This window comes from Nitrosomonas sp. PY1, from assembly GCF_022836435.1.
Classification (GTDB): Bacteria; Pseudomonadota; Gammaproteobacteria; order Burkholderiales; family Nitrosomonadaceae; genus Nitrosomonas.
This window is the reverse complement of the sequence record NZ_BQXC01000003.1, coordinates 1-57,671: the sequence shown is the minus strand read 5'-3', so window position 1 is coordinate 57,671 and position 57,671 is coordinate 1. Positions and strand designations below refer to the sequence as shown.

Below are 57,671 nucleotides of genomic sequence, written 5' to 3'. Positions count from 1 at the left end.
CAAACTTCTTTTTTATCCTTGAACAAGGAAATGTTACATTTATTCATGACTTCGATAGCGTGTTTTATCTCATTCCGACTTCGGGTGCGTCCTCTTGATTTAAGCTCCCGATGTATCATGCTTAAAGAAAAACGAACCCAGGTTTCAGCTTTATTGACATCATGAATGCCATAATTTTGAATTGTAAGATATTTCTTTAAAGCTTCCTCGACGAGTTCTTCAGTAACACTCGGAAAGAAGGCTTTGTAGCCTCCGTCTTTCTGTTCAATTAGAGCAGGTTGAATCTTAACGCTGCAGGAAATGCCATCATATGAGAATTCCATTTTATATGGATCAGCATGCCCTGTCTTTGTGCGTAATTTTTCAACTTGTTTAGGTGTGAAAAAATATTTCGGAATACTTTCCCAAATTTCAACGGTATTTGAAACTTCACTTTTGTCATTGGTGACAAACTGCGAGAACAGATCAAGCTGAAGGCTTTTGATGTACTTTTCTGGAGGTTTTTTCACTAGCTTATATCGAGTAGTATGAAAGATCGCACATTTATTTACAGATGCATGTGCAATTGTACTATTAATTATCTGTGTGTTACTCATATCAAAAAAGCCTCCGAAATATTTTCCCGGTTAAGATAAGTCCTAGAAAACAAGTACCATAACCAGGACAGCAAGGAAGAACAGGCCTGTGGCCAATAAATTGATGATCGCTGCTTGCCGGGTATTTCTGGCTATCGTTGCTATCTCTTTTATTTTCTCGTTAAAACCCGATTCTATTTTTTGATCGATTGACTCAAAACAAGAATTAATTATTTGTTCGGTTAACAGATTGGTGTTGCGAGAGCTTGCCTGTAGCAGCGAATTGGCTTTATTTTCCGTAGCCTGCGACCATTGACTGATGTTTTCTTCCAATGTTGATCGAAAATTATTTAAAAGCACCTGGTGCGCTTTATTATTTTCCTCAAGCAAGATTTCATTGAGTGTGTGAACCATTAATATCGGATCATCATCCGTGAGAGCAATGCCGTGTTTAGCAGCTACCCTCTCAATGATCTTGCTGAAATGATTCAGTTCAGTCGTTGTCATGCTAGAACAGCGGCCACATTCTCAATGTTGGTGAAAAGCTGTTTCCTGATAATATTTAACCGCTGACGTACCATGATGGGTAGGGATTTGCTCTCCAAAGCTTCACTGAAGGTTAACTTGGATTGCAATATTTCACTTAAATCCTTGCCGAAAGTATCTGCCTTATAGTTAGGAATTCTGATAATGGCCGATACGCGGCTTTTGTTATCCAAATAAGTTTTCATTTCCTCGAATCTTTTTCCATCCATTTCTATTTCTCCCCAATAAGGGTTCAACCAAACAACAAACAGCGTATCAATTGGAAAGGATTCGATTAAATTCGCAAAACCTGTCAGGGTGTCGAGTAGCGCCTGGCTGCCTGTAATGACCGTATGAATGACCAGTTCATGGCCCATGTCTGGAAGCAGGGCAGGGATCTGGTTGCTGATGAGATAGTGCGACATGGGCACAAAGGTGCTGGCACCGTTGTCAATAATGATGTCACTCTCTGATTTACTGATAAGTTCAATCAAGTCGTCGAACTTTCTTGGATCAATTTCATCGCCGGACATCACATTAATCTTTCGCACGTTTAGCTTTTTGAACCCGTGGAATGTCGCGTTCACGGGATCTGTATCAACACAAATCAGCTTTTTGCCTTTGGCTAGCTTGTGCTGAGCCAGTGTTGATGCGATAAAGGACTTACCGACACCGCCTTTGCCTTGCAAAATCATATGTATTTTAGCCATCAGATTAACTCCTTTTTATCAATTGACGAACGATAGTTAAAGCCATTGTTTTCCCTTTCCACAGTCACGCCGGATACCGGTTGCCCGTGCTTCTTCCTTGCAGATAAATCATCCGGTTTAGCAAAAATGTGCCTTTTGACAAGATTCCTGAACCAGAGATAGGAACAACCTATTTTTTTCTCATCTTTTAGCGTCGACCATATCTGTCGCATTGACCATCCGTCATGAAGTGCCTGGCTGATTTCTGTTTTCAGAGCCAGGAAAGCAGGTTCATATAAATTCCTGCGACCTGGATTCTTCTGCTCTCTCATAGAGATTCGTTCGGATAACGATGGGTTCATGGCAAATTCCTGACTGTTATTTGGCGTAAAAATATTCAAATTAATTACAGTATCTATTGGGTATTTATTTACTTCCTGTTTAGTTTAATTTGACTTACAACTATCTGTATTTGGTGCATATAAAGACAAGCTACAGATACTTTTTAGTATTGTTTAAATATTATTATATCCATATATTATACATTTGCAATGTATTTGTTTAATGATAATATTATTCGTGCAAACAAACTCTACCGGGCAAGATATGTGAAGTTAGCTAACTTTTAAAAAAGTTAACTCACATCACACGGGTCTTATTCGCACATGACTGTGCTCAACGAATCTTGCTCTGCGAGGCTATCAACGCCAGAATAATTTTTGAGGTGCGTCATGGTTCAAAAGCGGCTATTACATTTTCGAGTGCCTGTAACGCTGGATGAAGAGGAGGGGATCAGAACAAAAGCACGTGATACGGGTTTGTCAGTGGCCAGATACATGCGCCAAGTGAGTCTGGGATACACGGTACCAAGCATTATCGATAATCAGCAAGTAGAAAAATTGTTAAGGATTAACGGCGATCTGGGCAGGGCAGGGGGGTTGTTAAAGATGTGGCTGACCAATGATGTCCGGCTAAAAATAACCAGCAAGGCAGAAATTGAGGCCACTCTGGTTACCATACGCACAACGCAGAACGCTATGCTGGATGCGATTCTGGAACTCAGAAATAGAAAGACGAATACTTAACGGTTAATTATTGCGATGATCGCTAAAATCATACCCATCAAAACAGTGCGTAAAAGCAACTATTCTGCGCTGATACAGTATCTGATCGATCCTCAAGACAAGAGTGAGCGTATCAGTCAGATCAAGGTTTCGAACTGTTATTCAGACGATCAGACAGCGGCACTGATTGAGATACAAAACACACAGGAAATGAACACTCGCGCTAGATCAGATAAAACCTGTCATTTGGTGCTGAGTTTCCCGGAAGGAGAACGCTTATCCCTTTCTGATCTGAATGCCATAGAAGAGCGATTCTGTGATGGTCTGGGTTTTACCGGTCATCAACGGTTCAGCGTAGTCCACGATGATACTAATAACCTGCACACACATGTTGCAATCAATAAGATTCACCCCAGAGCCCTTACAATTCACAATCCCTATTATGATTTTATTAAAGTAGCTAAGCTTTGTGAGCAAATCGAGCAGGAATATGGTTTAACAACAGTTAATCATGAAACCGTAAAGGATCAAGCCTCCAGAGTAGGGCATGAAATTGAAACCAGAACAGGTGTGGAAAGTTTGCTTAGCTGGATCAAGCGCGAGGCACTCACTGAAACCAAGCACGCGAATAACTGGCAGGAGTTGCATCAGGTTCTAGCAAGGCATGGCCTTGCAATTAAAGAGCGTGGCAACGGGTTTGTATTGGTTGCCAACAATGGCGTGGCCGTTAAAGCCAGCTCTGTTGATCGCTCTCTCTCCAAAGGGTATTTGACCCAGAGACTGGGTGCATTTATACCTAATGAGCATTCTGATCAATCTTTGCGTTCGGATATCAAACAATACCAGCCGAGACCGCTACACAACCGAATAGATACTTCAAGGCTCTATGCAAGATACCAGCAAGAACAAGCAGATAGCGTCAGACAGCGCACTACTCAATGGGCCATGCTGCGACACACAAGAGATCAGCTCATTGAACGTGCCAAACGGGAAGCAAAACTCAAGCGCAATCTCATTAAAAGCATCAAAGCCGGGAGATTGGCTAAAAAGGCGCTATATGCAACCGCACATCAGCAGTTCAAAACAACAATCGAAGTCATTAGAAGCGATTACCAAAAAGCCTACCAGCACTCTAAAGCCAGTCATTCCAGAAAGGGGTGGCTTGATTGGTTAGCATTTGAGGCCAAAAATGGTAATGCTGAAGCATTGGTTGTGTTGCGATCCAGAAGAACCGGTCAATTTAAGGGCAACCAAGTATCGACCAAGCAAAGTCATGATGGTTTCAGCGCCGATGGCCACTTCAAGGATGGTTTTATTAAAGATAACTTTGTTGAATCGATCACCAAAATTGGCACAGTCACTTATAAAGCAGGATCAACAACCATCCGCGATGACGGTAATCGACTCATCGTCCTGCCAGATACCTCACGCGAAGCCTTGGTGAATATTTTGCAAGTGGCCGTGAAGAAGTACGGCAGCCACCTGGCAATCAATGGAACAGAATCGTTTCGCCTTGAGATAGCACAGGTTGCAGCACAAAATAAAATGCGCGTGACATTTGATGACAAGCGGCTTGAACAATACCGTCAGCAGTTAATGAAACAGCACAGGGTCAATAAAGCGCAATCGGTAGGTCAAAAACGATCCGCTACCTCAACTCCCAGAAGGAGCCTCTGATGAATAACAACAATCTGAGTTCTAAATACAGCAGAAATATTACAAAAGACACACTTATCGTCCGGCTATTGTCCTTTGTGTGTCTTGTTGGCGGATTCCAAGTCGCCACCCAGTATTTTGCCTACAAATTCAATTACCAGCCGCAATTAGGCGCGCATCTTTTTCATATTTATGAACCCTGGGCAATTCTGGTATGGGCAAATAAATGGTATGCCCAGTATTCAGGCATCATTGATCTGGCAGCAGGTTTCGGTATTTTATTTTCAAGCATCGGTTTGATACTGGTGCTGGTCATTAAAATGGTGCTGGCTAATTCATCCAGAACCAATCAGGGATTACATGGTTCGGCCAGATGGGCCGACAAAAAGGATATTGTAGCTGCAGGACTGCTTTCAACTGGCAAAAGTAATCACAGTGATGCGGTTTATGTCGGCGGCTGGCGGGATAATTCCGGCAAAACCCACTATCTGAAACACAGTGGCCCGGAACATGTGTTGTGTTATGCCCCGACCCGCTCAGGCAAAGGTGTAAGTCTCGTCATACCGACCCTGCTTTCCTGGACTCAGAGTGCAGTCATTACTGATCTCAAAGGTGAGTTATGGGCATTGACCGCCGGTTGGAGAAAGCATCATGCCAAAAACAAAGCACTGCGTTTTGACCCGGCATCAACAAGCAGTGCGCATTGGAATCCGCTGGATGAAATCCAGATTGGCAGCGGCATGGAAGTCGCCGACGTTCAAAACCTGACCACCTTAATCGTTGATCCGGATGGCAAGGGATTACAAACCCACTGGCAAAAAACCAGCCAGGCATTGCTGGTAGGTGTCATTTTGCATGTTTTGTACAAATCGCAGCGAGAAGGAACCCCTGCCACCTTATCGACTGTCGATTCTATGCTATCCGATCCTGATCGCGATATCAGGGAACTATGGATGGAAATGGCCATGCAGGATTTTCTGGACGGTAAAAGTCATCCCGTGATTGCAGCCAGTGCACGCGACATGCTGGATCGCCCTGAAGAAGAAGCGGGTTCAGTTTTATCAACCGCAAAATCCTATCTATCCTTGTATCGCGATCCGATAGTCGCCAACAATATCAGTGATTCCGATTTTAGAATCCGCGATCTCATGCACCATGAGAGTCCAGTCAGTTTGTATATCGTGTCACACCCCAATGACAAATCGCGGTTACGTCCTTTAATCCGCATTCTGATCAATATGATCATCCGAAAGCTGGCCGATAGAATCACGTTTAAAGACGGTCAACCTGCCGCGCATTACAAACACAAACTGCTATTGATGCTGGATGAATTCCCAAGCTTAGGAAAACTGGAAATCTTTCAGGAGTCTCTCGCGTTTATCGCAGGCTATGGCATGAAAGCCTATTTGATCTGTCAGGATTTGAATCAGCTCAAGAGTCGTGAAACCGGATATGGGCATGATGAAGCGATCACCTCCAATTGTCATATTCAGACCGCGTTTGCACCCAACCGGATTGAGACAGCGGAGCACTTATCCAAGCTGACCGGACAAACCACCGTCATCAAAGAGCAGATTACCACCAGCGGCCGCCGATCATCGATGATGCATGGACATGTCACACGTACCATGCAGGAGACGCAGCGCGCGTTATTAACGCCGGATGAATGTATGCGATTGCCAGGTCCCATGAAAGATGCTGATGGCAAAATCACCAAGCCGGGCGACATGATTATTTATGTAGCCGGTTTCCCTGCCATTTATGGCACGCAACCTTTGTACTTCCAGGATGAAACCTTTACGGCACGGGCGCAAGTGAATCCCCCGAGTTTCAGCGACAAATTAACCGGACTGTAAGCGATCTCGAACGCATGAAAGTCAACTTCATGAAAAAACCCATCAAAATTCTGTCTGTTTCTGTTCTGACAATGAGCGCGGTCTTGTTTGTGCTGAGTATTGGTGCACGAATCAGCGGAATTTATATCAATACCACACCAAGCTTGCCAGTAGGTTTCTACAAAGTCGTTGATGAACCTATTGTAAACGGCGCTTATGTCGCCTTCTGCCCGCCGCAAGACGAGGTTTTTGATATGGCCAGGGATAGATCCTACATCAATCAAGGCAATTGCACTGGCGGTTATGGCTTGCTGCTGAAACGTGTCTATGCACAACCGGGAGATACGGTTTCCATCGATCAGGCTGGTATCTTTGTGAATGGTGAATATTTACCCAACAGCGCCCAGCTAAAAGCGGATGCTGATGGCCATGCATTGCCGCAATACCGGCTTCAAGCTGTGCTGAATGATGCTGAGTATCTGCTGCTATCTGATTTAAACCCACAATCCTTCGATGCGCGCTATTTCGGGTTGATTGCGCGCGATCAGATTCAAAAGGTTGTCCGTCCGGTTTTTACCTGGAGTCATTAATTAAAATTTAAAGGAGACAATGTTATGAATAGACCACCGATTGATGCTGAAACTAACAATCCTGACATAACAGAAATCATTCAGGAAAAGCTGCTCGATGCAGAAATACCAGGCTTCCAGGCTGAATTTGATCCCTTAGAAGCTGAGAGGCTGGGTGCATTCATAGAAGAAGCTTTGAGTGAACAAGATGCGCTGGATAGCACGATCGATCATGTAGCGGAGGTTGGCTATGAAAGAGGCTAAAAAGGCTTTTCATGAACAAGTCGCCGAGAATTTGATTGAGCAACTCAAAAAAGGCGCTGCACCCTGGCAAAAGCCGTGGGAACCCGGTGATCTGCTTGCTGTATTACCCATGAATCCAACAACGGGTAAGCGCTACCGGGGCATTAATAGCCTGAATCTGATGAGCCGTGCGTATACGGATCCGCGTTGGTTAACCTACAAGCAAGCGGTAAGTCTTGGCGCACAGGTGCGTAAAGGTGAAAAAAGCATGCTCGTGCAATACTGGAAATTTACTGATGAGCGCATCAAAAATGATGATAGTGGAAATCCTGTATTCAATACTGAGGGGCAACCCATTAAAGAACAGGTGAGACTAGAGCGCCCCAGGGTGTTTTATGCCGCCGTATTTAATGCGCAGCAGATGGATAATCTGCCTGAACTCGATATAAAAGCCCCTGACTGGGATCCACTGGAGCGTGCTGAGCACATATTACAAGCATCCAATGCCGTGATCCGTCATGGCGAAGCTGATCGCGCATTTTACCGGCCATCAACCGACAGTATCCACTTACCCCACAAGCACCAGTTTTCGACACCCGATCGCTACTACGCAACCGCACTGCATGAACTGGGCCACTGGACAGGTCATGAATTGCGCTTAAGTCGTGATCTCTCGCATCCATTTGGAAGCGAAGGTTATGCAAAAGAAGAATTGCGTGCCGAGATTGCCAGCATGTTGCTCAGCGGTGAGCTGGGGATTGGTCATGATCCGGGACAGCATGTGGCTTATGTGAACTCATGGATCAAAGCGCTACAGGAAGATCCCACAGAGATATTTCGTGCCGCCGCAGATGCTGAAAAAATCCAGGATTATGTACTGGCATTGTCACAACAACAGGAAATTGATGCGCAGGAGACAATCAAGATGGATCAAATCAAGCAAAACACCGCCAGCTATTTACAGAATCTCTCACCTGATCTGGCCACCATCGCATCCCACAATATCAAACGGTTTAATGATCTGACACAAGATATGCCAAAAAAGGATCAGGATGTCATTACTCTGGTAGCCGATGCACTCAAATTTTTGAAAAATGGTGGCATTGATAATCTGGAATTTGAAGAAGTATCTTCAGACAAATTGGGTTTTAGCATTCCGGCTGACTGGAATGGGCGCACCCAAGTGCAGGGCAACGTCATTCAAACCGATGAAAATGGCGTTGAGTCGATAGTATCCGCTGACTCATTGAATACAGAACCGCAATTCTGGGGCGTGACTATGCAGCGTGATGACCAGACTTTTCAATGGGTAAAAGACTGTGAGTCTGCGCAAGAAGCGGAAGATTTAACCAATTTGCTTGCACTCATTGATGTCGCTGCCGAAAAAAATGAACATGAAAAGGCCGCTAAGCTCGCCAACATCCATGAAAACCTTGTTCGAAATGATCCACTTAGTACTGAAGTATCGATATCAGGAGCCAAGACCGAGCAAAACGATGACAATGCTCGTCAATATTTGATTGTTCCTTATCGTGATAAAGACTTGGCGAAGGCTGCCGGAGCTTGCTGGGATAATAAGGCTAAGGCCTGGTATGTGGGGCCAGAAGCAAATATCCAAACATTACAGCGTTGGCTGCCGGGGAATGTTTCCAGTCACCAGGAACCGGCTATCGCTCCTCATAGTGAATTTGCTGATTTGCTGCGCGCTCAAGGTTGCCGGGTTGATGACCATCATCCGGTGATGGATGGCAGTAAACACAGAATTAAAGTTATCGGTGACAAGTCGGTTGAAAAATCGGGATTCTATGTAGCACACCTGGATGGGCATCCTGCCGGATATTTCAAGAATAATAGAACCGGTATAGAGACGCGCTGGAAAGCCAAGGGGTATTCATTAACGGATGAGCAAAAAGCCGAGCTGATAGCCCAAGTCGCTATCAAGCAGCAAAACAGAAAAGCTGAGCAACAGGCACAACAAAATAAGGTTGCTGATGCAATTCAAGCTTTGCTGGCGATCGCACCAGTTGCCGATTCTGAGCATCCTTATTTGAAAGAGAAGCATGCCCGGCCAGGTGATCTGAGAATTGTGCCGCAGAATGCGGATGATTTACCCAATGACTCAATCATCAAAATTGGCCAAAACTGGCAGGATGTCAAAGCCTTGCGGGAAGAACACCCTGACAGCATTGTACTGACTGCCGGTGATTTGTTGCTGGCCGCACAAGATGTTCATGGACAGATCTGGAGTGTGCAAACGATACAGTCGAGTGGTGCAAAGCTTTTTGCAGCGGGTAGCAAAAAGGAGAATAACTTTCATGTTGTGGGTGGTAGCGGCCAGGGATTGGACGCAAATATTAACGCAGTGCCAGCCATTGTGATTGCTGAAGGTTATGCCACCGCAGACACGCTATCCCAAGCGCTGAGTTATCCTGTCATCGCCGCATTTGATTCGGGTAACTTACCCAAAGTCGCGCAGGATTTACATCATAAATACCCGCACAAGCCAATCGTCATCGCAGGTGACGATGATCATCACCTGGAATCCACCCTTGGCAAAAACCCCGGCAAGGAAAAAGCGCTTGAAGCAGCGGCATTGGTAAATGGGTCTGCGGTATTTCCGATTTTTGCGCCGAGTGAGCGGGATCCAAAGAAGTTAAATGATTTTAATGATCTGGCCAATAAAAGCGCGCTGGGTATTGAGGCGGTTAAACGTCAGGTTGGATCAGTTGTTGAAAAAATATCTCAGCAGGCTAAACAGGACAGCTTATTGAAGTTACAAGTCCCTATTGAACCTAAGCAGCAGGAAATCAAGCAAAAACGGACATTGGTCAGGTAATTTGATAAGGAGGCCGCAAAATGCGCGATAATATGCTGAAGATTCCAGGAACCCCATCCAATTCTGATGAAGGTGATCTTTATGAAAAAATTGAGACTCGTCCCAGTATTACAGACAAGCAAAAGGAAGCAGGGCGATGCGCCTATACCGAACTGCTCGAATCTCATGCTCGATGGGCAGGTGGCACCTTATTGGGTTGTGATTTCCCGAAAGACTTCCGAGAAAAAGGAGGAACAACCTTCCTGAATCAGCCCATCAAGTCAGGCCATGATTTGGCAATAATGGCGCAAATACTGCGCGATCCGCGTTATGAGACGTTGAGAATCTTCTATACCCGTATGAATCGCATCGTTCATCATACGGCTGTGAGTTCCAGATTGCCGGGTGCAGTCTATCTGGAGAAGATTGGACAGGCCAAACATGATCTGGGTATTTTGGTAGAAAAAACTAGACGACATGTTAAAGCCGATGGTTACTGGTTATTGCATAACCATCCATCGGGTAATGCTACGCCATCGAGTCAGGATGTCAGGCTCACAGAAATACTTGCATCATTTGTTCCGAGTTTCAAAGGCCATATCGTTATCAATACCAGTCAATACAGTGTCATTGATAAAGACGGTCATGTCGATTTTGTGGATTGGATGGGTAATCAGGCAGGAGGTTATCAGAATAATCATTATAAAAGTCATGAGCTGCTCCTGGAGAAAATAGCCTCACCGGAGGATCTTGCAATGATAGGCCATGCTCTAAAAAAACGAGATCAGTTTTTTAACTTGATAGGCATTAGTGCAAATGGTTTTGTATTGTCGTTAAGTGAGCTACCTCTATCTGTACTAAATCGCCATCAAAATCTGCTTTTGGCACGACTACAAAATTTTGCACGCAATTCCGGCGTCAATACCGTATTTGCCATCACGAATGCCAATGATTACAGACATCCCGTATTATCCAAAGCCTGTGAAGCTGGCATCTTAAAAGATGTGCTGGCAGTAGAAGGCACTGATTATCACTCATTGCGGGAAGAAGGTTTTTTTGCATCGATATCTGGTGAAATAAGCACCATTTTTAGGAAGCATAGAGCCTTTGTGAAGGAAGATGGTGGATTAACCAAATCAAGGGGCAGAGGACGCAGTATGTAGCGGACACGATGATTATGTGTGGTGGTATTGAATACCAGGATCAGAAGATTTATTTCCCTGAACCGGATGCACGCTTGCCTGTTCGGCTACGAGATGGCAATGTTACTTGGATAACGTGGGGCAGACGCAAAGATGAAGCCATCGGTAAATTTCCGAATGGCGGCTGGGCGCGACTAAATTCCATCAAAAGTGGTAAATGGAAGCCCTGGCACCCGAGACCAGTTTTAATTGCTGCTAAGCAGTTCATGGAAAAAGACCATGACAATCAGTCCCACTGGATAGAACTGGATAAACGGATGGTGATTCAAGGATTATTGGCAGAAAGAGACAAAGAAACTCGGGTTTATGTGGTGACTATCGATGCACCACCTGAATATGTCTGGATACATGATCGCTGGCCAAGATTGGTTCGATTGATGGATCAATAATCTATAAATGCTTGGATTAAATCTGACGTCTTCAAAAATAGAATTGAATAAGGACTGACAATAAGTATCATTGAAATGACCGTTTCCGGTCAACTTGAAACGGTTTGTCACAATCGTTAGCGCTAGAACTACCTTGATGGAGATTGTTTTAATTCACAAATCTTTGCCAAGTGGTTACCTTTATTAAAATACCAGCTAGAATGCAGAACAAATGGTTTTAGAAATTGCAATAATTTGAGGAATATGGAGAAGTTATGGCTTCTGGTGCACTGCTTAGACAACTGATCAAATCAGGTTCGGAGGGCGACTCAGAGTCGTTTCGTCGTGTTTCGGAAAAAATTATTCAGGAAGAGCGCGATAAGCAACACCATCTTCTGGCCAATGACTTGGAAAAAATTCTTTATGGCCGACGCAGTTCTTCTGAGCAAGCAAAGCGTTTTGTATTTTCAAAATTGCCTGAAGATAAAGAACGCGGCTTGGCTCTATTGCAGATAAAGGAGCCCTTACGCAGAATTGATGATGTGATTTTGTCTGATGAAAACCGTTCCCTGCTGGACGAAATCCTAGAAGAGCACCATCGTGTAGAAATTCTTAAATCACATGGTTTATTTCCTGCTGACAGACTACTTTTCTGCGGCCCACCCGGATGCGGGAAAACGCTATCGGCAGAAATTGTTGCTGGCGAATTAGGCTTGCCTTTGGCAATTGTCCGGATTGATAGTGTTGTATCCTCCTATCTAGGAGAAACGGCGGCAAACCTGCGTAAAGTATTCGATTTTATAACAGCCATCCCTATGGTGGTGTTATTCGACGAATTTGATGCCTTGGCAAAAGACCGTGCCGACAGTGCTGAGCATGGTGAATTAAAACGCGTCGTTAATGCTTTTTTGCAAATGTTGGATGCTTATGAAGGTAAAAGTTTATTAATCGCAGCCACTAATCATGAAGGTATTTTGGATTCCGCGATTTGGCGACGTTTTGATGAAGTGTTAGTGTTTGAAGCGCCTAATTCAGAACAAATGAAGCGCTTACTTACTATCAAGCTTAGAGGTGTGCGTAGGGAATTCGAAATCGACAATAGCAAAATTTCTAGCTTATTCAAAGGAATGTCTCACGCCGATGTTGAACGTGTTTTGCGCCGGGCAATTAAAGAAAAGGTTTTATCAGGTAAAGAGTTTTTGACCGAACGGCACATTCAGTCTGCTATTCGCCGGGAAGATGCAAGAAGGAATCGGGTTTCTAAACAGGAATAGATCTTCATGACATCTAATTATCCACATTTACCACTGCAACGTGAGGAGCCAATCACCGAGAAGAGATCAAGTACATTTCCACCACCCACAGTACCATCCGACCCAGCAGCGCATGCTAAAACCCTGGGTTTGCGACTGCAAGAAACTGTTCAACAAACGGATATGGATATTGGCGGTTTTGATGACCGCAGATTGTTTCGTTTCAAAGTAAGTAAAGGCTTCAATCCCGACGACTTAAGAAAAATATCTGGTGAAATCGAATTCGTCAGTCAAGAGGCAGACGAAGTTGTGGTCGCTTTTGTTAGCCAATCAGCGTTGCAATCGTTCGAAGCGAGACTGGCGTCAATAGCTCATGGGGAAAGTGTTACCAACAAGCAAGTCTATTATGCCTTACAAGGCATGAGTGGATGGACGCCGGACGATAGAACCGGTTGGTCATTAAAGCAGGAAGGTTTTCCTCAAACGGATATATTCTATCTCGATCTTGAACTGTGGCCCATTGAGGACAATGCCAGAGAGCGCCAACTACTTTGTAGTAAGTTCGAAGCATGGCTTAAAGAAAATAGCATTGAGTTTCCTGATAGCGTTAAACAAGCTGGATTGACCATTTATCGCGTCCGTTGTGATCGTACCCAAGCCGAACAATTATTGCACCACCGTGATATACGCATTGTTGATCTACCGCCACGTTTTGGCCTAAATGTAAAACATCTCGGCCTAGATATTCAGCAATTCCCAATACCTCCTTCACCATTACCCAATGCACCTGGTGTTGTGGTTTTGGATAGCGGAATTGCAACCGGACATCCTTTGCTGAGTAGTTCCGTGGGCGATTCACAAAGCTTCCTGCCTGGTCATATCGAAGCAGACGAGAGTGGACATGGCACACATGTCGCTGGCATCGCCCTGTATGGCGACTTGGCAAAATCAATAGATGCCGGTTCATTTATTCCGGAATTGCGTCTTTTTAGCGGGCGAATCCTAAATAGAGATAATGAAAATGATGGACTGGTTGAAAACCATATTGATGCTGCCGTTCGCTATTTTGTTGACGAATACAATTGTCGGGTTTTCAATCTTTCTTTCGGTGATAGCCGTAAACCTTATTTAGGCGGACATGTACGCGGCTTGGCATATACCTTGGACAGACTGTCGCGTGAATTAAGCGTTTTATTCATTGTTTCAGCCGGTAATGTTCTGCCTAGTCACTTGGATGGGCTAGCTTGGCGACAGGATTATCCCCAATATTTATTAAATGATGAATGGGCGATTATCGATCCGGCCACAGCCCTTAATGTACTAACAGTCGGTAGTTTAGCGCGATGGGAAGCCAATCGGAATGCTCAGCGATTTACCCATGATCCTGCCGAATTGCCCATAGCCAAAACAGAACAACCATCCCCTTTTACTCGTCATGGACCGACAGTTGGTGGTGCCATAAAGCCAGAATTGGTGGCCTTCGGAGGGAACTGGGCTTTGAATGCTCGTGGCGGAGCCAATAACATTAACGATGATGGATTGGGTGAACTATCGACCAATCTCGACTTTGCTCAAGGCAGGTTACTTGGTGTCAAATGCGGCACTAGCTTTGCTGCGCCTCATATTACGCATTTAGCCGGGAAAATCTTATCCGAGCATCCTGAAGCCAGCGCCAATTTAATAAGAGCTTTGTTGGTGGCTCATGCCACAATACCAACTTCCTCAACGGATATTTTTGATAATGAAGACTCAGTTAGAAAGGTATTGGGATATGGTCGTGTCGATGTAAGGGCATTGCTCAAGTCATTGGAAAATGAAGTGACATTGATAGCGGATGGTCAAATTGAAAACAAGCGTCATCATTTTTACGAATTATTGGTACCAGACGATTTTATTTCACCAGGCAAAAGAGTTCGCGAAATATCGGTCAGCCTAGCTCATACGCCACCAGTGCGATCGACACGCGTAACCTATAAGGCAACACGATTGGATTATCGATTAGTATCAGCTCCTGATCTTGATCATGCAGTCAAAATGTTCAACAAGGCAACGAGTAAAGAAAATTTTGAAAGCATCCCAGAATTGGCCAATGCAAATGTCACCAAAAGTCTTAGAAGCAAAGGTACGGTTCAATCTGCAAAGTGGCAGTTTAAACAAATACGGAGTGATTCCAAATTAAAAAACGAACGTCTGTTTGTTGTTGTCACCAGAAATGATCATCCCTGGGGCGAGGCAGATACAAAAACATTAGAAGAATATTCACTGGTGGTCTGTTTACGTGATCGTGAGAATCAGCAAGCTAAGCTATACACTCAAATTCAAAATCGCTTGCAACAACGCCTGCGGACTCGAGCTAGAATATAATATTGAATTCTCCAAATAAACAATCACTTGATTTGTTAGAACCAATGATGTCTGGTATATAATTAACTGACATTCGATCAATTAATTCTGATTGTCCTCTTATAGAGGGCGAGTCCTGCCTATAGTAACCGGCAGCAGTCGGCCACAAGCAGATATCGATCAATTGTAATTAAAATTCTATTAGCAGAGTGTCGGAGACACTAGCCCATTAACCTCTTTCTGAAAGGTCAGCAGACTTGCGTGTGATTATTCTTATGCCATCGTTTCCTTTTTTTACTGAAGAGATAAAACCTCGACCCTTTAGCAATTCAGAAAGTCTGGAATTCAATATATTGTTGCTAAGTTTAGGACGCTTCCCATACGAGGCTATTTCACTATAAGGTGTTGACACCGGTCGAAAATTGACCAGAAAAGGCTAGTTGTAACGGTTGAAAATTGACCAGGTAATTTCCGTATCCTGCTTAAATTTTAGGCAGGAGAATTTAAGAGGTGATTACCATGGTTATGTATGCAAAGATACGACGGATGTTTTACCGTGAACATCTGTCAATTAATGAGATTCAACGAAGAACGAGTTTGTCGCGGAACACGGTCAAGAAGTGGTTGAAAGTGCCAAGCGACAGCGCGGTTAAATATCAAAGGGCGAAGAAGCCTGGCAAGTTGACACCGTTTGAATCCAGGTTAATGTTAGCGCTGGAAGCGGATGCGCGTCGTCCGAAGAAGGACCGGCGCACGGCGTTGATGTTGTTCAAAGAGATATTGAACGAGGGTTATACAGGCGGTTATACGATTGTATGTGACTTTGTTCGCAACTGGCGCAATCAAGGGAATCAGAGTAAAGCGGCGTATGTGCCGCTGAAGTTTGCGCTGGGTGAAGCATTCCAGTTTGACTGGAGCGAAGAATGGCTGGTGATCGGCGGCATCCACCGCAAGGTACTGGCAGCCCATACCAAGCTATGCGCCAGCCGTACTTTCATGTTGTCGGCTTATCCGTCACAAAGTCACGAAATGCTGTTTGATGCGCATACCCGGGCATTCACTACTTTTGGTGGTGTGCCGAAACGCGGCATTTACGACAACATGAAGACCGCCGTGGACAAGGTGTCTAAGGGCAATGGACGTGTGGTGAATACGCGCTTCTTTGCGATGACGGCACATTACCTGTTCGATCCTGATTTCTGCAATGTGGCTTCCGGCTGGGAAAAGGGTGTTGTCGAGAAGAATGTTCAGGATATGCGCCGCCGCATATGGAATGAAGCCAAGCAACAACAGTTTGGCTCATTCGATGACTTAAACAGATGGCTTGAAACGCGCTGTCGCGGACTGTGGTCTGAAATCGAGCATCCGGATTATGCGGGCATTACCCTTGCCGATGCACTGGAACAAGAACAACTGTACCTGATGCCGATGCCAGCACCGTTCGATGGCTATATCGAAGTATTGGCGCGGGTATCCAGCACGTGTCTGGTTACATTACTGCGCAACCGGTATTCCGTTCCCTGTCGTCTGGTCAATCAGGTGGTGGCCGTTCATCAGTATGCCGACCGTATCGAGATCGTCCATGACAATGCCGTAGCAGCCTGTCATAGTCGTCTGATGGATAGCGACCAGGTCAGCTATAACTGGCAGCACTATATCCCGGTCATTGAGAAGAAACCGGGGGCCTTGCGCAACGGTGCGCCATTCGCCGAACTACCGGCACCTTTGCTGCAACTGCAGATTGCACTGAGGCGCAGAGAACGTCAGCAGGCCGATCGAATCATGGCAAAAGTGCTCAGCCTGGTGCCGACGCATGGGCTGGAAGCTGTGCTGGTCGCTGTTGAACTGGTGCTGGAATCCGGCGTGCCCAGTGCCGAGCATGTTGCCAATGTATTGGCACGGCTGAAATACACCGACGTACCAGCGTCAGTGGAAACAACACTGAAACTCAATGAAGAACCGCAGGCCGATACGGCGCGCTATGATCGTTTGAACACCAAAGAGGTGCCGCATGTCTGACATACTTGCGCAATTCAAAGCGCTGAAATTATATGGCATGGCCAGCTCCTATGCTGAACTGAGGCAACAGAATACGCCCGATGTCGCTGACAGTTTTAATTTCGCAGACACACTGCTAAACCAGTTACTCCAGGCTGAAACAACCGAGCGCAACCTCCGTTCCATTCGCTATCAGACACAAGCTGCCAGATTCCCGGTGCAGCGCCACTTACAGGGCTTCGACTTCAGTCAGTCCAAAGTCGATCAGCAACTGATTCATCAGCTGGCTACAATGGAATTTACAGCCGCTGCACAGAACCTGGTGTTGGTCGGCGGCACCGGTACTGGCAAAACACACCTGGCCATTGCCATCGGCACTTCAGGCATCCAGCATCACAATAAAAAGGTACGCTTCTTCAGCGCCATCGATCTGGCCAATAGTCTGGAACAAGAAAAATCAGCGGGCAAACAAGGCAGGCTTGCCTTGCGGCTGTTGCAGATCGACCTGGTCATTCTCGACGAACTGGGCTATCTGCCATTCTCACAAGCCGGTGGCGCACTATTGTTTCATCTACTCTCCAGGTTGTATGAACGTACCAGTATCATTATCACCACCAACCTCGCATTCGCAGAATGGAGCATCGTATTCATCGACGCCAAAATGACTACAGCGCTGCTGGATCGACTCACACACCATTGCCACATCATCGAAACCGGCAACGAGTCTTTCCGCTACAAACAAAGTACAGCCAATGCAAAGATCAGAATACAGCAGCGGGAAAAAGAAAAATATTCTCCAGAAGAAAATCTGGTCGATTCGTAGTCAATTACAACAAACTAAAACATCAACAGGAGGCAAATTACCAATCCAGTCTGGTCGACTTATCCACAGATGCGTAGTATCCTGCGCTCTATTTTCCCCTGGTCAAATTTCAACCGTAATGGGTGGTCAATTTTAAACCGGTATCAACACCCGGCAGACTCTATCTCATCTTTGTTGAAGGACAGAAATCCACCGTCAATTGGCATGTTACCAAATGCCATTAAACTCAGACCGCTGAGGTTCTCGTTCCGTGGTTCAATGTAGATTTCTGGGCCGGAAACAAGATAGGCATTGATGTACTTTACATCTCTTGTCTCGATAGAGTTATTTGCCACGGTTACGAATAGGCGTTTTTTCGATGTGTTTCGTGGGCCTACACCTATAATGGCGACTGTTACTCCCGCGTTGTGACTAGCAAGATTTGCCCACTTGAAGCTCGTGTAAGCGAAATTGATTTCATGATCACTTCTAAGGACATGCGGCCAAAGAGCAGAGACTGCTTTTCCTTGACAAATTGAGTTGGTGCTCACGAAGGCAAACGAAGCAGACGCTATCCTGCAATAGTTCGCTGCTTTCTGGAACCATCCGCCTACATAGTCTAGTCCCTTCCAATTTACACTCGTTCCCTCAAACACTGCTTCCAGATCGACCTTCTGCGCATCGTCCTGCGATTGACTTCCCTTATAGGGCGGGTTACCACAAATGTAAGTTTCGCCACCTTCATTTTCAAAGTCGATCTGTGCTTGATCAAGCGGTGTGCTGAATAAGTCATCACTATACAGTTTTACACCAGTGCCGGTTGCAGGGCAGATATTCAACCAATCCAGCCGGAGAGCATTGCCACAAGTGATCCAGTTTTGGGCCTCCAACGGCAGAAACTGCAACAAAGCCAGTTTTTGCCCGCGATAAAGCACATCACATTGATACTCAGCAATGATTAAAGCAAGACGGGCAATTTCTGCTGGGAAGTCGCGCAGTTCAATGCCTCGGAAATTCGTGAGTGGGATTTCCGTGTGCTGGTGTTCTTCTCCACGCCGACGGTTAATTTCCACCTCAATTTCCCGCATTTGTTTATAGGCAATCACCAGGAAATTACCTGAACCGCAGGCGGGGTCAAACACCCGAATCCTTGCCATACGCTTGCGGAGGTTCAACAGCATGCGCGGATTATCACCAGCTTCTTCAAGTTTGGCATGCAGATCATTCAAAAATAGCGGGTTCAACACCTTCAGAATATTGGGTACGCTGGTATAATGCATTCCCAATGCGCCGCGCTCGTCATCCTCTGCCACGGCTTGGATCATCGAGCCAAAAATATCAGGATTGATTTTCTTCCAATCCAGCTTACCGACATGAAGCAGATAGGTACGTGCAATCTTGCTAAAGTGCGGTGTTTCTGTCCCGCCGGAGAAAAGACCGCCGTTCACATACGGAAATGTATCTGTCCAGCGTGGCAGTTGTGCTGTCTCCCGATCATCTATCTTGGTGTTCATGGCGCGAAAAATCTCGCTAATCACTTTGTGAGTGTTTGACGAATCTTTTGCGCTCATTTGATCAATAGTGGTTGTGAACAGACCACTGCCATTAAAAATATCTGTATCCTCCGCAAAGAAGCAGAAAATTAACCGTGCCATGAAGTGGTTCATGTCAGGGCGGCGTTCTTCGGTTCCCCATTCGGGGTTATCTTTCAGAAGCTCAACATACAGCTTGTTCAGACGACCAGTCGCCCTGATGTCAAAAGCATTGTCACTGATTTGTTTGACCGTGCTGATCCCGGCCAGAGGCAGAAAAAAGCCAAAATGGTCAGGAAAATCTCTGTAAGTGCAAGCAACCGTCTCACCGCTTGTCAGGTCTTCCGCCTGAAAATCGTCTCCATCCGTCGCAAGGATGAACTTTGCTTTCTGGCGTGCGGTGGCGGGACTGTTTTTCAGATTATCCAGTATTTTCAGCACTTCACCAGATGGGCAAACCGCCATGTGGATATTGTTATACTGAAGCACCGCGCCTTCAATATCGGTTTTGTTGGAATTGCCGCTTCTCAAGCGGCTGATGGTCGTGGCTTTGTTCCCAAATGCCTCCAAAAACGCATAGGGGAATTGTGCCGGATCAAATGGTTGCTCCGCCAGTTTGGATATTGCTTCTTCAATCTCTACAGCGTTCAAAGCACCACCTTGTCAGATTTCTTATAGCTTTTGATAAAGGTTAGGCTTTATACAGGGCAAAACCCGCTGAGAGGTCAGAATAGATACCAGCATGGGTTTGTTCATCGCTTTTATATGACGCAGCTCTTTTGAATCCCATTTCACGCAAATGATCCCTTATTCTCATAACATCGCTCTCATCATCACAATCGTAGGTGTATACACACACGACATAAACGTCGCCCTTGCTACGCCAAGCAGTGGATACCTTAGCCTGCTTCCATAGTTTTCCATCTTCAACAGCCTTCGTTACGTTGCGCCATGTGTCGTCAATATATTTTTCGGCAACAAAGAACAGCCATTTGCCTACCCGCTTTGATTTTGGCTGGGAATTCTTTACTCTATAGTTCGCTACGATAAATGCAGCGTGAGTTACTTCACTGGGATTTCCTTCTTCAACAGACCCCACAACATCGGCTTCAAAATCTTTCTTTGCGCCATACAGTTTCTTATTTGTCATCTTGCCTTATCTTTCATCAGAATGAAGAAATACCCGTGACCAATGCAATCTTGCCTGTAAGGTTCAATTTTAAAACGGTATCAACAACGAAAAAGTTCTTTTCCCGCTATTTTTTACAGTTTTCAGCCCTTGAATCACTGCTTAAACTCTATACTTATTTAAGGTTTATGTAACACACTTGCCGTAAAATATTGGAATAACTATAAATCAAAAACAATTGCTAAAGCTTGTTTGATCGATTGCAAACATTCACTCTCAAGCCTGCCTTGCTTTTTGCCAATTCGAGAGATATCAATTGCACGTAATTGCTTGAGATTAATATGACGATCTTTATCCAATCCGTTATTATTGGTTGGTGTCAGATTTACTGCAAATGGCCAGGACTTATGGTTGGGTAGCATCGGTGCTACAATCAGGGTTTTTGATTGGATATTCACAAGGTCGCCCTGAACAATTACGCACGGTCTTAACTTTTTAGTTTCCGCACCCTTGGTTGGCTCCAGATCAACCCAATAAATATCTAGTTGCTTAAACTCAGTCATTCGGGAGACCATCGGACAGGGTTATATCCCATTCTTTTAGTTCTTTCTGATAGCCAGAATCCTGAGCTTCCTCCTGATTCGCCTTGAGCAAAGCTTGCTTGAGATAGTTTTTGCGTTCCTGTTTCAAAAGCTCGTTGATATAAGCACTACGATTATCACCGGCAATATTATTCAGAAATGCAAAACTTTCATCATCCAGTGTAATGGTCGTTCTATGTGTCACAGCACGCTCACATTATTACGAATAAATAGTCATCATACTATATAGTATGATGACTAAATACTTCATTTAATATTTCGTACAAAAATACTTTTTGATAGGCTTCTTTTTACTATTGATAAAATATGTTATCAATAGTAAGGTGATTCTATAATTCAGAAGGTTGAAATATTTTTTTGCTTTATTCAATTCTGTTGAGTAGGATAGTATCCTACCAATTGGAAGGCGTTAAAAACTTACATAGGAAATAAAAAATGAAGCGCACCGATAAAGCAGAAAAAATCAGCATTACACTTCCACCTGATATGCTGCATATTATTAGAGAAAAAGTGAAGGACGGTGCTTACGCTTCCACAAGCGAGGTTATTCGTGAAGCGATGCGCTTATGGCAAAGACAGGAAGAAGAACATCAGGCAAGAATTGCTTCCATTCAAGCGCGCCTGGAACAATCCGCACACAGTGGTGCACCTATTTTGCTTGATGCTGCGTTTGAAAAGCTAGAGCAACTTCATCAACAACGAATAAGCACGCCAGGCTATGAAAAGCTATGAAGTGTATTTAACACCCGATGCAATACAAGACCTGACTGATATTTATGAATATATAACTGAGAAGAGCGGATTTCCTGAAGTCGCGTGGACATATATAGAGAAATTACGCCTAAAGTGCCATGACCTTAAAACAATACCTTTGATTGGACAACAGCGCGATGATTTGCGCAAGAATCTCAGAATCGTTGCCATTGATAAAAACGCGATCGCAGCTTTTGAGGTTATTGAAGACAAACAAATCGTCACTATTCTTAATATTTTTTATGGCGGCAGAGATTATGAAGCGATTATGGGTAGTGAAACGCCACATAAAGATGATGAGCTAAACAAATAACATGACAGACATTATTACTACCGGAAATCGCGCACTCACTGCAAAAGAATTTCAGGGCCTTGCTGATGTTCCACCTGAAGTGGAATGGTTTGCCAATTTAGGAAACAAAGCCACTCGTCGCGCTTATGAAAATGCCTTAAAGGATTTTATGAATTTCACGGGCATTCAGAATCCGGGAGAGTTCAGGATTGTGACCCGTGCTCATATTATTGCCTGGCGTGATGATTTGTTGAGTCGTTCATTAAGCAGCATGAGCATCCGACACCGTTTATCTGCATTATCGTCTTTATTTGAATATCTATGCGACAAAAACACAGTTACGCATAATCCAGTCAAGGGTGTAAAACGTCCTGCAGTCGAGAGTTATGAAGGTAAAACGCCGGCAATCGGCGATCATCAGGCACGCAAATTGCTTGAAGTACCGGATGGTAGCTCATTGAAGGGCAAGCGTGATCGTGCAATATTGGCTACCCTGCTCTATCACGCATTGCGGCGTGATGAGTTGTGCCGGTTAAAAGTAAAGGATTTTAAGCAGGAGCGGCGCGGGGTACCCCATATAAAGATTTCTGGAAAAGGAGGAAAAACTCGTTATGTACCTTTGCATCCTGCCGCCAGTGGCTTAATCCATGATTACCTGGATGCAGCAGGACATGGCCTGGAAGATACTGGGGCCTTATTCCGTTCAACCAGTAATAATCGCATCAAGGGATCACAAAAACCGATTACCCCAGACGGTATTTATAAATTGGTACAGAAATACTCTGAAAAGCTAGGTTTCAAAATCGGCGCGCACTCCTTACGCGCAACAGCAGCCACCAATGCGCTGGATCATCAAGCAGATATTGCCAAAGTGCAAGAATGGCTGGGACATGCCAATATTGCTACTACAAGGATTTATGATCATCGAAAAACCCGACCAGAGGATAGCCCAACGTTTAAGGTTGCATATTAAGTGAAGTTTTGCAAAGGTCTCTAAAGTTATATAGAAGCTCAGGGGGAGAGAGGTTTGGGCTGATGGTTATTTTACAAGTAAGGTTGGCAAACATAGAGATGAGCAGATAATTGACAAGTATGCATAAATTCGCGGTAAAACGTCTTCAAAGCTCTGCTTGGATTATCAGCTTGTACTGCTTTTAGCGAAAATACTCTGCTGTTTGGGGATATTTATTTTTTCAAAATAATATAAAGGTTTTAGTTTATGCATATTGGAAAAAATCTTGGTCTAAAAAAAGTTCTTATTTGGTCCAAGCGGGATATTGTTATTTTCATTATTATTGCAACAATACCGACTGCTACCTATGAAATTTTTCATTTTCCTTGGCTAGCACTTCCTTGGTTACCTATGGCACTTATTGGAACAGCAGTTGCCATCATTATTGGATTTCAAGATAATGCTACTTATGATCGTTTCTGGGAAGCACGAAAAATTTATGGCTCTATAGTAAATTCAAGCCGAATTTGGGGAATGTTGGTAAAAACATACATCTCAAATAGTCAAACCCAACAGTCTTTGTCTAATAGTGAATTAGATGTAATTCACCGCAGACTTATTTATCGGCATATTGCATGGCTTACAGCTTTGCGGCATCAACTACGCCAACCAAGAGAATGGGAAACAAAAAATAAGAAATATAATATTGAAAATGTGGAACATTTTATTGTTCCTGAACACCAAATATCATTAGCAGAAGATATTACACCTTATTTGTCTGCTGATGATAAAGAATACATTTTAAGAAAAAAGAATAGAGCTGCGCATATCATTAACGTCCAATCAGAAGATTTGAAAAATCTGCTTAATAAGGGATTAATAGAAAATTTTCGTTACATAGAACTGCAAAGGATCTTATCTGATTTTTATGAACATCAAGGAAAATGTGAGCGGATAAAGAATTTTCCTTATCCAAGGCAATTCGCTACTTTGAATCTTTATTTTGTTTGGATATTCATTATATTGCTGCCTTTTGGGATGTTACCAGAGTTTGAAAAACTAGGGCATCATATTACTTGGTTCACCATTCCTTTCTGTGTAATTGTTTCGTGGATTTTTCGAACTATGGATAAAATAGGGGAATCAACCGAAAATCCTTTTCAGGCTGGATCGAATGATATTCCGATCACATCACTAAGCCGTACAATTGAAATTGATCTCCTCGAAGTGCTGAACGAAACAGATATTCCAAAGCCTATTGAGGCTGCAAACGATATATTGATGTAATAGATTTTCAGTTTCTATAATATTGATATTATTTTTATTGAAGAGATAGAATGTTTGATCACTCCGAAAAAAAACACTCTTCTAATAATCACCATGAACATAAACAAGTAAGTAGTCATGGTCAAACATTTATCATCACCATAATTCTCAATGCTGTTTATATAATAGTTGAATTTACTTATGGTTTCATCGCTAACTCAGCAGCCTTGATTGCGGATGCAGGGCACAATCTTTCAGATGTATTGGCATTAATACTTGCATGGATAGCATCGATCCTTGCACGTAAAGCACCTAGCGAACGTTTTACATATGGACTACGCAGCTCTTCTATTTTGGCAGCGCTACTCAATGCCATGTTTCTTTTAGTTGTATGCGGTGGGATAGCATGGGAAGCATTTCAACGATTATCGCAACCACCTGTTATTGCAGAAATGACTGTAATAGTTGTCTCCGCAGTAGGTATTTTAGTAAATGGATTTTCGGCGTTATTATTTATTAAAGGTAGTAAAGAAGACATAAATATTCGCGGTGCTTATTTACATATGGCTGCTGATGCGGGTATTTCTTTGAGTGTAATGATAGCAGGCATTGGAATGATGATTACAGGCTGGTATTGGATTGATCCAATTGTCAGTCAAATTATAGTAGTTATTATCGTGATAAGTACTTGGGATTTATTGCGGGAATCAGCACAACTGGCACTAAATGCTGTACCAGCAGGAATCGATGTTTCAGCAGTAGATGCTTACTTGCGTAGCTGTTGTGGCGTAACAGACATACATGATCTTCATATCTGGGGCATGAGCACTACTGAGAATGCCTTGACTGTTCATCTAGTAATGCCCGAAGGTTATCCAGGGGATAGTTTCATGGATAGCATTATGCAAACCCTGAATGAGCGGTTCAAGATCCAGCATAGTACGTTGCAGATCGAATTAGGAAACACCAATCATAAATGTATGTTGCAACCTCAAGACCTCACCATAAATACTCTTAATCAATCTGAGAAAAAAATATAACATAACTTTCTGTTAAATTGATTATTAATTATAATTTGTTAGATTTTCTTGCCTAACTTGCGTGATTTAAGGTGCGACAATATGTCGCATTGCAATTATGTGAACCTAAGAAGATAATAAAAAATGGATTCTTTAATTAATTATTAAATAATATCAAGGAATCTAAAATAGGCTTAAGCCTTGTATTATTAACTTTATGGGTTATATATGAATAAGTCATACAATTTTAAGGCAACTGCGCTATCAGTTTTTGCGGGTTTAATTATAGGCAGCACTAGTGCCTTCGCACACACAAGATTAGATGTGCCAACTATGGTTGAAGGTACTCGAATTATTAACAACCTCGTTGCTCATGCTTGTGGTGAAAATAATTTGATCGGAACTTCAATTGTTTTTCCAGATGGCGCTGATTCTACTATTTTAGTTGATGGTCAACCACACACTGGCGCATTGACGGACTTTCTCACTAATTACGGGAACAATGCACAGCTTATATTTAATCGCGGTGCCTTTGATTTAATGGGAGAGAAAACTGATTCAACAAGTAATGTAGTTGGATTCTGGGCAGGGGGCGGTCCTGGAGTGGACCATACATTAAATGTTGCAACTCCATTCAGATTGACTGCTCCGATGTTTGAACCATCGTCTTGCGCTACTAGTGCAGTAGTTTATATTTCTATTGCGAACGTTTGTCAAATTACTGGAACGAGTCAATTCGGAGAGGGTATAGTTGATCTTTGGACACATAATAATCTCGGAACTCCCTACGATCGAGTAGGTACAACTGATGATGGGCCAGCCCCTTGGACGATAACACGAGACCTTACAGTCAATCCTTTACCAGCATCTTGTGGTACTAATGGTGTAAAGGTTGAATTGAAACCTTCTGCATCCCAAATTAATCGCGATATGCCAATTTTTTATAAGGGATCACAAGTTTGGCCGCAATAATTATTATTGATTTTGCCACGATATAAAAATTAATCATTAAAAGTTTAGGGCAGATTTAGCATTAATTGTAAAAATCTCTTTATCTTCAAAAGCTGCTAAGTTTGCCCTCCTCAAAAAGTGAAGTGGTACCGCAAAACTGGACAGGTTGTTAAGCTCTGTTTTTGACACTATAGAGGATCATAATCATGAGCAAGAAACGCACACAATATTCCAGTGAATTCAAGGCGAAAGTAGCACTGGCGGCGAATACGGGGAGATGAGACTATTCCGCAACTGGCAGCACGTTATGGGATACATCCCACACAGATCAATAGCTGGAAACGGCAACTCATTGAACAAGCGGCTGAGTTGTTTTCCAGAAGTACTGGTACTAGTAAAGAGAATGGACAAGCCACAGACGATTTACATCGAGTCATAGGGCAACTGACGGTAGAACGCGATTTTTTAGCCAGAAAGCTCGATCATTAAGCGCGGCGGAACGCAAGATGATGATTGAGCTTAACGAGAAACTTAGCCAAGCTCGCCAATGTCAATTGCTGAGTTTGGCACGTTCGACCTATTACTATCAGCCGCAACCAGCTAGTGGTGCGGAACTGACTTTGCTACGAAAGATGGACGAGCAATACCTGAAAACACCACAATAGGGTACACGCAGCTACGCCACGTGGTTTGTGCGTTAGGGAATACTGATTGGTCGCAAGAAAGCGGCATCTATGATGAAGATTCTGGGTATTATCAGCACCGCGCCCAAACCGGGTACCAGTATTCCAGCCAAACAACACAAAACATATCCTCACCTGCTCAAAGGTAAGGTAATAAACCAGCCCAATCAAGTTTGGGCTGCTGATATTACCTATGTGCCGATGGAGAAAGGCTTTGGCTATTTGGTTGCCATCATGGATTGGCATTCCCGTAAAGTGCTGAGTTGGCGCTTATCCAACACGATGGATGCCGATTTCTGCGTTCAGGCATTGGAGGCCGCCATTCAAGACTACGGCTATCCGCAGATATTCAATACCGATCAGGGTGCTCAGTTCATAAGTCGAAGCATGGATAACTGTTTTGAAGAATCACGATGTCCAGGTCAGTATGGACGGAAAAGGTTGTTATCGGGATAATATTTTTGTTGAACGGCTATGGCGTACGGTAAAGTATGAACTCTTATACACCAAAGCATTCACTGACTTTAGAGAGGTAAAGCAGAGTCTGACTCAGTGGTTTGGCTGGTACAATCAGGAACGTTTTCATCAAGGTCTCAATAACCAAACTCCCAATGAAGTTTATTATCAATTTCAAGCAATTCATCAGGCTGCCTGAGCTTGATTAACTAACAATAGCAGAGCTTAATTCTACTCTTAGGTTGTACTGTTACAGGAGACCACTTCAGTTAACTTGCCGGCCGGCCTGGATAAAATGGTACATTAAGGTCGCCTGACTCAATTGGCCCGTGAAGGAGCCCAGATGAGTATTCAACATCTGCGCGATTTGGAAGAAACGCGACGGCACGGACATCTACTTCGCTCGTCAATTGGTAAACCAGCGGATTCAAGAGGCAAAAGGCAAACTGCCTGTTGGTATCGTGCCCCACCATGGGGCCGATCTCTACCGGTCTGGGCGAAATCTTCATGTGGACCGTCGATGCCAAAGAAGATGCGCGAAAACCGGATGGTACGCCCTATGGCATAACCGACTTACGTGAAATTCAGGACTGGATCACGTTATCAATAATAATTCTCAAGCTGGCTGTCCTGCTCTGCCGTTCATTATTGTGCAGGAGGTTGTGGGGATATTTTTTCCCAGCCACTAGGGCACACCCGGACATATGGATAGTAACCTTCTGAGTGTCTACAATAGTACCAATAACTACTAGTCTGTGGCTGAGGAGCAGGCGATATATCGTGCTGTATGTAGGTTTGTGGAGACGCAGGTACTGTAACTACCGGTGGATAGGGGTAATAGGGAGGCATTCCAAAACCATAGTAACCTAGACCATAACCTAAGCCTAATCCGTAGCCAAGATGACTGTCTAATCCATGATGGTCGCCAAAGTGACCCCCATAATGACCACCGAAGTGCCCTCCATAATGGCCACCATGTCCAACATCTGCCGAGACTGAGCCCTTGAAAAGGAATCCAAGCAATGTTATAGCGAGAATCTTAGAATTTATTTGGTTCATAAAGACTCCATTTTGCATTATCTATGGCCTTGTGTTTTTTCCTGGCCACTTTCAAAGTAATATTATTATTGGTCCAATTTGCATTTACTTTTATTCTAGAGCTTTGTTAAAAATTTTTGTTAATGTAGAAAATTGTAGCGGATAAGATTTTTATGACACTAGTCTCCGGCTTTGCCGGAGGTAATTTAAGGCTATGTAGTAATTAACTGTTGAAATTGTCTTATTTTTCCAAGTGACATTTGGAAACAAAGGGTTGGTGTAACGTTCTGACCGAGACGGTCAATCACTCAATGCCACCCCAGATAACTCGCAAGATAGCGTGTTGCTACCCCATGGAACTTCGCCATCCATTGTCTGAGCCGACTGCCATAAGCATTAACATTCTGAATGTGGTAAACATCGTTGATAACTCGTTGGCTTGCAGCAATGTTGATTGGACGATGAACAATTTTTGCATTCCTGGTGACCTGTCTGTAAGCGGGCATCCCATCTGTGCAGAGAATGACATCTTTGCTTAACAAAGGGATAAGTACTGTTCCGATTTGTTCTGCGCTTGTGTCGCGCAGTATACAATCATCAGTTTCACCATGACGATCACGTATTACTAACACGGGTATCTGTTCTTTTGATGTGCCACGCTTGGCAGCTTTGCCGCCTCGTTTGCGTGCGGCTCTCGGTAAATGATGTTGTCCCTTAAAAGATTCCAGAAAATACATTTCGTCAGTTTCAACAATACCATTCATTTTATTAGATTGATGGATTGCAGGCACTCGCAGAAAACGGTGGCGCCATTTAAAGCTTGTGTTCCTGGTTATCCCCGCAGCTGATCGCTGCTTTACGTACACTTAACCCTCGAACCATCGCTTGTTCATAATCAAACCATTTGTCTTTGTGGCGTAATCGGGCCAATGCCGTGCCTGTCAGGGCATTAAACGTGCGATTGCAGTGGCGGCATCGATAGCGCTGTAACTCACTGGCTTTGCCCCACCGATACAGCTCTGTTCTCTGACAATAGGGACAAATTCGCTCATCATTTTGCCTTTGCTCAATCAATTCTATGATCGTATCAGCACCGGCTTTTCTTTCTAATCTTTCTCGAAGCTTGTCTCGCTGACCGCGGCTCATCCGTTCAATCGATTTTATCCAATCTTTGAATTCAGCTGCTTTCATGATGCATACCTCTTTCTTACATTCCGATGCATATCGGACTAGCAATTCAACAATTAATTGCTACAGAGCCTAATTTAACTTCTTAAGGCCAAAAATAATAACATTTATTTTTGGATATGTTATGCTATTAAAATGTATAAGTTATCTAACCTTATCGTGTTAGTACTATCGACCAGCTTGCTGACAAATGCGCTGTCGTGGGCTTTCCATGGTGAAATATTTATGCATGAACTTGATCATCAAGCCATGTATATTCCTATGCAAACAATGGGAGATAGTCAACAGCATATTGATTTTTCTGATGATAAAGACTTAGATCTTCCAAACCACATATGCCTTAGTGCAGTGTATCAACCCTTCTTCTTTACAGAGTTACCAGTACTTGATTTTATAATTGGTAAAGAGACCCTAGCTAATTTTAATCCTTTGTCTATTCCGGAATCTTTCTTAGATTCTCCGCTTCGCCCTCCCCGAGTATTAATTACCACTAGAGTTTAAGTTAAAACTGTTCAAACCATTAATACCAAATTTTTTGGTATTTTTGATTCAACTCTGAATAGTTCAAGCAAGACACTCTAACTGTATCTATTTGTGACGTCCGCTTAGGATCTTAAAATCGAGATAATGGCTTATTTAGCTTATAAAAATAAGCTAATCCTTCTAAAAATACAAGTATATGATTAACAGAATAATAAATTATTCTATAAACCATAAGCTTATGGTAGGTTTACTTACCCTAGTCCTAATAGGTGGTGGAGTATATTCCTTGTTCACGGTGGATCTTGGTACGGTACCAGATATCACTAATAATCAGGTTCAGGTAATTACCGTCTCTCAAACTTTAGCTACCGAAGACATTGAAAGATTTGTAACTTTTCCTGTGGAACTAGCTATGGCTAACTTACCAGGTGTTACAGAGATACGTTCTATTTCCCGCTTTGGTCTTTCAGTAGTAACTATTGTCTTCGAAGACTCTATGGGCACGTATCTACCACGGCAATTGGTACAAGAAAAGCTTAATATTGTACAGCAACAAATACCCGAGACTTTTGGAAGCCCATCTCTGGGACCAATTACAACGGGGCTTGGAGAAATCTATCAATATACCCTTCAACCCAAGCCTGGCTTTGAAAACCGATATTCTCCAACTGAATTGCGTACTTTCCAAGACTGGATCATCAGGCGACAGTTAGCTTTAGTAGAAGGTGTTGTGGCAGTAAATGCCTTTGGTGGAAAAATAAAGCAATATGAAATCGCTATCAATCCTGAAAAGCTCAATGCCAACAATGTTTCCATATCAGAAGTATTTGAAGCATTACGGCGTAATAATAGCAATACAGGCGGCGCCTACATTGAAAAAAATAACATGGCCAATTTTATCCGGGGGGAAGGCTTGGTCCGCTCACTCGACGATATTCGAAATATTTTCATTAAAAATGTGAATGGCCTCCCTATTTTAATCAAGGATGTAGCAGAGAAAGTACATTTTGGTCATCAGATACGCTATGGTGCTTTTACACAGGATGGTCGGGAAGCAGTAGGCGGTATGATTTTAATGTTAAGAGGATCTAATTCAAATGCTGTAATTCAAAATGTACAAAAGCGCATAGTTGATATTCAGAAATCATTACCCGAAGGTTTGGAGATAAAACCTTTTCTTGACAGAAGCACGCTTATAGAAAGAACTACCAGTACAGTAACTGAGAACCTTACAGAGGGTGCGCTAGTTGTAATTTTTGCATTAGTCATAATTCTAGGTAGTATCAGGGGCGGTTTTATTGCTGCTAGTACTATTCTCTTATCCTTCCTATTTGCTTCCATCTTGATGAATCAATTTGGTGTATCAGCCAATTTGATAAGTTTAGGGGCTATTGATTTCGGGATTATTGTTGATGGCGCGGTAATCATAGTAGAACGCACCATATACGAAATTCAAAAACAATATAAGGCAGGCAAATTCAATTTTGACCAAAAGGAAATAGATGAGCTAGCTTTTCAAGCTGGAAGCTCTATGATGAATACCGCATTTTTCGGTCAGATAATCATACTAATCGTATTTATTCCAATTTTATTCCTTACTGGTATAGAAGGAAAAATGTTTCATCCGATGGCCTATACCTTTGGTTTTACCATGTTGGGAGCCATTATACTTTGCCTGACATATGTTCCTATGATGTCAGCCTTACTTTTAAGGCCTGGAAAAAACCAAAAAAATTGGTCTGGAAAGTTAGAAAAATCGCTTGAGAACCTCGGCAATAAAATTGTAAACGGTTTTCAGCATATTTATTTACCATTATTAATAATGGCACTTCGACATCAAGTAATTGTTATGGTTGTGGCTTTTGTATTGTTTGTTGGTGCGGTTTTTATGTTTCTCAGAATAGGTGGGGAGTTTTTGCCGCAGTTGGATGAGGGCGATATTGCAATGCAGGCACTTATTAGACCCGGTAGTGGCCTCAGTGAAACTGTTGAAGTTTCTATTAAAATAGAAAACATATTACTGGAAAATTTTCCGGAAATAAAAATTGCTTTAGCTAGAATTGGTGTAGCAGAAATTCCCACGGATCCTATGCCAATGGATATAGCCGATATGTTCATTATCCTAGAAAAGGATGTAGATAAATGGACTTCTGCCAAGTCAAAAGATGAGCTTATTGAAAAAATCAAAGAAAAGCTTGATAGCGAATTAATAGGAGTCAACCTAGTTTTCAGTCAGCCGATTGAACTACGCTTTAATGAATTATTAACGGGTGTCCGAGAAGATGTGGCTGTGAAGTTGTACGGCGATGATCTTGATGTGTTGGCGCGAAAAGCAAATGACATAGCCAAAATCATTCAAACCGTTCCTGGTGTGGGTGATGTAAATACCGAGAGAACCTCTGGAATGCCTCAAATGACTGTGCGTTATAGTCGAGAAAAAATAGCTCAATATGGATTAAATATTGATAAATTGAATGACTACATCAGCTCAGCATTTGCCGGAAGTGTGGCGGGAGTAATTCTAGAAGGTGAGAAGCGCTTTGATATGGTCATACGTTTTGATGAAGCCTACCAAAAAAACATTGCCGATTTGCGCAACCTTTATATTGACTTACCTAACGGTAATCAAATTCCTATTAAGGAACTAGCCGATATCAACTATGTACTAGGTCCTATGCAAATATCAAGAGACAATACTTTCCGTAGAACTTATGTAGGAGTGAACACCAGAGGACGTGACATGGAGTCCGTAGTAAAAGACATCCAACAAAGGTTAGATGCCGAGTTAGATTTACCGCCCGGCTATTACGTTACATATGGTGGAGAGTTTGAAAACCTGCAAAAAGCCAAAAAGCGATTAGCCATTGTGGTACCAATTACCATATTTTTGATCTTCGTCTTGCTGTATTTTGCTCTAAAGTCATTTTCCCAGGCAGTCATCCTTTTTACCGCTATTCCTTTAGCTGCCATAGGCGGAGTACTTGCTCTGTGGTTAAGAGATATACCTTTCAGTGTTTCAGCAGGGGTAGGTTTTGTTGTGTTATTTGGCATAGCGGTACTTGATGACTTAATATTAATTAGTAGATTCAATTCCTTGAAAGAAGAAGGGATAACCGATATTGAAGAACGTATAGTTAAAGCAACCAAAGAAAGAATCAGACCTATTTTACTTACAGATGCTACCGATATTCTCGGATTTTTACCAATGGCATTATCCGTATCAGCAGGTTCTGAAGTGCAACATCCGCTATCAACCGTAGTAATTGGTGGCTTGATATCGGGCACGCTCCTTACCCTTATTGTGCTTCCCGTGATTTATGCATTTGTCGAGAATCGTAATAATAAAAAAATTAATAAAAAAAGCCTCCAACTTCCCGCAAATAAGCTGCTGATAATTTTTGTGTGTAGCGGGCTTCTAAGTATCCTTGTAGGTGCAGCCTCTACGGCAGAAGCACAGTCATCAACGCTAGAAAATCTACCAACCGTTACTCTAGAACAGGCTAAGGAGCTAGCTATAAGAAATTTTCCTAGAATACAGGCAGCAAGGCTTGAAATAGAAAATCAAGAAGTCCAGAAGAAAACTGCTTGGGACCTGGGTAGCACCTCAATCTTCACTGGTGCAGAAAAGCTAGGGTACACCCCAGAAACTACTTATATGCATGTTGGTATCAAACAGAGCCAAATAAATATCTTTGGTATTTTTCCTAAATTAGAGCTACAAAAAGAGCGGGTAGCATTAGCTGAGAAAGTACTTAACCTGTCTGTGATAGAAGTTGAAATGGAAGTAAGTCGAGCTTGGGTTATGGTCTATACGGCAAAAAATAATTATCAGGTTTACAAGCAAATGAACTCAATCTTCATGGATATTGAGCGGGCGGCTAAAATAAAATTTGAAGTTGAAGCTACATCGAAACTTGAATACTTAGCAACGTCGAATCAGGGAAATCAAGTATTGATACAAAAAGAACAAGCATATAGAGACTATTTAAGTGCGTTACAGCGACTGAACCTATGGTTTGCCATCGATACTTTATTTACTGTCCCAGATATTCCTGCCAAGCAATTGGAAAGTCCATTAAACTTAATACCAGAATCTATAGACACTCACCCTGTACTGAATGTTTCTAAGCAAAGAGTTAATGTTGCAGAAGCTACTGTCAAAGAAAGACGTTCACAATTTTTACCCAAATTAAGCGTGCAGTATGGCAAGCAAGAAATTTCTGGTCTGCCTGGGCTTCATCAATTTCAGGTTGGTATTGAGGTACCCTTATTTTTTGCACCAGAATTAGGAAGATCACAGGCTGCTAAAATAGAGCACACAATTGCCAACCACAATCTTCAGCAATCTCAATTAGAGCTAGCTGCGGCTTATCAAAATATACGCGAGCAGTACCTCAAATGGTTAAATTCATGGCAATACTATCGGGATGTGGCCCTTCCTATGGCTAAGGAGCAACAAACGGGTGCACTTACCGCCTACCGAGAAGGTGATATTGATTATGTAACATTCTTGCAAAATATGAGAGATTCTATACGCATAGAGATTGATTCGTGGAATGCTTTTGGCAGTTATTTAGATAGCCGCTACCAGATGGAATATTTTCTCAAAACATCAAATTAAAATGATAAATAGAAAGAAAATAAATATGAAAATGCACATCCAGTTTATATCTGTTTTGATATTAGCAATATTTTCTTTTGCCAGCTGTATGAACAAATCGGCTAACAACAAGAATGTTGAAGAAAATAGAAATCAAGCTTCTCTTAAAGATACTCATAGTAACATTAACCATTCTGATAGTGAAAAAGGCATAGGAGAGGTCCATCTTTCTGCACTAAAATTTAATAGTCTCGGAATAAAGGTCGGCAATATACCTACTCGTGCTCTTTCTGGAGTGGTGAACGCTAATGGTTGGTTGGAATTGTTTCCTCAACATAAAGCCGTAATTACAAGTATTTTGGGAGCTAATATTACTGAAATAAAAGTAATTGAAGGAGAAAAGGTAAAAAAAGATCAGATACTAGCCTATCTTTCACATCCCAATCTAGTTAACTTACAGACTGCATATATAAGTACTTATAATCAGAAGCAATTTCTAGAGAAAGAATACCATCGCCAACAAAGGCTTTATGATGAAAAAATTGGCTCAGGTAAGACTTATCAGCAAACAAAAGCAAATTACCAAACTATAAAAAGTGAAGTAGAAGGTTATGAAGCGCAATTAAAGCAATTAAGGCTTGATGTAAAAAAACTGAAAAACGGTAATATTTCTCAATACGTTCCAGTAGTAAGTCCGATAGATGGCTATATTGAAAAAATATTGGTACAAACAGGACAATTTGTGGATCCTCAAACCCAAATACTTAGGGTTATAAATAATGATTTTATACATGCCGATCTAATGGTATTTGAAAAAGATGTGCACAAAGTAAAAAAAGGTCAAAAAGTATCATTCACGGTAGAGTCAGTTCCGGATAAAAACTTATCAGCCACAATTTTTTCTGTTGAAAAGAATTTCGAGAGAGACCCGAGAGTAGTTCGTGTGCATGCCGAGATTGATCAAAAAGAATATTACCTTATTCCAGGTATGTATATCCATGGAGAAATCTATACAGATAATTCATCGGTTACCGTGCTACCAGAAGAAGCTATCGTTGTAGAGAATGGTAAGCCTTACATTTTTCTTGTAGAAGAAAACGAGAGAAGTGATGAAATGGAATGGGTATTTAATCCTATTGAAATCAGGACAGGCATTTCTAATCAAGGTTGGGTGGAAGTTAAGCTCCTTGAACCACTAACTGAAAATACTAAAGTAGCATTGAACAATGCTTATTACCTGATCTCAGAAATAAAGAAAGGCGAGACATCGCATGAGCATTAGAATGTATAAAGTATGAGTTTTTTATTAATTATTACAGGAGTTTGTTAAGCGCGCCTGGCAAATTTGAATGGCATGCTTGAGTATATTTCTACCTACTTCTATAACTAAAATTCGTTTAGCCACCAAACTACTGGGGAATGAGCTATAGTCAAATCTGGTGTATAAAGAATCAAGCTTCAATGCTCAGACTGAACAACCCATGATTGGTGTGCTGCTGACGTTAAACGATCCAGCATTTACCGATATACAAAAGTTACACATAAAAGACTTGATGAGCACACTTGATATTTTATCTAGCTCATCATGGCGGTGTTTCAGTTGTGCGTACTGGAATGTTGTTGCGGATCCCCGTTTAGTAGAGTAGAGGAGTGATACGGAAAACCAGGTCGGTTAGGCTGACACAGCCGATGAGCAATAAATAGTTGCCATATGGATAATCTTAAACGGGTGTTTAATAATCTAGATTTAAAGATAACATCTATTCCATGTCTTTTCGTGGGTTGGTCGCTTAATAAATACCTTTACTATATCTGGCATGTTAAATGCGCGTTCAAACATTGATAAATATATTTAATCAGGAGTTATACAATGATTAGCAAACTTGATAGAGATCAAGAGTTAAATTTATACCACCAAGCTTTGAATTTAAGAACTGCAAGGCAAGAATTGCTTTCAAGCAATATAGCAAATGCAGACACCCCTAATTATAAGGCGAAAGATATTGATTTTTCTAGTGTACTACGTGAAAAACTCTCATCAACAACAAATACAACCCAAGTTGGTTTAACGACAACATCATCAGGGCATATTAGCATCGATCCAACAAGGATCCCTGGAGGGAATTTATTATATCGTGTTCCTTTGCAACCTAGTGCAGATGGAAACACAGTAGATATGAATACGGAGCGTACCCAGTTCGCCGATAACGCTATTAGATATGATGCAATCATAACACTTATCAAGGATAAGTTTAGTGACTTATCCTTAGCCATGCAGGAAAGATAAATACATCTTTATTTAATGTATTCGATAGATAGAGCGTAGCGATGTCAACACAATCTCAACGCGTGAACCGGCATACCAAAGAGGTTAAGCTTTATACTTGAAAATTTTCATTTTTTCGTTATAACCAATTTTCAGCTTATCAATAGATAGAAATATTGGCTATGTTTAATTCATTGTGGAAACTGTCCTATTGTTCTGATAGATGATAGTTGGTGTGAGACTTTAACCGAAGGAATCGATTATTCTATGCTAGCTCAGATAATTACTGAGAAACCTTTGCAAAACTTCCTATAGTCCTAAGAATCGCTATAAATTCTGATTTCTTGAAGATTGATCAGGTAATATATTTGTAATTTCTGGTCAAATTCCTAGATTGATCACTTAAGGGATATAACTGCCTCAGAAGACGCATTTTTTCTATGATAATGTTGGTAATAGGCTATCAATATACAATTTGGGTAGCCTTTTAAGGTTGTATGCAATGGCTTGTAAGAGATGCCAAGTATGCGCTTTGGCTAGACCACAGTAACGCAGAATTTTACTGCCAAACCACCGCACCTGACTACCAAAGGTTCGTTCCACAACATAGCGGGATTGGGCAATTAAACGATTGCGTTGTAATTGCCGTCGTGTCAGCGGCTTATTCTTTACTGCCTTATCTTGGATACCGTTTTTAATACTGCGTGATTTCAAAGCGTCACTATGTTTCTGACTACAATAGGCTTTATCAGCATGAATCCGAGCGCCTGGCTTTATCAAGTAGCCTCAGCAGCGGTTTGCTGTCGTGACAATTGGCAGCTGTGGTTTCAACGTTGAGTTCGGCAAGCGATGCAAGGAAATGGGCGTACGCCCCTCGATGGGCAGTGTAGGTGATGCCTATGATAACGCAATGGCTGAGAGCTTTTTTGCCAGCCTGGAATGTGAATTGATCGATAGGCGCTCCTGGAAAAACAAAACTGAAGCAAGGCTGGCCATATTTACCTGGATCGAGTCCTGGTACAACCCCACTCGCACGCATTCCGGGCTAGGATATTTATCACCGAACAATTTTGAGAGAAAATTGAATGAGAAAAATCAAATCACGATAAACCGCAATCCGCTTTCACAGATCGAGACTTTCTCGACCCCATGAAAAAACTGTCCGTCAAAATGGGACAACTCCATACAGAGAATATTGAACGCGGCATCCCAAAATATCGACAAGCCTTGGAAATATTACCTATCTCATCTGCATATTTCAGTATTCTTACTTTGCGTTTTACAGCTCTTTCTTCGTCTTACGTCATATCGGACCTCCATGTAATTAATTTTTACACGAACTGCCCTACAGCTTCCGGCATTCTCACAATTTGAATGTTGCAGGGCCTTTGAGACATACAGCAGCAATCGAACCGACACCCTGTACCCACAGAATTTGAAGATCAGTATGTCGATTGCAAATATCTGCGAAATTACAAGTGCTAGGCACCCGTTTGATCGGGTGAGTCCTACCGATAATGACCCCGCTTCGTTTATTATTACACGCAATTTAGTAGTAAATCCACTACCCTCATCATGTAATGGTACTAGCGTAAATATCGAAGTGAGGCCATCGGGCAAGTAGATTAATCGCGTGTAATTGACGAACAACAGATGTGGTCACGACCGTAAATCGACTGAATTTGGAACCTCCTTGCGCCTTGCCATAACGGTAATAATCGATAAGCTATTGCAAACTTGTCGATTTTTTATTGGTAGAGGTGCGACATTTTGTCGCATTGCTATTTGTTTGTCGGAAAAAGATAATATGAGTAGGTGCAAATGTATGGTGGAGTTCCAGAAGTAGTTCAGTACGTCATTAACGACGCGAGGAGAATTAATTATGCAATTTAGAATCCTGAAAAAATTGTCAGTCAGCATTGTGATGATGGCGTGCACATTGGGGTATACGCCTATCAGTGGAGCGGATGAAGGTGGTGCAGTATTGGATCCAACAGCAACCGTTAGAAATTTTACCGGTTATGCGCAAGTCACCTGCTTTGATAACGGCAATGGACCGGCTGATTATTTAGAAGCCGATATCACAGACCTTTCCGCTCCAGTAGAGCATTTATTGGTTAATTTACTGTTGCTAAAGGGTGACCGGGCGATTGGTGTCAGCGATACACTTTCAGGAGATGCAAATCCAAGCCCATCCATTATACTGCAAGGAGGGAATGGGGTTTATTTGTTGGTGGTAAACAAAACCGATGTGGGCGCAAGGCAATTCGTAGTCGACTATCATTGTAAGACAGCAACAGGTGTTCATACTGGAACAGATATAAATGTCAAACAGTTTGAGTGATATCAAATTGAATCACATTTATTCGATCTCCTAGTTTCTTATTATGATGAATCTAGAGGCGATTAAGTAGTGTCCTCAGATGATTCAAGTAATCAGTGAAGGTACTAGAACAATGATTAAGAAAATAAAGTGGTTATTTTTTATAATTCCAATGTTGAGTCTGTTTACGACGACATCGCTTGCGGAACACTTGGATCAGGTATCACCTTCCTGCGCATTGACTACATTGGATGGTAACCCCACGCATAATTTGCAGGAATTGAAAGGGAAAGTTGTTTACGTGGATTTTTGGGCATCATGGTGCCCGCCTTGTGTCAAATCTTTTCCTTTCTTGAATGAACTCGATCATGAACTGAAGGATAAGGGTTTGCAAATAATCGGTATCAATCTGGATGAAAAATTAGCCGATGCGCAAGAATTTATCGCTAAACATCCAGTGGATTTTTCGATTGTTGCGGATACAAGTAAGCAATGCGCCAAGAGTTTTGAAGTAATGGCGATGCCAACATCCTATTTAATTGACCGGAAAGGAAACGTTCGTCATATTCATCAAGGATTCCGTCCTGCTGAATCTGAAGAGTTACGTGCATTAATTACTCAATTGGTGATGGAACGTCTATAGAAATCCACAGCGATGATCCTAATTGTTATGAAAGAAATCCAATAAGCTATGGTTGGATTAATACTTGTAATCAGTATCGGTTAGATAAGTTGTGTCAATGTGGCTTCATAGGAAATTTAGACATGATGCCCCCCTCCTTGCATATCTAACAGATGTTAAAGAAGAATGACTAAATCATGTACACTCGTATATCGGTTATAGCAGATTCTCTGGTTTGACAAACATTGTCATGTAATTTTTCTGCTTTCATTTAAGGCACCAATCAGGAGTCTATTATCCCTCTAGACTTAGCGCATTCATCTACAGATTTATCCACAAATTTTGTGGAAAAGATTTATTACTTATTATTGGCATTTGACGAAGGAAAGCGTTCTTCCAACCAATCCGCCCATTTTACAGACTTGGCAATCAAATCAGCTCGATACTTTGAATTATATTTTGGAGTACGCGAATGATAATTGGCTGCTTTCGTCCAGATATCGCCTTTATCATTTTTGATATGTAGCCGCACACGCCATGCGGCCAGATCATAGGCATAACAACCCGCATTGGCTACATGAGCAGGCGTGATTCCATATTTGGATAAATCCTGAAGATACCCGGTATTAAACTGCATCGAGCCGACGTCGTGAGTACCGTTACTGTTACGCACCCATTGCCCCGGTTTGCCGCCCTCTTTTTCGGCTATCGCCAGCAAGATATTGGCTGGTATTTCATACTTGATGGCGGCAGTAATTGAACACACTACCCTTTCTTGCATATCCGGTGGCAAATCCATCATCAATCGAATCGATTAAATGCCTTATCCATTATTTACCGTCTCCTTGCGAAATATTGTTCATACCCGCAGACTCCTGAGCCTGACCCTTTTCAATAGCGCTACGTAAAGCATCGGGTCCCGTACTTCTTGCCGCTGCTAACCGACCGGCTGCCAGTGTGCCACCATAAGATGCAACTGCCGCCGCTGTCCCGGCCGCTGCCATAAAACCACCGGCGCCATAGCTGCCAATTCCAGCGCTCGAGCCTATGCTACTACCCGTTATAATGCCAGCCAGTAACAATGGCAACCTGGAAATCAACACAAAAAATGCAATCGTAAAAATCAGCATAACCGCCAGTTCTTCATAATTCAGAACATTTTTACCCATTTTGGCGTAAAAACTGGATAACAGGTCACTACCAATACCAACAATCAGGAGCATCACAAATAGCTGAATACCGATACTCAGTACCGTTTTAAAGTAGTTAATGGCGATGTCGGATGTCCAACGCGCTCCGCCAAAGCCAAGTAAAAAGATACCCGCATACATCAACACCCAGGATGAAATTAGCAAGAGCAGCATATTGACTGCAATTACAGTCAATATAATCAGAATAATTAATGACATAATGAGACCGATTAAGCTATCAATGGGATCCAGGATATTCAAATTATTGATGGATTGATTCCAGATTAAAATGCCTGTATTAACAATACTAGTATGACTTGAACCACTTGGAAGACCAGCAGCCGTGCCACCTAATTGCTGCATCGAGTCAATGATAGTCCCTGCAATATTGTGGCCTGATACGGCATTGGTCAGCAGCCAGAAGTAGAAACCTGTAAAGATAATAAAACGAGTAAATTCGGCGAAAAAATCACCAATATCGGCCTTGCGTAACAGCATCATGCCAAATGTCCACACCATTGAAATCAATACCAGCGTCCAGAACAAACGCTCGGCTGCACCCTGGATAATGTTTTGCCAAGCCTTAACCTTTGTCCAGAATTTATATACCACTTGATCCAGAACACTCTGATTAGTTGCTGGGTCAATATACGCCAGCTCAGCGGATGCTTTTGTAGAAAGAAGCAGCAGAAGCAAAGCAATAAAAAAAATAGCTATATTCAATTTGTGCATGCGCTTGATCTCTAAATTTTTCCCGCAAATGATTTAAGGCCAATAACTATTTTGCCTCCTCTAATTCAATTGGCTTTCCCGATTCATCAACTGGTCCGTTAACAGTCCACCTAATTCCAGGTGGCATCTCACTTAATTCTTTTCTAGGCTCCTTCAATTTAAGCTGACCATCGGTTTTTTCACATCCAGTTAAAACCGATACTGAAATCGCAATAATGGCAATTATCAACATGTTGATTGTTTTCATGACTCTCTCCTTTGATTAGTGTTTTAAAAGGCGTCTCTTACAGACCAATTTCTACCAGCAGGTAATATTTCAGGACTCAATCGTTTGGTTGCTGCCTCACGTGCAGCCTGTTGCATGGCCTTTTGATCTACCTCGGCCTGACTTTGCGTATTGGTGGCATTATGCTGTGCAATCAGCATCTGACGCATCTGCAGCAACTGGTTTGCCTGATATGCGGCCAATTGATTGGCATATTGCAGGGCTTCCATTTGTCCCTGCGCAGATTCGGTTTTTTGTTGCAGGATTTGTAGGTGAGCCGCATCCAGCGGAATCTGATTTTGATGTTCACTTAAGCCTCGCAAGAGCGAATCATTGGCACTTTTTTGCGCATCCGTACTGGTATTTTGTCCCTCCTTCAATAGCTTCCAGGCACCTTCATTGCATTTTTCCTGCAAAGTAAAGCAAGGGGAACTGCGATAATATTCAACATTGCGAAACCGTTGCATATAACTATCCAGCCCGCCATACTGCTGCTCATAATAGCGTATGGTATTGGTCAAATTGATGAGCTTGTTCATCGCATACTCCACTTTCGCCCAGACATAAGCAGGTGGTGCCACGGTATTTCGGATCATGTTCTCATATTGCTGCAATTGAGTCTGATACTGCTCTATTTGCTTTTGTGTCTGTTCTATTGCCTCAAGCGCGGTAATCGTGGTTTGTTTCACATTCGCCATATCAATGACTGCCATCCCACCAGCTTTAATCACCGATGGATAGCCTACAATACCCAGAACGAGTAATATTATGATCCATTGGATAGCTAGATTTTTACTGCTTGTCATAATTGATAGCTCCGGTTATTAATAATCAAATGATTGATACGGTTTGGAAAACTTCATGTCTTTGGTAACAATAATGTTAAAGCGATATCCCGGCCTGATTTCAAGTGTGGGTGAGATATTCAGGTTTTTGCGAATAAGATTGGCTGTTACCAATCCCAATTGCTGACCCAGCGATTGACTCATGATGCTACCGGCATTTTGCCGCCCGAACGCACCGCCTGAATCACGCTGGCTGTAAGTGGAACCGGCCACAATGGCTGACATAACCAGGGCTGAACCAAAGATGCGCAGGTAATGGTTATTGACCTGATCGCGAAATCCAGCATAACCCACTCCGTCAGCACCCGGCATGGCACCGATATCCATGGTCTTGCCATCCGGAAAGATGATGCGCTGCCAGACGACCAGCACACGTGCCTGACCGAACTCCACTTCGCTGGAATACGTACCCACCAGCCTTGAGCCTTGTGGAATCAAACGCCATTTACCTATCGGAGAATCATAAATATGCTGACTCACCTGTGCCATGATCTGTCCCGGCAGACTGGAATTAATACCGGATATCAGGGTTGCGGGGATAACAAAGCCAGTTTGCAAGACATACGGTGTAGAAGGTTTTCTGACTTCACTATCCAGATTCCAGCGTGCATCCCCTTTTGCCGAATCAAAACGAGAATAATCTTGAGCCTGCCTGCCAACATCATCATCCAGCAAACGAGGGGCGCCATCGTCCATGAATTCATCACTTCTACCCGCTCCCATTCCTCCCACTACACTCGATCCTCCATCCTGTCTCAACCGCGCCAGACGCGCATGATAGGCAGCCGTTGGATCTTCACGCAGATTTGCATCGATCTGTTGACGCACTGATGCCAATTTTGCCAACATTTCTTCGCGCGTTTTAGGTGCACCAGCGTTGGTTAAATCCGGCGATGATCCTGTACTTCTGGGTGCAATCACATTCACATTTGTTTTGGCCTTGATCGCTTCTTCCAGTTGCTGGCGTTTCAGCATCCGAATATGCTCGATGTCAGCATGATGCGAGGGATCAGTAACTGCATTCAGGGTTGGCGGCAGAGGCGGCCTATCCAGATCTGATGGCCGCTCAATGATGATTCCCTGCATCGATGATTTTGTGGATGGTTCAGGAATTATAGGCTGGGTTTTTGGTTCTATAATGCCGCCGATATAGTCTTTGGCAATCAGGGAAGCAAAGGAATTGCTCGACTGAATATCACTATTGGCATCAGAATCGTATTGGCCTCGCTCAGCTGCGCGATTCATGGCGACGATCATCATCAGCAACATGAATATCAGCATAATCGCGCCAAAAATTACAATCGGAAGGTTATTAACGCGTCGCACACCGGCGCTTCTTGCGACTACATCCGGTGACGAATCGGGTGATAAGAGTTTTGAATTGGTCAACATCTCCCCTACCCTCTTATTCTTTTCTTACCCAAAGACCGGCAGGATGAACACTGTCTGCCTGTGCCACAAATGCACGTGAGAATCGCGTATCGTCAATCGTAATATTGACATGGTACAAATCACCCGACTGGTCAATTATGTAACTCAATGCTAATCCTGTCGGTTGACTGGCACCATCTGCCTCATGATTAATAGCGATGTCCGGAAGGCTGCCGCCCATCAGATTTTTTGAAACAAAAAGGGAATTATCTGAATTGATTCTCTCCTGAACCGCAAACCCTGCAACGCGCAGATTCTCGATCAAGGCATGGCCAAACGGGTCATTAACCGTATGACGCAGATTAAATTGCGTATTTGCAGCCGGATACAGTCGCACTATCTGGGCGGTTGCATCATCGGCCATGACTTTGCTGGTTACGATTGACGGATTTTGAATAAAATTGCCATACGGTTGCGTGGCACAACCATCCAATAGCAATAAAACCAACGTGAAGATAAAAATAGAGTTGGATGCGGTGATCATTTTATTCATCATCAATTCCCCCGCGTAATCGTCACCCGGCTTTGATTGCCGCCCACTCCCGCAATCAGGATCGCCTTGTCAAACACCGTATCCACGATATAGCGATCACCCTGCAAACGATAATTCACCATGACCGTTTCATCATCGCTAAAAATTCCGCCTTCTTTGTTCAGCAATAGCAAAGTCGGTGCTTCTGTCTGTGCCATGATGCTAGGCATTTGTATAATGGTTTTCTGACCGTCGTTATAGACACGCAACGGCTTCCAGGCGGCATCACCAGTCACCGCATACGCGAAATCCAGATTACCCAGATATTCTCCGGTTTGCGCTATCGTATTGGCCTTTCTGATGTCCATCGCATGGCTCTCACGGGTCTTGATGGCATCCCATTTGGCAATCGCATCCTCGGGATAAGTAAAGCCCACTCTCGGCATGAAATCGCGTCGGTGAGATCGCAATCGCATGTGATATGTGCGCCGGTTAGTCGTAACAACAAGCGATGTCTCCAGACCCACATCCAGGGGTTTTATAATTAAATGTTGTACCTCTAGAGCCCCCTGCCCTGTCACAGCCGGTTCAACCAGCCAACGCGCCTGATCGCCCAGGTGGATGGAATTCACCTGCTCCCCCGGCTGCAATTCAATATCGCATACCTGCAATACTGCACAGACGATACTAGGTTGCAGCGAGCCAAACAGAAAACGAATAGAACCATCCGGACCGGCGACCGGCTTTGTTCCCGTAGGGTTGCTTGCCTGCCATTTCTTCGCCAGATCAATAGCAGCGCGTTCCTGCGGGGTTAATTGCGGGTTCTTATCAGTGAAATACGCCTCAGATAAACCATTGGCATAACTTGGAGTAGTGAGTCCAATAGACATAATCAACATGCCCAGCGTACTTAAAGAGAGTAACGGTTTCATGATGAGTAATCCCTTTATGTTTGTTTCGACCAGGAGAAATCCTGGATATAAATACCCAACGGATTATTTCGGATCTGTTCTTCGGTTGTGCTTTGGGTTGTCGGCTTGTTATAGACTCTCAATAAAGCACGCATCTTGAAAGGCGGCTCGGTTAAGTGCCCTTGTCGGTCATAGATTTTCTCCAGCCAGTCGACCTGCCAAGTCTCCGGTGATTGGGGTATCACCGATATGATTTCAACATTGACGGTTTGTGTTTCAGCACGTTTGAAAGGACTACTTGTCTCATGACTGTTGAACCACTCATTGGCTTTTGCCGTAGCCGGATCGTTATTGGATAGCATGGCATAGGCTCGAAAGATGGCTTTGCGCTGCAAAGCAATGTCCGGTGTGACCATGCGCAAATCATTGATGAACGCTGCTATTGATGCATGTACAACGCGCTGATCGGCTACAGCTGCGATATCCGCACGCGAAACCGCGATCGCCTCACCGAGCTTGTTGACCTGCACCACATACGGAACAAACTTGGATTGACTGCCGATAGCAATGACTCCACCCACTCCTGCCAGCGCAATCAATAAACAAAGAAGGGCTAACATTTGCCACATATTGCGCGAAGCCTGAATCCCGCGCATGTGATCATTCCAGGTACGCCGTGCTGACAGATAGGGGTTTTCATTTTCACCGGAGCGGCGACCTCCTTCCATAAACTCATAATCCTCACGGATTTGATTGTTCGACTTGATTTTTCCGGCAATTCTTAATTTAAAAAAATCACTGATTACACTCATCAAGCCACTCCATAGTCAGATAACGTTAACCCTTTGATCGCCAACCACTCGCTAACCCACTTGTCCCCGTATTTGTCGCACAGGTTTTTAATGGTGGCGATTGATTCCTTATCCGTAGACCCCACAAATGCCAGCGCCAATGGGCCAAGCGCCAGGTCATAGAGTCGCCTGCCGTTCTCAGACACGGTGTAATATTGCTTTTTAGGAATAGCGGAAGCCAGAATCTCGATCTGGCGTGAATTGAGACCCATGCGCCGATAAAGTGCGGAGGCTTCTTCATCACGTGCAAATACATTGGGTAGAAATATCTTGGTGGCGGTGGACTCAACAATAACATCGAGAATGCCACTGTTTGCGGCGTCCGACAGACTTTGCGTTGCCATCAACACCAGACAGTTGTTTTTACGCATGACTTTGAGCCATTCCCTGATCTTGGCGCGAAACACCGGGTGTCCCAGCATCAGCCAGGCTTCATCCAGAATAATGGCGGAAGGCTGACCATGCAGGCTGCGCTCGATACGGCGAAACAGATATAGCAAAGTCGGCAGTGCATATTTATCACCGAGATTCATCAATTCCTCGATCTCGAAGGTGGTGAATGATGAGAGATCCAATCCGTCGGCTTCAGCATCGAGCAAATGACCCATCATGCCGTCGATGGTGTATTGCCGAAGACACTCGCGTATGGATTCATCCTGGATCGTCACCAGAAAATCCGATAAGGTGTGCGAGCCGCTTTGATGCATGTTGGCAATGGCATGACTGATTTCGTTGCGCTGTAACGGTGTGACTGTGATGCCGTTGAGTTCTACCATCAAACAAATCCATTCCAGCGCCCAGGCACGATCGCCCTTGGTGTGTAAGAACTGCAATGGACAGAAGGATAGTGATTCGTCATCCCCTGCTACGGTGAAATGCTGACCTCCCACAGCACGGGTCAATGGATACATCGACATTCCCTTGTCAAAGCAATAAATCGACATGCCGGGGTAACGTCTCAATTGTGCGGCAATCAACGCCAAGTGCGTGGATTTACCCGCGCCTGTCGGGCCGAACATGAAGGTGTGACCTAAATCACGCACATGCAAATTCAGCCGGAAGGGGGTTGCACCCTGAGTGACGCAGTGCATCAAGGGCGGTGAATTGGGTGGATACATCGGACATGGTGCTATTGGCTTACCTGTCCAGATGGTATTAACCGGCAACAGATCAGCCAGATTCATCGTATTGATGAGAGGTCTGCGCACATTTTCAACGCCGTGGCCGGGCAGACTGCCCAGATAGGCATCCATGGTGTTGATCGTTTCAACCCGTGCAGCAAAGCCCAGATGATTGATGGCTTTCTCTACCTTTCGCCCGGCTTCTTCCAATGCTGCCCGATCTTCCATCATCAGCACAACCACGCTGGTATAGTAGCCCTGCCCTACCATACCGCTATTGGTCTCAGCAATGGCCGATTGCGCATCTTCAGTCATATTGAGCGCGTCTTCATCAATGTTGCTGCTTTGCAGGTTAAACACCTGATCAAAAAAACCGCGAATTTTTTGTTTCCAGCGTCTGCGGAATTTTTCCAGATGATTAACCGCCTCATGCATATCCATGAAGATAAAGCGCGATGACCAGCGGTACACCCCTGGCAATTCAGATAAGAGATTTAACATGCCAGGCGATGACTCCAGTGGAAAACCTTCAATCGAGACCACTTGAACGAAATTGCGGCCAATTTTAGGCACAACTCCGCCCCACATTTCCTGACCACCGAGCAGCGTATCCAGATACATGGGATTGGCAGGTAACACCATTGGATGATCCAGGCCGGTTACGCATAATTGCAGCCACTGTAGAAAATCATCGTGTGTCACCAAAGAACCATCCTCATTGACCTGCTTTTGACTTTTTAAGCGCGACAGTTGAAATACGCTGGATAATCGGGATTCAAAGTTGGCACATTCTCGCTGGAAATATTCCAGCAGTCCTTGCGTTCTGGCTTTTTGATCCGGTGCTTGACTGTCATCGTCAAACATCAGTTCGACGAATTTGCGTTGCGCCAGCATCGGTGGCAAATAGGTCAGTGATACGATAAAACAACTCTCGTACATTGTGCCGATCCGTTCAAATAGATTGCGCCGTTCCTCGTCAATGGCAGCGGTAACGGGATCAGAATAATTGGAGAGCGCTTTATCTGAATACGCTAACGCAGGTTTGCGGATCGCATCCACATGAATCATCCAACCATTGCCTAATCGGGATAATGCCTGGTTAATGCGAAACGAAACGCGCTCACGCTCAATATCGGTACTACTGGCGGTATCATCGCCGCAGAATATCCAGGAAGCCATCAATGAACCGTTCTTGCCCACAATCACGCCATCTTCAACCACCGCCGCATACACCAGCAAATCGGCAAAACCCATTTCCTTGGATCGATGTTGATCCAGTCTTAGTTCTTTGCCTGCATCACGGATACGGATAAACAGTATTAACAGCAATGCTGCCCCACAAATGGCAATGAGGATGGATATAGCGGAAATCATAGATGCTGTTTCTCCTGCTGGCGGGTATTGTCATAGAAGGGTGTGCTTCGCGCCGGATAGTATTTTTTGTATTGCATCTGGCGTAAGTAAACATGACGCAGTTGCGGATCATTTTTAGCCATCAGTCGCAAAGCAAACAGTGCAAAAATCCACAGTGCTATGCCAAAGAGCGTGGCCTTGAGTTCCATCGCCACAAAGATGGATGTGGCTGCAATCAAGATAGAAAACATGACGAGTTCGCGGTCACCTCCCATAAATAAATTGGGGCGGTTCCCTGATTGACGGATGGGTATGGTTCGAAGCGCCATGAATTTGCCTCCTGTTTGACTAACTTTGAGGGATAGCTTCTTCTAACTCTACGATTGTTCCTGACGCTTCACCCGGAATAACCGCACCCTGGAATAGATTGGTCATCACATTGTTGGCGCCTACGAGTAACGCCATCACCAGCACGATAAAAATCAAGGTGCGGAAAAAGGCATTGAGTTCGCCACCAAAAATCAGAATGCCGCCTGCAACGACAATGCCAACAATAGACAAGGTAAACGCAACCGGGCCGGTTACGGAGTTTCTGAGACTAACCAACCAGGTTTCATAGGGAAGTGCACCACCTGCGCCAACAGCTGCTTGAGCGTGATCGGCAGTCAATAGAGAACCCAACAAAATAATGATTGTGAAGAAACAACTGACTATCGAGATACCACTAATACGAAATAGCTCCATTGACTGGCTCCTATGAATTATTACAACTTCTTGATCTGATAACTTCCTCTCTTAAAACCTTGAACTTCGATAATTTGATGAATTTGTCTGCCCTGTGGTGTACGCGTGATATGTACCACCATATCAACCGCCTCACTAATTAATGGCATGATCTCTTTAGGTGCTGAAGGATTGCGTGAAATGAGTGATTCCAGACGGGTGAGTCCTGACATTGCATCATTGGCATGCAGTGTAGCGGCACCACCTTCGTGCCCCGTGTTCCAGGCGTCGAGCAAATCCAGGGCTTCTGCACCCCTGACTTCGCCCACCAGAATGCGATCCGGGCGCATACGCAATGTTGTTTTTAACAGTTGCGTCATGTCGACATCGAGTGTGGTGTGATATTGGACGAAATTCTCGGCAGCGCATTGAATCTCACCGGTATCCTCCAAGATAAAGATGCGCTCATCCGGGTCACTCTGAACCATTTCATGAATGATGGCGTTAATTAAAGTGGTTTTGCCTGATCCGGTACCACCAATGACTAAAATGTTGCGGTGCTTGCGCACAGCATCCTTAATGACATCACAATGTCTTGGCGACAGCACGCCGGTTTCTACATACTGCTCAAGCGTAAAAATTTTGATAGCTTTTTTACGGATGGCAAAAGTAGGCGCTGTAACAATGGGGGGTAGTTGACCGGCAAAGCGTGAGTTATCGAGTGGAAACTCACCTTCAATGATGGGATTGAATCGATTGATTTCCTTGCCGTGAAAACCCGCTACCGTTTTGATGACAGCCTCAACCTGGGCAGCCTGGATATTTCCGATATGTTGTATCTTTTGACCAAGCTTCTCTTGCCAGATACGACCATCGGCATTAACCATGATTTCAACCGTTTCGGGATCTTGCAATGCAGATAGTATTTCTCGTGCATCGCGCTCCAGCTTGCTCTTAGCTCGGTCTTTAACGGTTGCGATATTTGGTAAAAGATCTGACATTGTTATATCGGTGCAGCAATAAATAAATATTTAACACAACGATATAATAATAATTAACAATACGCAATATATTTTTATTGTTTCATTTTAATTTTCTTATAATCTCCCGGTTTTCGCGATCCCATTGCGCGACCTGGAATGCCTGAAATTCACTCAATACAGCGCCCTTCCAGACAAATCCCTTAGCCAGATGTCCAGCACTGCCATCTGCTAATAAGGCTCGTTCTGCTGTACTCATATCCGAATTGTCGAACAATAGCGGCAGCGGCGTATCCAATGCTTTGGCAATCGCTTCTATGACTCTGAGCGATGGATTGGCTTTGTCATTGGTCAGTTCAGTAATAAAAGATATTGAAATGCCTGTTTTTTCTGCCAGCTCAGCTTTTGTTATTTTCTTCTCGCGCAGAATTCTTAAAATGTTTGTTGTCAGAATTAAATTATACATATCGTAATTGCGGCTCCCTTAACCGTTAAGTATTTGTCTTTTGGTTTGTTTCATATTCATTTTTAATATACATAATTGTATTAAGGTTATAATGCATGATCATGGATAAAATATACAATTCCCCGGTCAAATAAATATTTATAACAGATAGAATATGGCCTGGTTGCGATGTTTTTTGGCATTTATGATTCCGGCCTGTGTTACAGGCTAGTTCATTACAAGATCAATGATTTAACTTTGGAGGGTATTTTATCAAATGTTTATGTCGGTCCCTTTTCTTGCTTTGAGCAAGTCATCTTTATCTGAGAAGATACATTCCCCCTTCACTTAAATTGAGAAGAATTATAGTAATGAAATATTGCCCTTAATTCTCACAGAATTCTATAACTCAGGAAATTACTTTTTAAAACAAAGTAATAATTCAATCAATGACAAGTAAGAAAACTTTATCCGATGAGAGGAATAAAGCGCCTGATGTGTTGGGCGCGAGTCAGATTTCACTTGATTTAATTATGGAAGATGCAGCTCAACCTAGAAAAACTTTTGATGCGGCTTCACTCGCAGAATTAACAGAAACGATTAAACTACGAGGTGTAAAAACGCCTATATCAGTGCGTCCCAATCCAGACAAACCCGGAACCTATATTATTAATCATGGCGCCAGAAGATATCGCGCCAGTAAAAATGCAGGACTTAGATCAATACCCGCCTATATTGATGCCGATTACAGTTTGGCGGATCAGGTAGTTGAAAACTTGCAACGGGATAATCTGACATCACGCGAAATCGTTGATTATATCGGACGTGAGATTGCTGCTGGTAAAACCCATGAACAAATAGGCAAATTCATTGGCAAATCGGCTTCCTATGTGTCATTACATGCAGCGGCCATGGATTTACCCGATCCTATTGCCGAACTGTTTAATTCCGGAAATTTGACAGATATAGCAGCCATATTTAATCTGAAAAAGATATTCAAAACCTATCCTTTGGAATTGGTCGATTGGTTGAAATACAGCCGACCAGAAGACATTACGCGCTCTAAAATACAACAGTTCAGGAAATTTCTGGAATCAAAGTTCGACGAAAAAAGTATTGCGGATGAATTAAACCGCCAGGCCCCCTCCCCCTCCTCTACAGATAGTCTTGAGACCGAATCAGGAAAAAAAGAACGAGGCCATAAATCTCCTGCCGATCAATTACTCGTCTATATTTATGTCCGTCTAAAGAAAAGAACACATCAACCACAAGACATCATGAGAAAACTATCTGATGCACAAAAGACAATGATTACCGATACGCTTAAAGCCTACTTTATTGCCGGCCAGAAGTGTAAAGATCTTTTTCAATCAATTTTATATTCATTGAAAGACGGCGACTTTGATGGCACAGGACGCGGTGCTTTTAACCTGACCGCCTTCTTTTTTGGCGTAAATAAGAAAGAATTTGACCTGGAAATGATCATTCAAGAAGTTTATCTCAATTTATCCAAATGAAACGTCGCCTCTTAGTCATGAACGGGCAGAAAATCCTTCAGAATTTTAATGATAATGAATGGAAAACTGCCGGATTAATTAAAAAAGCTGAGGAAGGTATTAAGCCAGGTATCTATAATATATATTTGGCAAAAATGGCTGAAACGAATAATAAAGCCTATGAAGGTTTAATTCTCTATATCGACAAACAAGAAGGTCTTGTTTATCAACAAGTGAATAAAGACTTTATATCACACAGACTGGAATCATTTAGCTCTCCCCCATCCATTGGTAAGAATGTTTCTATTCAGTATGACAATCATGAGAAATTAAACTTGATTAAAGTAGATGCTGTTAGCAACAAAAGAATGCACAAAATATAATCACAAAATAAAAACTATTCTTTAGTTTTTATTTTGCAATCTCTTTGTAACGTTGCAATAAGTCATTTAAACCATTTTTTTCAATCAGCGCCAAAAGTGCTTGTTCAAAAGTTGTATGGTCGTGAACGCCTAACTGTTCGCCAATATCCTGAAATAATTCTTTTATTCCATCTCGACACTTTAAATTTAATTGATTTTTAAAAGGTGATTGTGGTTTTCTTCTCCTCTGACTTTTATTTTTCCTGCTTACGAATCCTGATTGCTCTGCTACTTTTTCAAGAGTTTTTATTTCTGTTTCCCTATTTCTCTCTTTTTTAACTGGAAGAAATTCTGATACATCAAGATCATCACTTAAATTTAAATGTGCACGTTCTTTAGTCATGATTTTGGCCTCTTTCTCTCTTTATACCCTTGATTCTTTCAATAACTTCAACCGCCAAGGCATGGGCATTTGCAGTTGCTTTATCAATACCAGATACTTGTCTTGGGTCTAAATCATTCACCGTACCGCCGAAAGACCGAATGGCTCTAAATGCTTCTCGATCGATCAGGCTAGTTTTAAAAATATCAACTCCTGCATCACGAAATTCATTCATGATATGTTTTAATGTACGTGGCGTAATTGCTGGATTTGTACGCGTCATAAGTACAGCAAAAGGAATTGAGCGATTTAGTACCTTTGCTTGCCGGTTAACTAATTTAATGGTTTTTGCTGCTTCGTCTGCGTCATCTTGCGAACCTTGACATAACGTGATTACTAAATCAGCACGGCTTATTGCGCTAGCAACCGCCATACTTGCTGTTCCTTCTAAATCTACAAGAACAAAAGCTGTTTGCTCTTGAGCAGTATCTATATCATCTATAATCGTTTCTTCAGTCGATTTTTCAACAAGCTTTATATTCGATGGACAGCCATCTTTCAGGGCCCATTTCGCACTATGTTGGTTTGGATCAGCATCAATTAATGTAACGCTTGTATTATGTTGTGCAAGTTCTGAAGCTAGAACAATAGCTGCGGTGGTTTTCCCTGCCCCACCTTTAGATGATGCAAAAACAATTGTCGGCATGCTAGGCCCTTCCTTTTTATAATTGATAGCTATCTAGCTAGATAATTCAATAAGATAGTCAGATAGCTATCTTATTATTGACCACTATTCGAAGAATAAAATATTAGATGCATATATATTATCATAGATAGCTAACAAGCTATCTATTTACCTAATATTATTTAATAGCTGGATAGCTATCTTTATAGGATATAATTTCCTAAGCCCCTTATTAAGAATTAATCATCTCAGGATTGTTAGAATTGATAAATATAGTTAGCTATCATGCTATCTAATATAAATAGGATATCCAGATAGCTATCTTGGGTCAGTACCCATAAACTGACCGAAACCATCAGATAACTGCATTGAACCAAAACACGATGTTCGTCAGTCTGCGGCTGCGAAATGCTCCATCTGATCAGCATGGGCTTTTTTGAAAGCAGGTCGCGCCGTAGCGAGTTCAACATAGGCATAGCAAGCAGGATACTCTGCTAGACCGTCGAAACGATCGACTAAGCGTAACACATCGGACATGAGAATATCGGCAACCCAAAACGCGCCGATTCAATTACTGATGTGCGGATTTATCCCAAATCAGACATCTCGTATAGCGGCCGGATTTCGATCTCGCTCGGTCCCGGCATGGGATTAGGGTAGCGCTTCACCCAGGCGACCGCCGCGTTCATGTCCTTGACTTCCCACAGCCAGAAACCGGTGACCAGCTCGCGGGGGGGGGGGAAGGCCCATAACCGTACGGTCTGGACCATCGAACGCAATACGCTTGCCCTGCGAAGAGGGCGTAAGGCCGTCACAGTCCCCGTCCTTCATGATGCCTGCCTTGACCAGCTCGTCATTAAATCTGCCCATCGCCTCCATCATCTCCTTCGTCTCGGCTGTCGGGACAACACCCTTTTCGCTGTCTTCGGTTGCCTTCACTAACACCATCACTCGCATCGTCTGTCTCCTTATTTGAGTCGACTCACCAGCCTAGCGTACAAACTAACGGTTATTTCAGGTTCCTGAAAAATCCTTAGATGTTTAAGACCCAGAGTACTATTGGCAATTGAAAACCGTCACGTCACTTTCAAACTGAGACACTACCCATCTTAGGTTTGTTAAAAAATAACTTAACATATTAGCTATCCAGCTATCTATTATAGATAAACTATCAAGATAGCTATCTTGATAGTTTTAAATGTAAGAAATTAATAAGTAAATTCGAATGGGGGATTCCTGACCTAGCTATTGCTAGTTATAGAGACAATATATGTGAAAACCCCGCCATTTTTTCAAGCGGCGGGGTGTGGTGTATCACCGTTTGCAGTCATCGGCATCCCTGCCTGTACTGCATGATTACTATAACGTAATTTAGAAAAACATGTGGAGCGAATAAATATTGACTTCTTATAACGGCGAAATGACGCGCAATGTGGGAAAATAAGTTTGATAACGCCCATTATCACGGGTAAGGATATTCCATCCTCTCACTGCCGCATGTGCGCCAATATAAAAGTCTGGAAGCGGTGCATGTTTAATCCCCCCAGATTTACGGTATTTCAGAAAACATTTTCCTGCTAAAAATGCCGCTTCATAAGGCAAGTTATCCCGATGAATATAATCATTCGGTAATGCTTGTTCCAATTCTTCAATACGCTCAAAGCTTATCGAGATTTCCGAATAAATAATGGGATTTATATAAAGTAGTTCTCGCTCGGCTAAATCTGCGAGCGTCTCTGATGACCATTCAAACCATTTAGAGTCCTTGGTAAAGATATCCAGAATGACATTACTATCAATTAAAATAGGCATTATTCACCACGCGTTAATTTCATAATTTCGTCGGTGCTCATAGAAACCGTACTTTTCCCGGTCATTATTTCAACCATTCTTTTACCTCGAACAATTTGTTTTGCTTTCTTGATATGTAATTCATCCCCAATACATTCAAATTCAATATGCGTATGAGGCAATAAACCTAATGCTTCTCTATATTTCTTAGGTATGGTGATTTGACCTTTTGATGTAATGAGCATAAGTTAAACTCCTTAAAAGTAAGAATATTACCAGTATTACGCTTACTTTAAATATAATCTATTTAAAACTCAAGACCAGAGTATTCCGTGTATGCATGGGAAAAGAGGGGAGGGGGTAGGACGTCTCAGTAGCATATTGTTTTCTAACAGCGTAAATATCCATTAACTGTCTTTATGCTCCAGAACAATAACTATGCAATTTTAATATTTCATGTTGTATATGCGCAGATGATAAAAAGGCATCTTGAAGATAAAATTCGTTCTGCTCTGTCCACTAGTTCGTCTGTGGCGCTTATGAGGCCACGTCAAGTAGGCAAAACAACGCTTGCCATTAATATCGCGGATACTATTCCATCTGTTTATCTTGATCTGAAAAACCGGATCGATCTTCAGAAAACTCAGGACAAATAAACAACCCCGTGGCAAGACCACGGGGAATCGCAAGTTAAACGGCGATGTTTATTTACATAAGAACATCACTGTTTTTTAAATATCCTCGGGGTTCGGGGCAGACAGCCCCAATATGTTTTGTGAGTGAAACGATCGCGATAAATTGTTTATTATTAATAGGTGTTCAATTAAGCGCATTAAACTTGCTTAGATGCGTTCAAATTCACAGAGGTAAGGGGGGTGTGGTTACTGATCTATTCGGAGCGCATATGATGTGATCTGATGAAAATTAGGCTTATTCTAAAATACAAACCTTTATTAGGTTTTATTTTTATAAAATTCTGTATTTTATTAGTCTAAATTAGTCTTTCTATATGTTATCCACATATCCACAGGTATGATTAATTAAAGACTAATATAAAAAAGATTAAAAGAAGAAAAGAATAGGGTTTTTTGGATATTTATATTATTCAATATAATCATAAAGATATTAAAACTTTATATAATCTAACTGTGAGTTATAACTTCTACTTGTTGCTATCTGTGAGGTATACCTTCTACATTTTGGCTTAAGTGTGAGTTATACCTTCTACGATGCGTGGATTAAACCTTCTACCTTTTAAATGATGTGTGGGTTATACCTTCTATCCTTTTATAAAATTTCATTAAAATTTAGCTAAAAATTGGTTACAAAAAATTGAAAAATTTTATATGTGAGTTATACCTTCTACTAAATGTGGGTTATACCTTCTACTTTTTAACAAAAGTGTGAGCTGTGCCTGCTACTTTGTGTGGGTTATACCTACTACTTTATATGGTTTTATCCAGAGGATTTGAGTTTAAGCTCTTGCTTTGTTTTTTTGTGTTGTTGATGTGTGGGATAAACCTTCTACATTCTTGCTGAGGTGT

The 57,671-nt window shown here is 42.8% G+C and carries 56 protein-coding genes and 4 pseudogenes (1 of these 60 running past the window's edge); 30 read left to right on the top strand and 30 right to left on the bottom strand.

Annotation, left to right across the window (positions count from 1 at the left end; genetic code table 11):
• The 4 genes from W03_RS13190 to W03_RS13175 all read right to left on the bottom strand — a co-directional run.
• Positions 1-509, bottom strand: the start of a protein-coding gene (locus tag W03_RS13190; protein WP_244073845.1) for a hypothetical protein. The gene continues 520 nt to the left of window position 1, outside the view; only the first 509 of its 1,029 coding nucleotides appear in the window; the start codon lies at positions 507-509; its stop codon lies off the left edge, out of view.
• A gap of 129 nt (positions 510-638) precedes the next feature.
• Positions 639-1,082, bottom strand: coding sequence for a conjugal transfer protein TraM (locus W03_RS13185; RefSeq protein WP_244073844.1), 444 nt, complete (start codon positions 1,080-1,082; stop codon positions 639-641).
• Positions 1,079-1,810 (bottom strand): AAA family ATPase, encoded by a 732-nt coding sequence (locus tag W03_RS13180; RefSeq protein ID WP_244073843.1) that lies wholly within the window; start codon positions 1,808-1,810, stop codon positions 1,079-1,081. Before W03_RS13180 ends, W03_RS13185 begins: the two co-directional genes overlap by 4 nt.
• Entirely contained in the window at positions 1,810-2,151 is a 342-nt protein-coding gene (locus W03_RS13175; RefSeq protein WP_244073842.1) for a TraK family protein, read from the bottom strand. The genes W03_RS13180 and W03_RS13175 overlap by 1 nt, the downstream gene beginning before the upstream one ends.
• 369 nt (positions 2,152-2,520) lie before the next feature.
• Between W03_RS13175 and W03_RS13170 the strand changes: the two genes are divergently transcribed.
• The 12 genes from W03_RS13170 to istB all read left to right on the top strand — a co-directional run bounded on the left by W03_RS13170 (position 2,521) and on the right by istB (position 17,958).
• Positions 2,521-2,874, top strand: a complete 354-nt coding sequence (locus tag W03_RS13170) for a conjugal transfer protein TraJ (RefSeq protein WP_244073841.1) — start codon at positions 2,521-2,523, stop codon at positions 2,872-2,874.
• A gap of 15 nt (positions 2,875-2,889) precedes the next feature.
• Positions 2,890-4,530, top strand: coding sequence for a TraI/MobA(P) family conjugative relaxase (gene traI / locus W03_RS13165; RefSeq protein ID WP_244073840.1), 1,641 nt, complete (start codon positions 2,890-2,892; stop codon positions 4,528-4,530).
• Positions 4,530-6,365 carry a type IV secretory system conjugative DNA transfer family protein gene (locus W03_RS13160; protein ID WP_244073839.1) on the top strand — a complete coding sequence of 612 codons (1,836 nt, stop codon included), beginning with the start codon at positions 4,530-4,532 and terminating at the stop codon, positions 6,363-6,365. The genes traI and W03_RS13160 overlap by 1 nt, the downstream gene beginning before the upstream one ends.
• A gap of 14 nt (positions 6,366-6,379) precedes the next feature.
• Positions 6,380-6,934 carry a conjugative transfer signal peptidase TraF gene (gene traF, locus W03_RS13155; RefSeq protein WP_244073838.1) on the top strand — a complete coding sequence of 185 codons (555 nt, stop codon included), beginning with the start codon at positions 6,380-6,382 and terminating at the stop codon, positions 6,932-6,934.
• A gap of 24 nt (positions 6,935-6,958) precedes the next feature.
• Positions 6,959-7,177, top strand: a complete 219-nt coding sequence (locus W03_RS13150; protein WP_244073837.1) for a conjugal transfer protein TraD — start codon at positions 6,959-6,961, stop codon at positions 7,175-7,177.
• A complete protein-coding gene (locus W03_RS13145; protein ID WP_244073836.1) occupies positions 7,164-9,992 on the top strand; it encodes a zincin-like metallopeptidase domain-containing protein in 2,829 nt (942 codons plus the stop codon). The genes W03_RS13150 and W03_RS13145 overlap by 14 nt, the downstream gene beginning before the upstream one ends.
• Before the next feature lie 20 nt (positions 9,993-10,012).
• Entirely contained in the window at positions 10,013-11,134 is a 1,122-nt protein-coding gene (locus tag W03_RS13140) for a JAB domain-containing protein (RefSeq protein ID WP_244073835.1), read from the top strand.
• Between the two features lie 8 nt (positions 11,135-11,142).
• Positions 11,143-11,562 (top strand): hypothetical protein, encoded by a 420-nt coding sequence (locus W03_RS13135; protein WP_244073834.1) that lies wholly within the window; start codon positions 11,143-11,145, stop codon positions 11,560-11,562.
• A gap of 254 nt (positions 11,563-11,816) precedes the next feature.
• Positions 11,817-12,815 carry an AAA family ATPase gene (locus tag W03_RS13130; RefSeq protein ID WP_110381628.1) on the top strand — a complete coding sequence of 333 codons (999 nt, stop codon included), beginning with the start codon at positions 11,817-11,819 and terminating at the stop codon, positions 12,813-12,815.
• 6 nt (positions 12,816-12,821) lie between these two features.
• Positions 12,822-15,158: a S8 family peptidase gene (locus W03_RS13125; protein ID WP_244073833.1), complete on the top strand. Its 2,337-nt coding sequence runs from the start codon at positions 12,822-12,824 to the stop codon at positions 15,156-15,158.
• A gap of 498 nt (positions 15,159-15,656) precedes the next feature.
• A complete protein-coding gene (gene istA / locus W03_RS13120; protein WP_244073832.1) occupies positions 15,657-17,156 on the top strand; it encodes an IS21 family transposase in 1,500 nt (499 codons plus the stop codon).
• Positions 17,149-17,958, top strand: coding sequence for an IS21-like element helper ATPase IstB (gene istB / locus W03_RS13115; RefSeq protein WP_096291694.1), 810 nt, complete (start codon positions 17,149-17,151; stop codon positions 17,956-17,958). The genes istA and istB overlap by 8 nt, the downstream gene beginning before the upstream one ends.
• A 143-nt stretch (positions 17,959-18,101) precedes the next feature.
• Here istB and W03_RS13110 read toward each other — a convergent pair whose 3' ends face one another.
• The 4 genes from W03_RS13110 to W03_RS13095 form a co-directional block, all read right to left on the bottom strand.
• Positions 18,102-20,120 (bottom strand): DNA methyltransferase, encoded by a 2,019-nt coding sequence (locus W03_RS13110; protein ID WP_244073831.1) that lies wholly within the window; start codon positions 20,118-20,120, stop codon positions 18,102-18,104.
• A 40-nt stretch (positions 20,121-20,160) separates the two neighbouring features.
• The gene (locus W03_RS13105) at positions 20,161-20,619 is read right to left on the bottom strand and encodes a putative phosphothreonine lyase domain-containg protein (RefSeq protein WP_244073830.1); all 459 of its coding nucleotides are present in this window, start codon (positions 20,617-20,619) and stop codon (positions 20,161-20,163) included.
• Positions 20,620-20,819: 200 nt separating this feature from the next.
• Positions 20,820-21,161: a type II toxin-antitoxin system PemK/MazF family toxin gene (locus W03_RS13100; protein ID WP_244073829.1), complete on the bottom strand. Its 342-nt coding sequence runs from the start codon at positions 21,159-21,161 to the stop codon at positions 20,820-20,822.
• Positions 21,154-21,384: a CopG family transcriptional regulator gene (locus tag W03_RS13095; protein ID WP_244073828.1), complete on the bottom strand. Its 231-nt coding sequence runs from the start codon at positions 21,382-21,384 to the stop codon at positions 21,154-21,156. The genes W03_RS13100 and W03_RS13095 overlap by 8 nt, the downstream gene beginning before the upstream one ends.
• Positions 21,385-21,635: 251 nt before the next feature.
• On the opposite strand from W03_RS13095, the gene W03_RS13090 reads away from it, so the two are divergent.
• The 8 genes and pseudogenes from W03_RS13090 to W03_RS13055 form a co-directional block, all read left to right on the top strand.
• Entirely contained in the window at positions 21,636-21,932 is a 297-nt protein-coding gene (locus W03_RS13090; protein ID WP_244073827.1) for a type II toxin-antitoxin system ParD family antitoxin, read from the top strand.
• Positions 21,919-22,266, top strand: a complete 348-nt coding sequence (locus W03_RS13085; RefSeq protein WP_244073826.1) for a type II toxin-antitoxin system RelE/ParE family toxin — start codon at positions 21,919-21,921, stop codon at positions 22,264-22,266. The genes W03_RS13090 and W03_RS13085 overlap by 14 nt, the downstream gene beginning before the upstream one ends.
• A gap of 1 nt (position 22,267) precedes the next feature.
• Positions 22,268-23,218 (top strand): tyrosine-type recombinase/integrase, encoded by a 951-nt coding sequence (locus tag W03_RS13080; protein ID WP_244073825.1) that lies wholly within the window; start codon positions 22,268-22,270, stop codon positions 23,216-23,218.
• 246 nt (positions 23,219-23,464) lie between these two features.
• Positions 23,465-24,484, top strand: coding sequence for a bestrophin family protein (locus W03_RS13075; protein ID WP_244073824.1), 1,020 nt, complete (start codon positions 23,465-23,467; stop codon positions 24,482-24,484).
• A 50-nt stretch (positions 24,485-24,534) separates the two neighbouring features.
• A complete protein-coding gene (locus W03_RS13070; protein WP_244073823.1) occupies positions 24,535-25,503 on the top strand; it encodes a cation diffusion facilitator family transporter in 969 nt (322 codons plus the stop codon).
• A 207-nt stretch (positions 25,504-25,710) separates the two neighbouring features.
• Positions 25,711-26,454: a hypothetical protein gene (locus W03_RS13065; RefSeq protein ID WP_244073822.1), complete on the top strand. Its 744-nt coding sequence runs from the start codon at positions 25,711-25,713 to the stop codon at positions 26,452-26,454.
• Positions 26,455-26,639: 185 nt separating this feature from the next.
• Positions 26,640-27,771, top strand: a pseudogene (locus W03_RS13060) (IS3 family transposase).
• Positions 27,772-27,949: 178 nt separating this feature from the next.
• Positions 27,950-28,169: pseudogene (locus W03_RS13055) on the top strand (efflux RND transporter permease subunit); the annotation flags it as partial.
• Positions 28,170-28,217: 48 nt separating this feature from the next.
• On the opposite strand, the gene W03_RS13050 reads toward W03_RS13055, so the two are convergent.
• Together W03_RS13050 and W03_RS13045 are read right to left on the bottom strand one after the other, a co-directional pair.
• A complete protein-coding gene (locus tag W03_RS13050; RefSeq protein WP_244073821.1) occupies positions 28,218-28,631 on the bottom strand; it encodes a hypothetical protein in 414 nt (137 codons plus the stop codon).
• 191 nt (positions 28,632-28,822) lie between these two features.
• Positions 28,823-29,801: pseudogene (locus W03_RS13045) on the bottom strand (IS1595 family transposase).
• Positions 29,802-30,023: 222 nt separating this feature from the next.
• Here W03_RS13045 and W03_RS13040 point away from each other — a divergent pair.
• From W03_RS13040 to flgB, 4 genes are all read left to right on the top strand, one after another.
• The gene (locus tag W03_RS13040) at positions 30,024-30,299 is read left to right on the top strand and encodes a hypothetical protein (protein ID WP_244073820.1); all 276 of its coding nucleotides are present in this window, start codon (positions 30,024-30,026) and stop codon (positions 30,297-30,299) included.
• A 178-nt stretch (positions 30,300-30,477) separates the two neighbouring features.
• Positions 30,478-34,902, top strand: a complete 4,425-nt coding sequence (locus W03_RS13035; protein ID WP_279600104.1) for a CusA/CzcA family heavy metal efflux RND transporter — start codon at positions 30,478-30,480, stop codon at positions 34,900-34,902.
• A gap of 1 nt (position 34,903) precedes the next feature.
• A complete protein-coding gene (locus W03_RS13030; RefSeq protein WP_244073818.1) occupies positions 34,904-36,163 on the top strand; it encodes an efflux RND transporter periplasmic adaptor subunit in 1,260 nt (419 codons plus the stop codon).
• A gap of 588 nt (positions 36,164-36,751) precedes the next feature.
• Positions 36,752-37,168 carry a flagellar basal body rod protein FlgB gene (flgB, locus tag W03_RS13025; protein WP_244073817.1) on the top strand — a complete coding sequence of 139 codons (417 nt, stop codon included), beginning with the start codon at positions 36,752-36,754 and terminating at the stop codon, positions 37,166-37,168.
• 417 nt (positions 37,169-37,585) lie between these two features.
• Here the strand turns inward: flgB and W03_RS13020 are convergent, their stop codons facing one another.
• Positions 37,586-37,927, bottom strand: a complete 342-nt coding sequence (locus tag W03_RS13020; protein ID WP_244073816.1) for a transposase — start codon at positions 37,925-37,927, stop codon at positions 37,586-37,588.
• Between the two features lie 34 nt (positions 37,928-37,961).
• On the opposite strand from W03_RS13020, the pseudogene W03_RS13015 reads away from it, so the two are divergent.
• From W03_RS13015 to W03_RS13005, 3 genes and pseudogenes are all read left to right on the top strand, one after another.
• Positions 37,962-38,300: pseudogene (locus W03_RS13015) on the top strand (transposase); the annotation flags it as partial.
• 729 nt (positions 38,301-39,029) lie between these two features.
• Entirely contained in the window at positions 39,030-39,491 is a 462-nt protein-coding gene (locus W03_RS13010) for a hypothetical protein (protein WP_244073815.1), read from the top strand.
• A 112-nt stretch (positions 39,492-39,603) separates the two neighbouring features.
• Complete coding sequence (locus W03_RS13005; RefSeq protein WP_244073814.1) at positions 39,604-40,113, top strand: TlpA disulfide reductase family protein; 510 nt, start codon at positions 39,604-39,606, stop codon at positions 40,111-40,113.
• Positions 40,114-40,450: 337 nt separating this feature from the next.
• On the opposite strand, the gene W03_RS13000 is transcribed toward W03_RS13005, so the two are convergent.
• The 13 genes from W03_RS13000 to W03_RS12940 all read right to left on the bottom strand — a co-directional run bounded on the left by W03_RS13000 (position 40,451) and on the right by W03_RS12940 (position 51,432).
• Entirely contained in the window at positions 40,451-40,894 is a 444-nt protein-coding gene (locus tag W03_RS13000; RefSeq protein ID WP_244073813.1) for a conjugal transfer protein TrbN, read from the bottom strand.
• 28 nt (positions 40,895-40,922) lie between these two features.
• Positions 40,923-42,014, bottom strand: a complete 1,092-nt coding sequence (trbL, locus tag W03_RS12995; RefSeq protein ID WP_244073812.1) for a P-type conjugative transfer protein TrbL — start codon at positions 42,012-42,014, stop codon at positions 40,923-40,925.
• Between the two features lie 46 nt (positions 42,015-42,060).
• Positions 42,061-42,261: a hypothetical protein gene (locus W03_RS12990; protein WP_244073811.1), complete on the bottom strand. Its 201-nt coding sequence runs from the start codon at positions 42,259-42,261 to the stop codon at positions 42,061-42,063.
• Positions 42,262-42,284: 23 nt separating this feature from the next.
• Complete coding sequence (gene trbJ, locus W03_RS12985) at positions 42,285-43,085, bottom strand: P-type conjugative transfer protein TrbJ (protein ID WP_244073810.1); 801 nt, start codon at positions 43,083-43,085, stop codon at positions 42,285-42,287.
• 18 nt (positions 43,086-43,103) lie between these two features.
• Entirely contained in the window at positions 43,104-44,516 is a 1,413-nt protein-coding gene (locus W03_RS12980) for a TrbI/VirB10 family protein (RefSeq protein WP_244073809.1), read from the bottom strand.
• Positions 44,517-44,529: 13 nt separating this feature from the next.
• On the bottom strand, positions 44,530-45,051 hold the full coding sequence (locus tag W03_RS12975; protein WP_244073808.1) for a conjugal transfer protein TrbH: 522 nt from the start codon (positions 45,049-45,051) through the stop codon (positions 44,530-44,532).
• Positions 45,051-45,959, bottom strand: a complete 909-nt coding sequence (trbG, locus tag W03_RS12970; protein WP_244073807.1) for a P-type conjugative transfer protein TrbG — start codon at positions 45,957-45,959, stop codon at positions 45,051-45,053. Before trbG ends, W03_RS12975 begins: the two co-directional genes overlap by 1 nt.
• 14 nt (positions 45,960-45,973) lie before the next feature.
• Positions 45,974-46,750, bottom strand: coding sequence for a VirB8/TrbF family protein (locus W03_RS12965; protein ID WP_244073806.1), 777 nt, complete (start codon positions 46,748-46,750; stop codon positions 45,974-45,976).
• Positions 46,750-49,284 (bottom strand): VirB4 family type IV secretion/conjugal transfer ATPase, encoded by a 2,535-nt coding sequence (locus W03_RS12960; protein WP_244073805.1) that lies wholly within the window; start codon positions 49,282-49,284, stop codon positions 46,750-46,752. Before W03_RS12960 ends, W03_RS12965 begins: the two co-directional genes overlap by 1 nt.
• Entirely contained in the window at positions 49,281-49,592 is a 312-nt protein-coding gene (locus W03_RS12955; protein WP_244073804.1) for a conjugal transfer protein TrbD, read from the bottom strand. The genes W03_RS12960 and W03_RS12955 overlap by 4 nt, the downstream gene beginning before the upstream one ends.
• 19 nt (positions 49,593-49,611) lie before the next feature.
• The gene (locus W03_RS12950) at positions 49,612-50,007 is read right to left on the bottom strand and encodes a TrbC/VirB2 family protein (protein WP_244073803.1); all 396 of its coding nucleotides are present in this window, start codon (positions 50,005-50,007) and stop codon (positions 49,612-49,614) included.
• Positions 50,008-50,027: 20 nt separating this feature from the next.
• A complete protein-coding gene (gene trbB, locus W03_RS12945; protein WP_244073802.1) occupies positions 50,028-50,987 on the bottom strand; it encodes a P-type conjugative transfer ATPase TrbB in 960 nt (319 codons plus the stop codon).
• 82 nt (positions 50,988-51,069) lie between these two features.
• On the bottom strand, positions 51,070-51,432 hold the full coding sequence (locus W03_RS12940; protein ID WP_244073801.1) for a helix-turn-helix domain-containing protein: 363 nt from the start codon (positions 51,430-51,432) through the stop codon (positions 51,070-51,072).
• Between the two features lie 428 nt (positions 51,433-51,860).
• Between W03_RS12940 and W03_RS12935 the strand changes: the two genes are divergently transcribed.
• Complete coding sequence (locus W03_RS12935) at positions 51,861-52,928, top strand: ParB/RepB/Spo0J family partition protein (RefSeq protein WP_244073800.1); 1,068 nt, start codon at positions 51,861-51,863, stop codon at positions 52,926-52,928.
• Positions 52,925-53,290 carry a KfrB domain-containing protein gene (locus tag W03_RS12930; protein WP_244073799.1) on the top strand — a complete coding sequence of 122 codons (366 nt, stop codon included), beginning with the start codon at positions 52,925-52,927 and terminating at the stop codon, positions 53,288-53,290. The genes W03_RS12935 and W03_RS12930 overlap by 4 nt, the downstream gene beginning before the upstream one ends.
• A gap of 28 nt (positions 53,291-53,318) precedes the next feature.
• On the opposite strand, the gene W03_RS12925 is transcribed toward W03_RS12930, so the two are convergent.
• The 6 genes from W03_RS12925 to W03_RS12900 all read right to left on the bottom strand — a co-directional run bounded on the left by W03_RS12925 (position 53,319) and on the right by W03_RS12900 (position 56,372).
• Entirely contained in the window at positions 53,319-53,672 is a 354-nt protein-coding gene (locus tag W03_RS12925; protein ID WP_074702034.1) for a hypothetical protein, read from the bottom strand.
• Entirely contained in the window at positions 53,665-54,357 is a 693-nt protein-coding gene (locus W03_RS12920) for a ParA family protein (protein ID WP_244073798.1), read from the bottom strand. Before W03_RS12920 ends, W03_RS12925 begins: the two co-directional genes overlap by 8 nt.
• A 369-nt stretch (positions 54,358-54,726) precedes the next feature.
• Positions 54,727-54,873: a hypothetical protein gene (locus W03_RS12915; RefSeq protein WP_244073797.1), complete on the bottom strand. Its 147-nt coding sequence runs from the start codon at positions 54,871-54,873 to the stop codon at positions 54,727-54,729.
• A gap of 114 nt (positions 54,874-54,987) precedes the next feature.
• On the bottom strand, positions 54,988-55,167 hold the full coding sequence (locus tag W03_RS13555) for a hypothetical protein (protein WP_244073796.1): 180 nt from the start codon (positions 55,165-55,167) through the stop codon (positions 54,988-54,990).
• 576 nt (positions 55,168-55,743) lie between these two features.
• A complete protein-coding gene (locus W03_RS12905) occupies positions 55,744-56,148 on the bottom strand; it encodes a type II toxin-antitoxin system VapC family toxin (protein ID WP_244073795.1) in 405 nt (134 codons plus the stop codon).
• Positions 56,148-56,372: an AbrB/MazE/SpoVT family DNA-binding domain-containing protein gene (locus W03_RS12900; RefSeq protein WP_074722426.1), complete on the bottom strand. Its 225-nt coding sequence runs from the start codon at positions 56,370-56,372 to the stop codon at positions 56,148-56,150. Before W03_RS12900 ends, W03_RS12905 begins: the two co-directional genes overlap by 1 nt.
• A gap of 228 nt (positions 56,373-56,600) precedes the next feature.
• Here W03_RS12900 and W03_RS12895 point away from each other — a divergent pair, with 228 nt between their 5' ends.
• Positions 56,601-56,783, top strand: coding sequence for a hypothetical protein (locus W03_RS12895; protein WP_244073794.1), 183 nt, complete (start codon positions 56,601-56,603; stop codon positions 56,781-56,783).
• Positions 56,784-57,671 lie beyond the last annotated feature (888 nt).

What these genes read in the sequence shown, in the direction of transcription:
- W03_RS13185 (WP_244073844.1), bottom strand. Translation starts at nt 1,082, where the DNA reads ATGACAACGACTGAACTGAATCATTTCAGCAAGATCATTGAGAGGGTA.
- W03_RS13180 (WP_244073843.1), bottom strand. Translation starts at nt 1,810, where the DNA reads ATGGCTAAAATACATATGATTTTGCAAGGCAAAGGCGGTGTCGGTAAG.
- W03_RS13175 (WP_244073842.1), bottom strand. Translation starts at nt 2,151, where the DNA reads ATGAACCCATCGTTATCCGAACGAATCTCTATGAGAGAGCAGAAGAAT.
- W03_RS13170 (WP_244073841.1), top strand. Translation starts at nt 2,521, where the DNA reads ATGGTTCAAAAGCGGCTATTACATTTTCGAGTGCCTGTAACGCTGGAT.
- traI (WP_244073840.1), top strand. Translation starts at nt 2,890, where the DNA reads ATGATCGCTAAAATCATACCCATCAAAACAGTGCGTAAAAGCAACTAT.
- W03_RS13160 (WP_244073839.1), top strand. Translation starts at nt 4,530, where the DNA reads ATGAATAACAACAATCTGAGTTCTAAATACAGCAGAAATATTACAAAA.
- traF (WP_244073838.1), top strand. Translation starts at nt 6,380, where the DNA reads ATGAAAGTCAACTTCATGAAAAAACCCATCAAAATTCTGTCTGTTTCT.
- W03_RS13150 (WP_244073837.1), top strand. Translation starts at nt 6,959, where the DNA reads ATGAATAGACCACCGATTGATGCTGAAACTAACAATCCTGACATAACA.
- W03_RS13145 (WP_244073836.1), top strand. Translation starts at nt 7,164, where the DNA reads ATGAAAGAGGCTAAAAAGGCTTTTCATGAACAAGTCGCCGAGAATTTG.
- W03_RS13140 (WP_244073835.1), top strand. Translation starts at nt 10,013, where the DNA reads ATGCGCGATAATATGCTGAAGATTCCAGGAACCCCATCCAATTCTGAT.
- W03_RS13135 (WP_244073834.1), top strand. Translation starts at nt 11,143, where the DNA reads ATGATTATGTGTGGTGGTATTGAATACCAGGATCAGAAGATTTATTTC.
- W03_RS13130 (WP_110381628.1), top strand. Translation starts at nt 11,817, where the DNA reads ATGGCTTCTGGTGCACTGCTTAGACAACTGATCAAATCAGGTTCGGAG.
- W03_RS13125 (WP_244073833.1), top strand. Translation starts at nt 12,822, where the DNA reads ATGACATCTAATTATCCACATTTACCACTGCAACGTGAGGAGCCAATC.
- istA (WP_244073832.1), top strand. Translation starts at nt 15,657, where the DNA reads ATGGTTATGTATGCAAAGATACGACGGATGTTTTACCGTGAACATCTG.
- istB (WP_096291694.1), top strand. Translation starts at nt 17,149, where the DNA reads ATGTCTGACATACTTGCGCAATTCAAAGCGCTGAAATTATATGGCATG.
- W03_RS13105 (WP_244073830.1), bottom strand. Translation starts at nt 20,619, where the DNA reads ATGACAAATAAGAAACTGTATGGCGCAAAGAAAGATTTTGAAGCCGAT.
- W03_RS13100 (WP_244073829.1), bottom strand. Translation starts at nt 21,161, where the DNA reads ATGACTGAGTTTAAGCAACTAGATATTTATTGGGTTGATCTGGAGCCA.
- W03_RS13090 (WP_244073827.1), top strand. Translation starts at nt 21,636, where the DNA reads ATGAAGCGCACCGATAAAGCAGAAAAAATCAGCATTACACTTCCACCT.
- W03_RS13085 (WP_244073826.1), top strand. Translation starts at nt 21,919, where the DNA reads ATGAAAAGCTATGAAGTGTATTTAACACCCGATGCAATACAAGACCTG.
- W03_RS13080 (WP_244073825.1), top strand. Translation starts at nt 22,268, where the DNA reads ATGACAGACATTATTACTACCGGAAATCGCGCACTCACTGCAAAAGAA.
- W03_RS13075 (WP_244073824.1), top strand. Translation starts at nt 23,465, where the DNA reads ATGCATATTGGAAAAAATCTTGGTCTAAAAAAAGTTCTTATTTGGTCC.
- W03_RS13070 (WP_244073823.1), top strand. Translation starts at nt 24,535, where the DNA reads ATGTTTGATCACTCCGAAAAAAAACACTCTTCTAATAATCACCATGAA.
- W03_RS13065 (WP_244073822.1), top strand. Translation starts at nt 25,711, where the DNA reads ATGAATAAGTCATACAATTTTAAGGCAACTGCGCTATCAGTTTTTGCG.
- W03_RS13050 (WP_244073821.1), bottom strand. Translation starts at nt 28,631, where the DNA reads ATGAACCAAATAAATTCTAAGATTCTCGCTATAACATTGCTTGGATTC.
- W03_RS13040 (WP_244073820.1), top strand. Translation starts at nt 30,024, where the DNA reads ATGCATGAACTTGATCATCAAGCCATGTATATTCCTATGCAAACAATG.
- W03_RS13035 (WP_279600104.1), top strand. Translation starts at nt 30,478, where the DNA reads ATGATTAACAGAATAATAAATTATTCTATAAACCATAAGCTTATGGTA.
- W03_RS13030 (WP_244073818.1), top strand. Translation starts at nt 34,904, where the DNA reads ATGATAAATAGAAAGAAAATAAATATGAAAATGCACATCCAGTTTATA.
- flgB (WP_244073817.1), top strand. Translation starts at nt 36,752, where the DNA reads ATGATTAGCAAACTTGATAGAGATCAAGAGTTAAATTTATACCACCAA.
- W03_RS13010 (WP_244073815.1), top strand. Translation starts at nt 39,030, where the DNA reads ATGCAATTTAGAATCCTGAAAAAATTGTCAGTCAGCATTGTGATGATG.
- W03_RS13005 (WP_244073814.1), top strand. Translation starts at nt 39,604, where the DNA reads ATGATTAAGAAAATAAAGTGGTTATTTTTTATAATTCCAATGTTGAGT.
- W03_RS13000 (WP_244073813.1), bottom strand. Translation starts at nt 40,894, where the DNA reads ATGATGGATTTGCCACCGGATATGCAAGAAAGGGTAGTGTGTTCAATT.
- trbL (WP_244073812.1), bottom strand. Translation starts at nt 42,014, where the DNA reads ATGCACAAATTGAATATAGCTATTTTTTTTATTGCTTTGCTTCTGCTG.
- W03_RS12990 (WP_244073811.1), bottom strand. Translation starts at nt 42,261, where the DNA reads ATGAAAACAATCAACATGTTGATAATTGCCATTATTGCGATTTCAGTA.
- trbJ (WP_244073810.1), bottom strand. Translation starts at nt 43,085, where the DNA reads ATGACAAGCAGTAAAAATCTAGCTATCCAATGGATCATAATATTACTC.
- W03_RS12980 (WP_244073809.1), bottom strand. Translation starts at nt 44,516, where the DNA reads ATGTTGACCAATTCAAAACTCTTATCACCCGATTCGTCACCGGATGTA.
- W03_RS12975 (WP_244073808.1), bottom strand. Translation starts at nt 45,051, where the DNA reads ATGATGAATAAAATGATCACCGCATCCAACTCTATTTTTATCTTCACG.
- trbG (WP_244073807.1), bottom strand. Translation starts at nt 45,959, where the DNA reads ATGAAACCGTTACTCTCTTTAAGTACGCTGGGCATGTTGATTATGTCT.
- W03_RS12965 (WP_244073806.1), bottom strand. Translation starts at nt 46,750, where the DNA reads ATGAGTGTAATCAGTGATTTTTTTAAATTAAGAATTGCCGGAAAAATC.
- W03_RS12960 (WP_244073805.1), bottom strand. Translation starts at nt 49,284, where the DNA reads ATGATTTCCGCTATATCCATCCTCATTGCCATTTGTGGGGCAGCATTG.
- W03_RS12955 (WP_244073804.1), bottom strand. Translation starts at nt 49,592, where the DNA reads ATGGCGCTTCGAACCATACCCATCCGTCAATCAGGGAACCGCCCCAAT.
- W03_RS12950 (WP_244073803.1), bottom strand. Translation starts at nt 50,007, where the DNA reads ATGGAGCTATTTCGTATTAGTGGTATCTCGATAGTCAGTTGTTTCTTC.
- trbB (WP_244073802.1), bottom strand. Translation starts at nt 50,987, where the DNA reads ATGTCAGATCTTTTACCAAATATCGCAACCGTTAAAGACCGAGCTAAG.
- W03_RS12940 (WP_244073801.1), bottom strand. Translation starts at nt 51,432, where the DNA reads ATGTATAATTTAATTCTGACAACAAACATTTTAAGAATTCTGCGCGAG.
- W03_RS12935 (WP_244073800.1), top strand. Translation starts at nt 51,861, where the DNA reads ATGACAAGTAAGAAAACTTTATCCGATGAGAGGAATAAAGCGCCTGAT.
- W03_RS12930 (WP_244073799.1), top strand. Translation starts at nt 52,925, where the DNA reads ATGAAACGTCGCCTCTTAGTCATGAACGGGCAGAAAATCCTTCAGAAT.
- W03_RS12925 (WP_074702034.1), bottom strand. Translation starts at nt 53,672, where the DNA reads ATGACTAAAGAACGTGCACATTTAAATTTAAGTGATGATCTTGATGTA.
- W03_RS12920 (WP_244073798.1), bottom strand. Translation starts at nt 54,357, where the DNA reads ATGCCGACAATTGTTTTTGCATCATCTAAAGGTGGGGCAGGGAAAACC.
- W03_RS12915 (WP_244073797.1), bottom strand. Translation starts at nt 54,873, where the DNA reads ATGTCCGATGTGTTACGCTTAGTCGATCGTTTCGACGGTCTAGCAGAG.
- W03_RS13555 (WP_244073796.1), bottom strand. Translation starts at nt 55,167, where the DNA reads ATGAAGGACGGGGACTGTGACGGCCTTACGCCCTCTTCGCAGGGCAAG.
- W03_RS12905 (WP_244073795.1), bottom strand. Translation starts at nt 56,148, where the DNA reads ATGCCTATTTTAATTGATAGTAATGTCATTCTGGATATCTTTACCAAG.
- W03_RS12900 (WP_074722426.1), bottom strand. Translation starts at nt 56,372, where the DNA reads ATGCTCATTACATCAAAAGGTCAAATCACCATACCTAAGAAATATAGA.
- W03_RS12895 (WP_244073794.1), top strand. Translation starts at nt 56,601, where the DNA reads ATGATAAAAAGGCATCTTGAAGATAAAATTCGTTCTGCTCTGTCCACT.